Below are 57,671 nucleotides of genomic sequence, written 5' to 3'. Positions count from 1 at the left end.
CTCCCCAGGCACTAGATTGCTCGCTGACGGTGGACGGATCGGCTGGTCAGGGGGCAGGGCGGATGCACAACGACGAAACCCACAACACTCGCAGAACCCAACCCGGCCCACTACCCCATCCGACCCGCCCACCGGAGGGACCGGCCGTACCACCAAAACCGACGGTGCCTCCCGGCGTACCGGCGCCTGCCGACGGCTCGGCGTTCCTGCAGTGGTTGCGCACCCCTCGCCCGGAAGCCGCTCCCGGGCTCTGGCGCTTCGGATACCGCCCCCGTCCCCAGGAGGCCGACGGCAAGGTCTCCGACCGCGCGCTGCTGACGGGAGCCGTGGGCGCCCTGCTGGCGGCTCTCCTCGTGTGGTCGCTCTGGGTCAACAATCTGGTGCCGCACAAGAGAATCCTGCTGGAACTGGTCACGCCGTCCGACTGGTGGGGGATCGACCCGCCACGCGCGGCTTTCACCGCAAGCGCCATTTACGACAGCCTCTTCGCCACGCTCGTTCTGTATTACTTCGCGCGCGTGGGCAACTGGAAAGAGGTGGTCCGCCGGTATGTCACCGACCGTCCGCAGCCGTCGCGCGCCCTGCGAGCCGCCGTCCTCGGGGCACTCCTCGCCTGGCTGATCGCCTGGCACGGATTTCTGTCGTACTACAAACTCGCCGTGAGTGTGACACCGGGCAGCTGGCTCTTCGTACCGGGGGACCCCGTCGCCACGCTGAACCGGCTCAAGATGGTCAAGACCGTGCTCACGCTGCTGATCCTCTGGCCGTTCGCCGTGGCGGGCGACTGGAGAGGGCTGCTCCGCGGCAGGCAAGGCGCCCGGCAGGCAGCCGACGGCCCCGTGGAGGCACCGGGTGCCGGAGGCACGGACTGGCCCGACCTGCACGCCTATGGCCAGCATGCCGTGGCCGAGCGGCTGACCGAGGAAGCGCGTACGGGGCGGATGAACGACGTGGACTGCGCGAGGATCCGCCGCGCCTGGACCTCGGTCGTGGCCGACCCGGCCCGTCTGAACGCGTTCACATCCGCCGTGTTCAGCGAGGGGGCTCGGGCCTGCCTGCACCCCTCCGGACAGCGTGACCTCCCCAGCCGCACCAGCCTCCATGACCTGCTGACCTCCCAGGTACGCATCGGCCGGTACGCGGACACCGAGCGCACACCCGCTCCCCAGCGCGCTGCCGGCGCCGCCGTGGACCCCGCCACGCTGGGCACCTCGCTGCTCGTGGTCGGCCCTTCCGGCTCGGGCAAGACCGCCCGTCTGGTGCGCCCCATCGCGGAATCCCTCGCTCTCCAGGCCCTGTCGGGGCAGGCGGCCCTCGTCATGGTGGGCGCAGCCGGATCTGCCATGGGTGCGGATCACGGCTACGACGTCGTGATCAAGCCGGGGGACCGGACATCGGAACACGACCTCGATCTCTACGGAGGGACGGACGACCCCGACGAGGCGGCCACACTCCTCGCGGACGCCCTGGCCGGAGACTGGTCCGAGGTCGAGCTGCGGCGCGCGGTCACCGTGCTGACCCAGCTTCTGGGGCCGTTCCGCGCGGTTCACGGCCGGTTCCCATCCGTGTCCGAACTGCGCGAACTGCTGGATTCAGAGCCGTCGGCACTGAACCGACTGAAAACCGTGCTCGACCCGCACAAGCACTCCCTGCTGCACCGGGAGCTGGATGCGCGGGTGCGGCAGGCCGGCATTCCGGGAGACGTCGGAATAGCGCTTGCCGACCGGCTCGGCTGCCTGGACCGTCCCGTGTTCGCGGACTTCTTCGACACTTCGGGCCGTGCGCGTCCCTTCACCTTGCGGTCGCTCGACCACCCCCTGCGCGTGAGGATCGACCTGCCGGAACGGACCCACCCCGAAGCCGCCCAGTTGCTGGCCCGGCTGGTGATCGCCCAGTTCACGACGAGCATGGCCACACGGGCGGATCGTTCACTGTTCGCCTGCCTGGTCCTGGACGACGCGACGCATGCGATCACCTCCGGATCGGTCCGCGCCCTGCGCAGGCTTCGGGACAGCCGTGCGGGCGTGGTCCTGAGCCTGCGGTCCCTGGCCGATGTGCCGGAACACCTGAGGCAGCCGCTGATCGCGGCGGTCGGCTGTCACGCCGCCTTCTCGGGGATCACGACCTGGGAGGGCGCGCTGTTCGCGCAGGCGTGGGGCACGGAGTGGGTGGAGACGACGGAGGTCGCCAAGCACACGGTGTTCGCGGACCAGCCACTGACCCGGATGATCCACGCCGTCCGAAAACTGGGCACCGGCAAGCCGGTCACCACGGACGCCGTCACCGTCCGCCAAGTGGAGCGCGAACGCTGGTCCGCCTCCGAGTTGGCGCACGGGGTTCCGGCCGGGCACGCGGTGTTGTCGTTGACCAGTGTGCGGGGGGAGCACGCGCCGCCGTTGCTGGTGGATCTCAGGGCGTGAAGCGGCCAGCGGCGGATCGTACGGTGAGGCAGAATCGGGGAAGGCCGTTGGTAGGTGGCGGCCAACACCGCCCCCCGTCACCGTGAAGGCACCATGCCCCCGACGCTCGCCTCACTCGTCCACCACTCGGCGCTGAAACTGACCGTCCGGGCCGGCGCCGACCACCTCGACGTGCCCGTGCGCTGGGCGCACGTCAGCGAGCTCGCCGACCCCGTGCCCTACATGGAGGGCGGCGAACTGCTCCTGATCACCGCGCTCAAGCTGGACGCGGAGGACCCGGAGGCCATGCGCCGGTACGTACGGCGGCTGGCGGGCGCGGGTGTCGTCGGACTCGGGTTCGCCGTCGGGGTCAACTACGAGGAGATCCCGAAGGCCCTCGTCGACGCCTGCGCGGACGAGCCCCTGCCGCTGCTCGAAGTCCCCCGCCGCACCCCCTTCCTCGCCATCAGCAAGGCCGTCTCCGCCGCCATCGCCGCCGACCAGTACCGCGCCGTCACCGCCGGCTTCGCCGCCCAGCGCGAACTGACCAAGCAGGCCCTGATCTCCGGCCCCGAGGGCCTGCTCACCGCCCTCGCCGCCCAGGTCGACGGCTGGGCCGCGCTCTACGACGCCTCCGGCACCGTCGTCGCCGCCGCCCCCGACTGGGCCGGCCGCCGCGCCGGCCGCCTCACCGGCGAGGTGGAGCGGCTCAGGGAGCGCCCCGCCCCCGCCTCCTCCGTGGTCGGCGGACCCGAGCACGAGGACCGCGTCGAACTGCACTCCCTCGGCACCGGCCGCCGCCCCCGCGCCGCCCTCGCCGTCGGCACCGCCGCCGCCCCCGGTACCGCCGAGCGGTACGCCGTACATTCCGCCATCGCCCTGCTCACCCTCACCACCGAGCGCTCCCGCTCCCTGCACGCCGCCGAGCAGCGCATCGGCACCGCCGTCCTGCGCATGCTGCTCGCCGGGGAACCCGACCACGCCCGCGCCGTCGCCGGCGACCTGTACGGCGGGCTGCTGGACGCCCCGTTCCGGATGATCGTCGCCGAGTCGGTGCCCGGCGCGCGGGCCACCGCGACCGGCGGCGACCGGCTCGGCACCCTCGCGGAGACCCTGGAGGCCGCCGCCGCCCGCTCCGGCGAGGCGGTACTGGTCGTACCGGAGGGCGAGCGGCTCGTCGTACTGGCCGCGGACGGCGGCGCCGCGGTCGCCGCCTGCGTCGCCTGGGCCACCGAGCTGGAGGCCGCCCGCACCAGCCCCGAGCGCGCGGGCGCCGACGAGGACGAACTCGTGGTGGGACTGTCCGCCCCGACCGGTCCGATCGCCGCCGCAGCCGCCTACAAGCAGGCCGAACAGTCCCTGTCGGTCGCCCGGCGCCGGGGCCGGGTCCTGGTCGAGCACGAGCGGCTGGCCGCCGGATCCGTGCTGCCGCTGCTCGCCGACGACGCGGTGAAGGCGTTCGCCGACGGACTGCTGCGACCGCTGTACGAGCACGACGCCACCGGCCGCGGCGACCTGGTCGCCTCCCTGCGCGCCTGGCTCTCCCGGCACGGGCAGTGGGACGCGGCCGCCGCCGACCTGGGCGTGCACCGGCACACGCTGCGCTACCGGATGCGCCGGGTCGAGGAGATCCTCGGGCGTTCGCTGGACGACCCGGACGTGCGCATGGAGCTGTGGCTGGCGCTGAAGACCACCTCGACCGACCAATAGCCGCGGTAGTAGTCCGACAAGTGCCGCGGTAGTAGTCCAATAAGTAGTGCCCGCCGCCCCTACTGCTACGGCACGGACAAGCGACCCCCGGCCCCCGCCGCCCTACCGTGGAGCACGAAAGCCAAGGACGCCCCCCAACGCGGAAAGGCCGGGAATCGCACATGACTTCCACCCACGCCTTCTGGCTCGCCGGCCGCCAGGTCACCGGCGAGACCACCTTCGACGTCACCTCGTCGTGGGACGGCCGGCTCGTCGGCACCGTCAGCGTGCCGACCGACGCCCAGGTCGAGGAGGCCGTGGCCGCCGCGTACGCCGCCCGCGACGAGTTCGCCGCCACCCCCGCGCACGTACGGGCCGCCGCCCTCGACCACGTGGCCAAGCGCCTGACCGAGCGCACCGAGGAGATCGGTCAGCTGATCTCGGCGGAGAACGGCAAGCCCATCAAGTGGGCCCGCGGCGAGGTCGGCCGCGCCGCCTCGGTGTTCCGCTGGGCCGCGGAGGAGGCCCGCCGGTTCAACGGCGGCGAGGCCCAGCGTCTCGACACCGACGGCGGCGGCGAGGGCCGGCTCGCGCTGGTGAGGCGCTTCCCGAAGGGCGTCGTGCTCGGCATCGCGCCGTTCAACTTCCCGCTGAACCTCTGCGCCCACAAGATCGCCCCCGCGATCGCGGCCGGCGCCCCGATCATCCTCAAGCCGGCCCCGGCCACCCCGCTGTCCGGCCTGGTCATCGGCGAGCTGCTGGCCGAGACCGAGCTGCCGGCCGGCTCCTGGTCGATCCTGCCGGTCGCCAACGACAAGATGCCCGCCCTGGTCCAGGACGAGCGGCTGCCGGTCATCTCCTTCACGGGTTCCGAGAAGGTCGGCTACGCGATCATGGACTCGGTGCCGCGCAAGCACTGCACGCTGGAGCTGGGCGGCAACGGCGCGGCCGTCGTCCTCGGCGACTTCTCCTCGGACGCCGACCTGGACTGGGCCGCGAACCGCATCGCGACCTTCTCCAACTACCAGGGCGGCCAGTCCTGCATCTCCGTGCAGCGCGTGATCGTGGACGCCCCGGTGTACGACCGGCTGCTGCCGCGCATCGTCGCCGCCGTCGAGGCCCAGGTCACCGGCGACCCGAGCGACCCCAAGACGGATGTCGGCCCGCTGGTCAGCGAGGACGCCGCCAAGCGCGTGGAGTCCTGGGTCAAGGAGGCCGTCGAGGCCGGTGCCGCGCTGCTCACCGGCGGCGACCGCGACGGCGCCTCGTACGCGCCGACCGTCCTCACCGACCTGCCCGCGGACGTCACCCTCGCCCGCGAGGAGGTCTTCGGACCGGTCCTCAGCGTGCAGAAGGTGCACGGCGAGGCCGAGGCGTTCGCCGCGGTCAACGACTCCAAGTACGGCCTCCAGGCGGGCGTGTTCACCCACGACATCCAGGCCGCCTTCCGTGCCCACCGCGCCCTTGAGGTCGGCGGCGTGGTGATCGGCGACGTCCCGTCCTACCGCGCCGACCAGATGCCCTACGGCGGCGCCAAGCAGTCCGGCGTCGGCCGCGAGGGCGTCCGCTCCGCGATGGAGGACTACACCTACGAGCGCGTCCTCGTCCTGACCGGGCTCGCGCTCTGACCTGCCGCAGGTCGCCATGAGCTGACCTGCCACGGACAGGTCGGAAGCGGAACGGCCGGTGCCCACTGTGCGGGGGCACCGGCCGTTTCCGTGCCGTCTAGAACCGTCGGGTGGAGATGGCCTGTCCGTCGGAGGCGTACACGGTCGCCTCGGCGTGGCCCGTGCCGCTCTGCCAGGTCCGGTAGGCGGTGACGATCTGTCCGGCCCGCGCGGTGTAACTGCTCGCGAAGCGGCTGTCCCAGTCGGTGTATATCCCGACCCGCTGGTTGCCGGTGTGGGCGGTCAGCCGCGTGACGTGCCGGACGGCGGCCTTCTCCGGCGGGGTTCCTTCCTGGTCGACCCAGACCCTGAACATGCTCGCCTCCGATGTCGGTACGGGTTCCATCGTGGCTAAGACGGGACCGTGGCCGGGGACGACCTTCGTCGCGTGCGCGCTGTGTTCCACGCTCGCGACCACGCCGACGACGGTCATGGCGAGGATGGAGCCCGCGATCAGCTTTCCCTTGTGCATGGTGACAGACCTCTTTTTCTCGGCTTGGCATGCGTGGTCCCCGCCGCTTCGGACGAGAGCGGCGGGGACCACGCTGCATGTGCTGGATCTAGTGGAGTGCGCCGACCTCGGTCGCCGACAGCGTCCGCGGGTAGACGTGGACGTCGGCCACGGAGCCGGGGAACGCCAGGTACGGGGTCGTGGCGGAGGCGCTGTTGACGCAGCCACCGATGGTCAGGGGCATGGAGGAGTCGTACTGGGGGCTGAGGTTGGTGGCGGTCCCCACGAGGGTGCCGTTCTGGTAGAGGGCCATGTTGCCGGTGGTGGTGCTGCCGGCGACCGGTGCCCGGAAGGTGGCGACCAGATGGGTCCAGGTGCCGACCGGCGCGCTGTTGCTGTCGCCCTCGGCGGTGGGGAAGTCGGAGTTCTCGTCGTTGGTGGTCGTGGTCTGGAACATCCAGGCGGCACTGGGTTTGTCGTAGGAGAGATAGAAGGACTGGTGTTGTGTGGTGCCCTGGCAGACGGCGGTGGTGCCGAGGGCGGAATTGATCTTGACCCAGGCGGAGACGGTGTAGTCGCCGAGTGTGTCGACCGCGCTCTGCCTGCTCTTGAGGAAGCCGGTGCTGCCGTCGAAGGCGGTGCTGCCGGACAGCCCGCTCGGCGCGTCGGTGCCGAAGCCGACGCTGCCGGCCGGGGTGAGCGCGTTGAGGGACGCGGTGTCCGTGCCGTCCCGGGAGAGCTTCCACTCGTCCTCGGGCATGCCCTTGTCCCACCCGGAGGGCACCATCACGCTGCCCGCGCTCGCGTCGCTCGCCGTCATGGCGTACGGGTAGACCTGGACGTCGGAGACGGAGCCGGGGAAGGCGTTGTACGGGGAGGTCGCGTCAGGGGTGTTGACGCAGCCGCCGATGGTCAGGGGCATGGAGGAGTCGTACTGCGGCGTGGAGTTGACGGCGGTGCCCATCAGGGTGCCGTTCTGGTAGATCGACATCACGCCGGTGGTGTCGTCCCCGTCGACGGGGGCGGTGTAGGTGACCAGGAGATGTGTCCAGGTGCCCAGGGCCCCCGTGCCGGCGTCTCCCTCCGCGGTGGGGAAGTCGGAACTGTCGTCGTTCGTGGTCGTCGTCTGGAACATCCAGCCCTGGTTGCCCCTGTCGTAACCGAGGTAGAAGGCCTGGTGCTGGCTGGTTCCCTCACAGATGGCGGTGGCGGCCCCGGCGGCCGAGTCGAGCTTCACCCAGGCGGAGACGGTGTAGTCGGCGAGGGTGTCGACGGCGGTGTGGTCGCTCTCCAGGAACCCGGTGCTGCCGTCGAACGAGGTGGCGGCGGCGGGGGCGTTGACCGCGTCCGGCCCGGCCGCGTTGAAGGTCGCGCCGCCGACCGCGGTCAACGGGTTGTCCCCGCGTGCGTCGGTGCCGTCCGCGGACAGCTCCCACTCGTTGTCGGGGGTGTCGCTGCCGGTGGCGAGCGGGACGATCAGGTTCGGCGCGATGGCGACGACGTCGGTGTTCGTGTCGGCCAGGTAGAGGTTTGCGAGGTCGGTGTAGTACCCGTCGGAGGGGTTCCCACCGGAGAGGTCGGCCGCCTTCACGGTCGACGAGGTGGCGGTGCCGCCCGTGGAGACCGCCGCCGCGAAGTCGATGACCTGCGACGGGTAGTTGTCGAGCAGGAAGCCGTTGACCTGTTCGCGGGCGGCTTCCTGGGTGGCGGTGCCCGGGTGGGCGGCGGTGAACGGGGGGATGGTGGCGAGGTAGACGGTGATGTTGGCGTTCTGGGTCACCGGCTGGCCGTCCATGAAGGCCTGCCCGTCGTCGGTGCAGTAAGAACTCAGCTCACTGTTGAGCGCGGCGAGTCCGTGTTCGACGTTCGTGGCGCAGGTGTCGGCATCGCTCGTGCAGTTGAGCAGGTCGGTGGCGCCGGTGGACACGAGAACGGTGCGTATGTTGCCCTGGGCCAGCACGTTGCGGTCCAGTGGGTTGAGGGCGTTGACAGGGAAGTCGCTGTTCGTGCCCTGCGGCAACAGGTTATTGCTCAGACTGCCACTGTTCGTGCCGGCGTTGAGGATGCCGTAGTCCACGGAGTCGTCCCCGTTGGTGTCCTGCACGATGGCATCGGTGATGGCCTCGCCGAGGTGGTGCCGGCCGTCGTTCGTCCCGGTGTCGGCGTTGACGCTCTGGTCGCCGTAGAGGACCAGGGAGCCGGTGGGGGCGTCGACGGGTGTGGTGACGTCGATACCGGCCAGGTACGGCAGTCCGGTGTACGTCGTCTGGGTGAAGTTGCCGGCCGCGGTGTCACCCGTGCGGTTGGCCGTGTCGTTGCCGGTCCACACGGGGGTCTGGGCCGTGGCGTGGCCGGGCATGGCGGGCACCGAGCCGTGCACCTGCACGCTGACCAGCAGGGTCGCCTGCTGCGGGACGGTCAGCTTCACCGGGTCGCTGGTGACGTCGCCGCCCGCCGGGATGGTGACGGAGGCGCTGCCGCCGAAGGCCAGCGGGGTCGGTGCCGAGGCCGCCGCGGCGCCGCCCGCGGTGGTGTCCTGCGGGGCGACGGAGGCCGCGTCGAAAGTCACCGGGGTGGTTCCCATGGCGTTCGACAGATGAACGCGGACCCCCTGGTCGTCGTTGTTTCCGATGCTGACGTGTGCCGGGATGCGGAGCGTCTTCCCGTTGACGGTCGCGGTGCCGCCGCCGGACTGCTGCACCTTGGCGGTGTCCTGGACCGAGGAGAAGGTGCCGACCCAGTGCCGGGCGGTCGACCCGCTGCCGGTGACGCTCATCGGACGCAGGCCGAGGCCGAGGATGTGCAGGGCGGGCTGACCGGCCTGGACACCGTTGGTGAACAGGGGCAGGGAGATGCTGCTGACGACGGAGCCGGGGCAGGCCAGCGGGACGCTCACCGCGTAGATCTTCGGGCCGGCGCTCGGGCTGGTCTGGGTGTTGTCCTTGTGGTTCTCGTGGACCAGGTTCAGTGAGGCCGCGGCGGCGGGTCCGCTGAGCCAGTCGGGCACGGTGTCCAGCTGGTACGACTGGTCGGCGGTGTTGCCGTTCGCGTCCAGGCAGTTGTTCTTGGCGTAGGTGATGGTGCCGCCGGCCCCCTTGGCCGCACCGCCGGTGGCGAAGGCGAGGAAGACCACCGCGTCACCGGTGTTCACCACGCCGCTGCCCGGCAGGGTGACCGTCTGACCGGAGGCGAGCATGTTGTCGTAGGTGCCGGTGCCGAACTTCGGCAGCGTGACGGTGGCACCGTCCACGGTGACCGTCTTGCCACTCTGCCAGCCCGAAGTGCTCGTCAGGTCAGCGGAGTTGATGCTGTTGCCCGATCCGTCGGCGTCGGCCGTGCTGGTCGTGGTGGTGAAGGTGCTGGTGGCGGTGTTGTTCAGGCAGCTACTCGCGGTGTTGATCGCGCACGTCAGCGCCGGCCCGAGCCGCAGCACGTCGATACCCGCCTGGAACCCGGAGGAGCCGGGGTTCTTGCCGGTCACGGTGAGGGTCAGGGTGTGGACGCCCTGCTTGAGGGTGAGCAGCTGACCGCTGGAGTCCTTCGGTATGCCGAGGTCGAGGAACTGGGTGGTGACGTAGGAGTTGTAGGCGTCGTACCCGCTGATCAGCGTCGACTGCGTGGGCTTGCCCGCGTCCAGGACCAGACGGTAGATGCCGTAGTCCTTGGCCTTGGCCAGGTTGGCCCCGAAACTCCAGGGGCCGTCCTTCGGGACGTCGAAGCCGAGGGTGACGCTGTCGCCTGAGACGACCTTGGAGGTGGTGCTCTTGTTGCCGAGGAACGCCTGGTAGCCGTCGGCGAACTCGTAGCCGCTGCCGGCGGCCTGGCTGACCAGCTGACCACCCTTCGTCGTGGTCGTCGCCGCCGGCACGGCGGTCGTCGTGCCGTCCGCGTTGGTCGCCGTCCAGCCGCTGACCATCTTGTCGCCGTAGGCGTACGCCGGGGTGCTGGTACCGGCGTAGAAGGCGTAGGAGGTCTGGGTGAGAGACGTCGAGCCGGCCTGGTCCACTGCCTTGGCGTAGAGCGTGTGCGGGCCCGTCGTGCCCGGGGTGAAGGCGGGGGAGGCGCTGCCGTTGACGACCGCGGTGCCGGTGCCGGAGGCGTTGTCGGAGGTGACGTAGTACGGCTTGCCCGGCGTGATCTTCGTGCTCGTCGTCCAGTGGGTGACGCTGCTCCCGTACACCGTGTTGCCGAGCGTGCCGTCCAGTGAGAACAGGTACCCGGTGATGTTGTTGGTGTGGTTGTTGGTGAGGGTGAAGGTGCCCTTGTCGCCGTACGCGGCACCGATCTGCTTGGCAGGGAACTGACTTGACGTCACCGTCGGTGCCGGTGGCGCGGAGGTGTCGACGGTGAACGTCTGCGTCTTCGTCCAGACGCCGGAGCCGGTTCCGGCCCAGTAGCCGGCCGCGTTCTGTGCGGTGGCCTTCCAGGTGTACGTGCCGTCCGGCAGGCTCGGTGTGGTCCAGTCACTGCCGTTGGTGTTGTACCGGGCGCGTTTCTTCGAATCCGTGCTCGGACCGAAGCCCTGATGGACCAGCGTGCCGGAGGAGTTGTAGACGTTGTACTCCATGCGCACCAGTTCGCTGCCGCCGGCCAGGTCGGGGTCGACGGCGCGCGCGGACAGCGTCGGGGTGTGCGTGGTGGTCATCGTCTTGCCCATGCTCACCGTGGACGGCTTGATGGCGGGGGTGCCGGTGCCGCTCTTGAGCTTGGGCCGGTAGCTGTAGGTGACCGACATGGTGGCGCCGCCGCCGTAGGCGAGCTGCTTCCACTGGGTGGCGTCGTTCATGTCGGGGGACTGGACCATGAGCGTCATGCTCGCCCAGCCGCCGGCCGCCGCGCTCTGCGCCCGCGAGGTCACATCGAACGCCAGCGAGGGCGGACTGACCCAGGAGTTGGAGCCGTTGGTCACCGGGCAGGTACCGGCCATCTTGCTCACCGGGTTGGTGCCGAGCGCGCCGGTGCTCTTGTCGGGCTCGTGGCCCCAGTAGAGGGAGGACGAACTCCACCCGGCGGGACGGCCGGTGCCGTAGACGGCGGCCGGGGTGTCGGAGCAGGAGGCGGCGGAGAGCTGCTTCACGTACAGCGAGGCGTGGCTGACGACGGCGCCCTTGATGCCGCCGGTGTTGATCTGGTAGTACGTGCGCGCCCGTTCGCCGTTGCCGGGGGCGGAGTTGTCCCAGCCCTCACGGGCGTTGGTGGCACCCGAGGTGGACGTCGAGTTGTAGACGTTCCACCCGTTGTCGGAGATCCGCGCCCAGTCCAGCTGGGACGGGCGGCCGCTCCACTCGGGGTCGATGTAGACCGGGTAGGTGGTGCTCTTGGCGGAGAGCAGCTTTTCGTCCACTCCCAGCAGCTGCTTGCCGGACTTGAGGCTGACCCGCACCTGTGCGCGGTGCTTGCCCACCTCGGCCGCCGTGCGGTGCTCGGCACGGGCCGACGAAACGGTCCTGGTGCGTCCCGCGGGCGCGTCGCCGGCCTTCTGGCCGGCGCTGTCCCACATCAGCGCGGTGTCACTGTGGAAAATCGTTTTTCCGGTGTGCTTGTCCGTGGCCTGCGCCCCGCCGTCGCGCGTGGTGGCCAGCTTGACACCGGTCGACGCGGTACCGAGCGCCAGGTGCCGCAGGCGTGGATCGGCCGCCGCCTTGGCGGACTTGACCACGAGGACCGAGGAGTACCCGGAGGCGTCCGCGGTCAGCTGGAGGTCGACCTGGGGCAGTACCTCGGGATAGGTGGCGGTGTCGCCGGAGACCACCGGTGCGGGCAGGGTGCCCGGCCAGGAGAAGCCCAGCTTGTCCTGGCCGCTGCGCATCGTGACCAGTGCGCCGGAGCCGCCGTCGGAGAAGGCCACGTTCGTGACGGCGGCCTTGGGGGCCCAGGTCCCGTCGGACTGCCGTACCAGCGTGGTGTCGATCGGCACCCACTTCCCGTCCCGGCGGGTGCGCTGCGGCATCGAGGAGTCGGTACGGGTGAAGGTGCCGTCCGGATTGGCGACCACCACCGTTCCCGTGTCGGTGAGCTGATCGATGGTCACCGGCTTGCCCGTGGCCTTCGCACGGGCCGACGCCGACTCGGTGGCGTTGAGACCCCGGTGAGATCCCGGTGTGCCGGACTTCGTGTGCGGCGACCTGGTGGGGGCGGCCGGCGCCGCCTGGGCCACCACTGCCGAGGTCAGCGATCCGGCGGCGAGGGCCGCGGCGACGGCGACGGCGACGGGTCTGGACTTGAGGCGTCTGGACGCCCGTAGGGCCGGGCGAAAGGCTGGCATCGAGTTCGGGTCCTTCACGGGACTCAGGCGGCCCCCCCTTGGGTCCGCGCCGGTGTGCATTCTGAGCCTCGGATTAACCGTGGTCCATCAACCGCCAACTCTCGGTAGCCAAAGGTGGTCCGAATTGGCGGGATGCGGATGACTTTGAGTTCCTACGCGGATGATCTCTTGGAGGTTTCACAGGGAATCCTTTGCCTGTGAAGGAGATGTGTGGGCTTAGCGTGATCGGTTGCGGGGGGCAGGAGCATGACATGCCCCTCTCTGACGTGCCCTCACATCCAATCGGACAGATGCGGGCTCGGAGCTGGGAGGGGAACACACAGCATGGTGCGAAGAACGGGGTGGGGCACCGGCCGGCCGGTCAGAGGCGCTCGGGGGCTGCGGCGTACGGCGTTCGTCGCCGTCGGCGCGCTGATGGTGACCGGCCTGCTGCCGACGGGTACGGCCACGGCGTCGGGGCCGACGAAGGACCCCGCTTCGGTGTCCGCGACGTCCTCCGGCAAGCCCATTCCCTTCACGCACCGGGCCCCCAAGCACGTCAGCGCGCCCAAGGCGTTCAAGCACTTCGCTCCCGGCGCCCAGGTGAAGCTCCCCGTGGCGGGCAGCGCGGACGTCACCCTGCCCGTCGTGGCCGCCTCCACGCGGCTGTCAGCCAAGGCCACGCAGGTACGGGCCGGTAAGACACCCGTCCTGGTCGGCCCCGGCGTGGATGCGCATCCCCAGGCGACCTCCCTCACCGCTTCCCAGCGGGTTCGGGTCACCGTGCTGGACCAGAAGGTCACGCAGGCGGCCGGCGTCCATGGTGTGCTCTTCACTCTCCGGCGCACCGGCCCGGGCGGCGGAAAGGTCGCCCTGAGCGTCGACGATTCCACCTTCCGCTACGCCTTCGGCGGTGACTTCGCCTCGCGACTCCACCTCGTCCAGCTGCCTGTGTGCGCGCTGACCACGCCGAAGCTGCGCAAGTGCCAGGTTCAGACACCTGTGCGTACCGCCCCAGGGAGGCCGCTCTCCGGGCAGGTCACCGTGCCGGGCGCGGTGACCGGTGTCGCCACCCCTTCCCGGAAGGCGGCGGCGTCGTCCGGTGCGACGGTGGTCCTGGCGGCGACCTCGGGCACATCGGGTCCGTCGGGTGATTACTCGGCGACGAGCCTTTCCCCCGCAGGTACGTGGTCGATGTCGGGGAACACGGGTTCGTTCACCTACAGCTATCCGATCAATGTGCCCGCGGCCATCGGCGGAGACGCGCCGCAGGTGGCTCTGGCGTACGACTCCTCCAGCCAGGACGCGCGCACCGAGGCGACGAACAACCAGTCCTCGTGGCTGGGCGACGGCTGGACCTCGACCGACAACTACATCGAGCGCACCTACAAGTCGTGCAAGGACGACTCGTCCTCCGGCGCCCCCCGGAACGACGGGGACGAGTGCTGGGCCGGACAGATCCTCACTCTGTCGCTGAACGGCACTTCCACCGAGATCGTCTACGACGACGCCACCAAGACGTTCCATCCGGCTCAGGACGACGCCGACACCAAGGTGGAGGAGCTGACCGGTACCGCCAACGGCACCGACAACAAGGAGTACTTCAAGGTCACCGAGGGCGGTGTGCAGTACTTCTTCGGCCTGAACCGGCTGCCCGGGTGGAGCGACGGCAAGGACGAGACCAAGTCTGTGTGGACCGAGCCGGTCTACCGCGCCCACAGCGGCGTGCCCGCCTGCCCGGACGGCACGGACTTCGCCGCCACTTCGTGCACGCTGGGCTACCGGTTCAACCTCGACTACGCGGTGGACACCCACGGCAACGCCACGGCCTGGTATTACTCGCCGGAAACGGGCTACTACGGCGCGGACATGAAGGACACCGCGGTGTCCTACACCCGCGGAGGCACCCTTTCCCACATCGACTACGGCATGACCGCCTCGACGATCTACTCGGGCACCGCCCCGGAACAGATCCTGTTCGACACCGCCGAGCGCTGTATTCCGGGTACTCCGTCGGGCAACACCTGCGCGGACAGTCAGTTCACCGTGGCGAATGCCGCGTACTGGCCCGACGTGCCGGTCGACCTCAACTGCGCCTCGGGATCGACGAACTGTACCAACCACGGACCAAGTTTCTGGTCCCGGAAGCGTCTGACCTCCATCACCACCCAGATCCAGAGCGGCGGGGCCACGAAGCAGGTCGACAAGTACAGCTTCACCCAGTCCTTCCCCGACGGCGGCGACCACGCCCCTACCCTCTGGCTGGACTCCATCCAGCGCACCGGCCTGGACACCCTGGGCGGAGCCTCGGGCAGCGCCACCACGCCTGCGGTGAGCTTCGACCCGCCGCTCCAACTGCCCAACCGGGTCGGCACGATCCCGCAGATGCCGCTGATGTACCACGACCGCATCCAGTCGGTCAGCAGCGAGACCGGCGCCCAGACCACGGTCACCTACGACCGTCCCGACTGCTCGAAGGCACCGGCGAGCGACCCCGACGATCCGACGGACGCGGCCGCCCAGGCGTTCGCCTCCACCAACACGCTGTCCTGTTTCCCCGCGTACTGGACCCCTGATGGCCAGCCGGCGCCATGGATGGACTGGTTCTACAAGTACAAGGTCACCTCGGTCGTCACGATCGACCCGCACAACTCCTACCAGGACGGTACGCAACCGGAGCTGGAGACGGACTACGCGTACAAGGGCAACCCCGGCTGGCACTACGACGACAATGAAGTGGTCAAGGCCAAGGACCGTACCTGGGGGCAGTTCCGGGGGTATCCGGAGGTCGACGTCACCACCGGCGACCCGAATGTCTTCCACAAGACGAACAGCGCCGAGGTCCATGACCAGAAGACACTGACGAAGACGTACTACTTCCTGGGCATGAACGGCGACACCCTGCCGGGCGGCAAGGCCCGCTCGGTGCCCGACCTGACCAGCCAGGACGGCACGACCTCGGTCGCCGACGCCGACGAGCTGGCAGGGCAGTCCTTCGAGACCGACACCTATACCGCCTCCGGCGGAAGCCTGGCCAAGGCCGTCGTCGACGTGCCCACGATCATCGGCCCCACGGCCACCCGCAAGCGGAGCGGCCTGCCTGATCTGACGGCCAGTATGGTGCGCACCGCCAAGTCGCTGACCCGTGAAGCCGTGTCGTACGGCTGGCGCAAGACGGAGACCGACACCTTTTACAACACGACGCTGGGCAAGTCGACGACCGGCATGCAGGTGCAGGTCGACGACCGCGGCGAGACCGCTGACAGCGGCAACGTCGCCAAGTGCACCTACACCCGCTATCTGACGGGCAAGGCGGACACCTTGGTGCTGCCCGCGGAAGCCATCACCACCGCGCAGGACTGTTCCAGCGCCGGTGCGGCCCCGAGCGGCACCTTGCTCTCCGACACCCGCACCTCCTACGACGCCAACGGCTTCGCCTACGACGGTGACGGGCAGCAGAGTCCGGCGCTGCCCAGCATCGGCGACGCGACTGATGTACAGACGGCATCGGCCGCCGCTGGAGCCACCGCCACCGCGTTCATCGACACGGGCGTCACCACGTACGACTCCTACGGCCGCGTGACGAAGGCCACTCGTACCCCCAAGTCCAGTGCTCCTGACGGCAAGAGCCTCGCCCAGACCGTTTTCACCTCCTACACCCCTGCGACGGGCGAGCTGCCCACGGGCAGTAGGACCGTCACCCAGGTCACGCCCGGAGTGGACTGTTCGACGGTTACGACGTCGTCCAAGGACTGTCAGCTGGCCTCCGCCACCCTGGACCCGGCCCGAGCCCTCCCGACCGCGCAGACGGACGCGGCCGGCCTGCTGACCTCGCTCACGTACGACGCGCTGGGCCGCACGACCGGGGTGTGGCTGCCGAACGAGATCAAGGCCAACGGGGCGCCGGCGAATACGACCTACACCTATAGCCTGTCGAAGACGGCGCCCACTGTCGTCGCGTCGAACTCGCTTCTGGAAAATGGCAGTTACGCGACCAGCGAGACGTTGTACGACGCGATGCTTCGACCGCTCCAAGCGCAGACGACCGCGGAGAACTCCAGTACCACGGTCTCGGACACCCAGTACGACTCGCACGGCTGGACAGTCGCCACCGACAACGCCTACGCCGTGAGCGGCGGCCCGAGCAACAGCCTGGTCTCGGTCTCTCAGGTTTCCATCCCTGACACCACCGTCACGGACTACGACGGGGAGGGCCGGGCCGACCTGGTCACCGAGGAACACGACGGGAGCAAGGCCTGGACCACGACCACCGCCTACACCGGGGACAAGACCACCGTCCTGCCCCCCGGCGGCGGGGTGGCCACCACCACGGTCACCGATGCGCGCGGCCAGACCACCGAACTCGACCAGTACACGAGCCTGCCCACCCTCTCGGGCAGCGCGGCGACGGGTTTCACCGCGTCCGGTGGCAAGACGTCGCCCACGACGTACGAGTACACGCCGACGGGCCGGCAGCAGCGGATCACAGGTCCGGACGAGTCGGTGTGGACGTTCGACTACGACCTTCTGGGCCGTAAGAAGTCCCAGACCGACCCGGACGCGGGTCCGAGCACCTACAAGTACGACGACGCGGGCAACCAGGTCGCCACCACCGACGCGAGGAAGAAGGAACTCGACTACACCTACGACCTGCTGGGCCGCAAGCTCACAGGCACCGACAAGGCCGAGTCCGGTTTCGAGTTCGCGTCCTGGACCTACGACACCCTGCGCATCGGCCTGCCCACCTCCTCGACCCGGTACGTCCAGGGCACCACCGGCGGCTACACGGTCGCCACCACCGGCTACACCACCCTCGGCAACCCCACCGGCACGAAGATCACTCTGCCGGCGTCCGAGTCGCCTCTGCCCACGACGTACACGACGACCTACACCTACACGGTCAGGGATCAGCTGCTGGCCACGCAGAGCGATCCGCGCGCCCAAGGCCTCAACAACGAGACCGTCATCTACGACCGCGACACCCTGGGCAATCCGACCGCCACCAAGAGCAGCGCCAGCATTTATGTCGGCGGGACCGTCTACACGCCGGACGGCGAGCCGAAGATGGTCACCCTGGGTGCCTCCACCAACCCGGCCACCATCAACTACTCCTACGACGATCAGACGCTCAGGCTGAAAGAGCGCACGATCGACCGCACCCAGGCGCCCGGCCCCCTGGTCGACGACACCACCTATACCTACGACGCGGCCGGCAATCCCACCTCCACCACCGACCGGCAGTCGGAGACCGGCAACACCGTCACCGACCAGCAGTGCTATACCTACGACACCCTCGCGCGCCTCGCGGAGGCATGGACCGCCAACGACAGCTGCACCGCCCGCCCGCCCACCAGCAGTACGCTTGCGAAGGGCCCCGGCGCCTACTGGCAGTCCTACCGCTACGACGCGATCGGCAACCGCACGCAGACCGTCGACCACGCCATCGGCGGTTCCGGCACCGACGCCACCACCACCTACCACGACGGCTGCACCAGCCAGTGCAACACCACGGGCACCCAGCCCCACACGCTGACCGCGACCACCGGCGGCACGAACCCGACCGGCTTCAGCTACGACGAGGACGGCAACCTCCGAAGCAGGACCCCCACCACCGGTCCAGGTCAGACCCTGAGCTGGGGCGACGAGGGTGAGCTGGACGAGCTCGACACCACCGGCGCCAACCCCACGTCCACCAAGTACGTGTACGACGCCGACGGCAATCAGCTCATCCGCCGCGACCCGGGCCAGACCACGCTCTTCGCCGGCGACACGGAAATCGTCGTCAACACCAAGGTCACCCCCGCCACCCTGCTCGGCGCGGTCCGCTCCTACAGTCACGGTGGCAGCGGCTCGCCCGTGGCCATCCGCTCCAGTCTCTCCGGCGGCGGACTGAAGTACCTCTTCAGCGACCTCCACGGCACGGCGACCATGACCATGGACGCCACCACCCAGGAAGTGGCACGCCAGCAGTACACGCCCTACGGGCAGCCACGCGGCAGCGCCAACACCACGCCCTGGGCCGACCCGACCCACTCCTACCTCGGCAAACCCCAGGACACCAGCACCGGTTACACCGATGTCGGCGCCCGCAAGTACGACCCCGCCCTCGGCGCGTTCATCAGCGTCGACCCCGTCCTCGAAGCCACCGACCCGCAGGAGCTGGGCGGCTACACCTACGCCGCCGACAATCCCGTCTCCAACAGCGATCCCACAGGTCTTTGCCCTGCGGACGTCTGCGGTGTCGGTGTGCCGAAGGGCAACGTGGTGGGCGGCTCAAGCGGCACCATCACCGACGGGCCGATCGACCCCGGGAACCCGAGCGCCGGGTATTGCCATCACGGCGTTTGCGGAAAGACCCACTACAACACCAGCTGGGGTTCTTCTTCATCGGCATCGCCGGCACCGGGGGTCTCCTGTGGCGCGAACCGCGCGTGCGAGGAAAATCCTCAGCGGTGGAAGAGAGTCCGCGCGGCCGCCGCTCGGGAAACCGTGCAGCAGAAGGTCGACGATTTCATGGCGGTGGGCACGATCGCCATCATCGGTACGCCTGTGTTGTTCGGCTGCGCTGCCGGAGCTCCCATCATCGGGCCGGAATGCGTAGGTGGCGCGACCGCTTCCGCATCGGCTCTCAGCGGACTGTTCAGCGGGGCACCAGAAGGCGTGGACCCCGGTGAGGAACCGTCTTCGTCCTCGTGTCTCAGCTTCGACCCTCATACCCGCGTTCTCATGGACGGCGGACAGACGAAGGTCATCGGGAAGATCAAGACCGGCGACCGGGTCGAGGCCGCCGATCCCACGAACGGCAAACTCCAAGGCCCGCGCACTGTCCAGCATGTGTGGATCAATCACGATCACGACCTGCAGGACGTCACCATCCGCTCCAAGGACGGTCACACCGCCACTCTCCACACCACCGCCAACCACCCCTTCTGGGACGACACCACCCACAGCTGGGTGCCGGCAGGAAAACTGCACGCAGGCGACGCCCTCAACACGGCCACCGACGACCACGCCTACGTCGTCGCCACCCGGCCCACCCCGGGATCAGCGACCCGCTGGAATCTCACTGTCCAGCAACTCCACACGTACTACGTGTTCGCCGGTAGTACGCCGGTCCTGGTTCATAATGACGATGGTGGCAGCGGAACAGTCTTCAGGGACGGCGCATACCGTTTCCAGATATATTCGAATGATCACGGGCCGGCGCATGGTCATCTCATCGGCCCTGGAATCAAGGGCGATGGAATTCAGATTGGCCAGAACGGAAAGCCGCTGAACTCCAGGGTGCAGCTTTCGCGGGCTCAGCAGCAGGTGATCGACAATAACTTGGGAAGTATCCGTAAGGCTATCCGTAAGAGTATGGCTGCTTATCGGATGAATCAGGAGAGTGGGTGCAAGTGATGTCGTTGGCGTTCGATGAAAGGTTGAGATCTCTGGCGGTGAGAGTCGGCGGCGATCACAGTAGTCTGGAGAGTGGGCATGCTCGTTGGGCTATCTATTCTCGGGCGATGCAAGTCCCAGAGGAGTGGCCGGAACTGCTGGAGTTGGTCGAACAAGAGCCGGATGATGCCATCGCTTCATCCTTGGTTGTCAATATCATGGAGATCGTGCCGGATTCTCGGAGAATGCAATATGTCGCGGCGCTGCCACCGGGGAGGGATCGCGAATATGCGGCGACCCGAGCTCGTGAACTCTCGATACTTGACAAACTCTCCACGGAGAGCGGGGCGTCAAATGATGTGGAGTTCGATGCTCAGAGCTGGTCGACCTGGTTGCAGCTACGGGCGGCTGACTCTGCTCGAAATGAGACGCTCCTCGAAGCTCTGCGTGCGGCTGGGGCGACGAAGCGCATCAGGGCAGCGGCCGAACGGCGTCTGCGGTCTCTTCGCTGAGGAGGCGACGGTGTGACCGCAGCACACCAGAACCGACCCGAACAGCCCCGCCCACCCCCGCGACGGCTGGCGGGGCCGTCCCTTTTCGGGTACCAACGAGCCAGTAGCACCGGTCGGTAGCCCCCAGCCCCGGTCGTCCCCCTTCGCGGCGAGGTGATCCCATGTCCGCCCCCACCGGGAACCGCAGCACCGTCACCGAGCGTGAGGCCCGTGAGGTCGCGGAGGCCGCGCGGGAGCGGGTCTGGCACAGGCCCAGCTTCGCCAAGGAGCTGTTCCTGGGGCGGTTCCGGCTCGATCTGGTGCATCCGCATCCGATGCCCGGCGAAGAGTCCGTACGGCGTGGTGAGGAGTTCCTCGCCAAGCTGCGCGCCTTCTGCGAGGCGGAGATCGACTCCGCGCGGATCGAGCGTGAGGCGCGCATCCCCGACCAGGTCGTGGCGGGGCTGAAGGAACTCGGCGCCCTCGGGATGAAGATCGACCCGAGGTACGGCGGTCTCGGCCTCAGCCAGCTGTACTACAACAAGGCCCTCGCCCTGGTCGGCTCCGTGAGCCCCGCCGTCGGCGCCCTGCTCTCCGCGCACCAGTCGATCGGCGTGCCCCAGCCGCTGAAGATGTTCGGCACGCAGGAGCAGAAGGACGCCTTCCTGCCCCGGTGTGCGCGCACGGACATATCCGCCTTCCTGCTCACCGAGCCCGATGTCGGGTCCGACCCGGCGCGGCTCGCCACCACGGCCGTACCCGACGGCGACGAGTACGTCCTCGACGGGGTGAAGCTCTGGACCACCAACGGCGTCGTCGCCGATCTCCTCGTCGTCATGGCGCGGGTGCCGAAGTCCGAGGGGCACCAGGGCGGCATCACCGCGTTCGTCGTGGAGGCCGGCTCCGAGGGCATCACCGTCGAGCACCGCAACGCCTTCATGGGCCTGCGCGGCATCGAGAACGGCGTGACCCGCTTCCACCGGGTGCGGGTGCCGGCCGCGCACCGGATCGGGCCCGAGGGGGCGGGACTGAAGATCGCGCTCACCACCCTCAACACCGGCCGCCTCTCGTTGCCCGCGATGTGCGCCGGCGCCGGCAAATGGTGTCTGAAAATCGCCCGTGAATGGTCGGCGGAGCGTGAGCAGTGGGGCAAGCCCCTCGCCCTGCACGAGGCCGTCGGCGCCAAGATCAGCTTCATCGCGGCGACCACCTTCGCCCTGGAGGCGGTGCTCGACCTGTCGTCCCAGATGGCCGACGAGAACCGCAACGACATCCGCATCGAGGCCGCCCTCGCCAAGCTCTACGGCTCCGAGATGGCCTGGAAGATGGCTGATGAGCTGGTCCAGATCCGGGGCGGGCGCGGCTACGAGACGGCCGAGTCGCTCAAGGCGCGCGGCGAACGGGCCGTGCCCGCCGAGCAGATGCTGCGCGACCTTCGCATCAACCGTATCTTCGAGGGCTCCACGGAGATCATGCACCTGCTGATCGCCCGCGAGGCCGTCGACGCCCACCTCTCCGTCGCCGGTGACCTCATCGATCCGGCCAAGTCCCTCTCCGACAAGGCGAAAGCGGGCGCGCAGGCCGGGGTCTTCTACGCCAGGTGGCTGCCGAGGCTGGTCGCGGGGGCCGGTCAACTGCCGTCGTCGTACGGCGAGTTCCGGCACGGCGTCGACCTGTCCACCCATCTGCGGTACGTCGAGCGCACCGCCCGCAGGCTGGCCCGCGCCACCTTCTACGGCATGTCCCGCTGGCAGGGCCGGATGGAGACCAAGCAGGGCTTCCTCGGGCGGATCGTGGATATCGGCGCCGAGCTGTTCGCGATGAGCGCGGCCTGTGTACGGGCCGAGCGGCTGCGCACCCGGGACGAGCACGGCCGGGAGGCGTACCAGCTCGCCGACGCCTTCTGCCGCCAGGCCCGCGTGCGCGTGGAGGAGCTGTTCGGGCGGCTGTGGAGCAACACCGACGACCTCGACCGCAAGGTCGTCAAGGGTGTCCTCGGCGGCGCCTACACCTGGCTGGAGGAGGGGATCGTGGATCCGTCGGAGGAGGGGCCGTGGATCGCCGACGCGACCCCCGGACCCTCCGCACAGACCAGCGCCCGCCGCCCGTACGGCGGTTAGCGCGCCCCGGTCGGCGCCCGCTCAGCAGTACTTGTCGCTCGGGTCCCGCGTCGTCCAGGAGCAGGACCAGACCTTCGCGCCGCTCGCCCTCGTCAGCGTCGCCGTGTCCTTGTCGTTGTTCCAGACGTAGGCACGGCGGCCCTGGTACTTGTCCGACGCGGTGTCCCTGCCGGACCCGGTGTGGATCTTCATGTACTTCCCGGCGCCGATCGTGACGTTCGGGAAGACGTACCGGTGGTTCGAGACGTCCTTCAGCACCCACCCCTTGAGCGAGACCGCCGAGCCGCCGGTGTTCTTGATCTGCACCCACTCACCGTTCAGGCTCGTGTTCGAGCGGTTGTCCGAGCCCGGGCTGTCGAACCAGACGTGGTGGATCTTCACGCCCCCGGCGGCCTGGGCCGGGGTGTTCAGCAGGGTGCCGGCGAGCAGGGCGGCGCCGGCGAGGGCGGGCAGGGCGGCGCGCAGCCGTATGGTCCGCATGAAGAGATCCCCCCAAGGATGTCGTCCGCGAGAAAGAGTTCCGCGAGGAAAAGACGCGAAGACTGAAGTGCTATCACAGGATCTTCACTCTTACTTCGCCTTCGGACACACTCCCCGAGTGGACACACACTCCTTGAGGGGACACCCTGTCCGGGCCGTCACCGCTTGCGGCCACAATGGGGGGATGACCGACAGCCCTGCCCGTCCGGCACCCCTCGCCGACCCCCACCTCGTCTACGACCCCCTCGCGGGCGACGGCCCCAAGGACGTGGTGGTCCTCGGCTCCACGGGATCCATCGGCACCCAGGCCATCGACCTCGTGCTGCGCAACCCCGGCCGCTTCCGCGTCACCGCGCTGTCCGCCAACGGCGGCCGGGTCGCCCTCCTCGCCGAGCAGGCGCACCGGCTGCGGGTGCGCACCGTCGCGGTGGCCCGCGAGGACGTCGTACCGGCCCTGCGCGAGGCGCTCGCCGCCGCGTACGGCCCCGGTGAGCCGCTGCCCGAGATCCTCGCCGGACCGAAGGCGGCCACCGAGCTGGCCGCCTCCGACTGCCACACCGTGCTGAACGGCATCACCGGGTCCATCGGCCTCGCGCCGACCCTCGCCGCCCTGGAGGCGGGCCGCACCCTCGCGCTCGCCAACAAGGAGTCGCTGATCGTCGGCGGCCCGCTGGTCACCGCGCTGGCGAAGCCCGGCCAGATCATCCCGGTCGACTCCGAGCACGCGGCCCTCTTCCAGGCCCTCGCCGCCGGCACCCGCGCCGAGGTGCGCAAGCTGGTCGTCACCGCCTCCGGCGGCCCCTTCCGCGGCCGTACCAAGGCGGATTTCGCGGAGGTCACCGTCGAGGACGCCCTCGCCCACCCCACCTGGGCGATGGGCCCGGTGATCACGGTCAACTCGGCGACCCTGGTCAACAAGGGCCTGGAGGTCATCGAGGCACACCTGCTGTACGACATCCCGTTCGACCGCATCGAGGTGGTCGTGCACCCGCAGTCGTACGTCCACTCGATGGTCGAGTTCACCGACGGCTCGACGATCGCCCAGGCCACGCCGCCCGACATGCGGGGCCCGATCGCCATCGGTCTCGGCTGGCCCGAACGGGTTCCGGACGCCGCTCCCGCCTTCGACTGGAGCAAGGCGTCCACCTGGGAGTTCTTCCCCCTGGACGACGACGCCTTCCCCTCGGTGAATCTGGCCCGGCACGTCGGACAGCTCGCGGGGACGGCCCCGGCGGTGTTCAATGCCGCCAACGAGGAGTGCGTCGAGGCTTTCCTGAACGGCGCGCTGCCCTTCAACGGGATCATGGAGACCGTCACCCGGGTCGTCGAGGAACACGGCACACCCGGAACGGGAACTTCACTCACGGTGTCGGACGTCCTCGAAGCGGAGACCTGGGCGCGGACCCGGGCCCGTGAGATCACAGCCACGACGGCGACCGCGGAGGCGCGTGCATGACGACCTTGATGTTCATCCTCGGCATAGTGGTCTTCGCGTTCGGTCTGCTCGTCTCGATCGCGTGGCACGAGCTGGGGCACCTGTCGACCGCCAAACTCTTCGGCATCCGCGTCCCGCAGTACATGGTCGGCTTCGGCCCCACCGTGTGGTCGCGCAAGAAGGGCGACACCGAGTACGGCATCAAGGCGATCCCGCTCGGCGGCTACATCCGCATGATCGGCATGTTCCCGCCGGACAACGCGGGCCGGATCTCCGCCCGTTCCACCTCACCGTGGCGCGGAATGATCGAGGACGCCCGCTCGGCGGCCTACGAGGAGCTCCAGCCCGGCGACGAGACGCGCATGTTCTACACGCGCAAGCCCTGGAAGCGCGTCATCGTCATGTTCGCGGGCCCGTTCATGAACCTGGTGCTCGCCATCGCCCTGTTCTTCACCGTGCTCATGGGCTTCGGCATCCAGCAGCAGACCACCACCGTCGCCTCCGTCTCGCCCTGCGTCATCGCGCAGAGCGAGAACCGCGACACCTGCAAGAAGTCCGACCCGGCCTCCCCGGCCGCGGCCGCCGGCATCCAGAAGCGCGACAAGATCGTCTCCTTCGCCGGCAAGCCCACCAAGGACTGGAACACCCTTTCGGACCTGATCCGGGTCAGTGCGGGCAAGGACGTGCCGATCGTCGTCGAGCGCGACGGGAAGCAGCTCACCCTGCACGCGAAGATCGCCACCAACCAGGTCGCCCAGAAGGACTCCAGCGGCACCTACGTGCAGGGCAAGTACGTGAAGGCCGGCTTCCTCGGCTTCAGCTCCGCCACCGGCGTGCAGAAGCAGGGCTTCGGCGACTCGGTGACCTGGATGAGCGACCGGGTCGGCGACGCCGTCGACTCCCTCGCCGCCCTGCCCGGCAAGATCCCGGCCCTGTGGGACGCCGCGTTCGACAACGCCCCGCGCCAGCCGGACTCCCCGATGGGCATCGTCGGCGCGGCCCGCATCACCGGCGACATCGCCACCCTGGACATCCCCGCCTCCCAGCAGGTGGCCATGTTCGTGATGCTGCTCGCCGGGTTCAACCTCTCGCTGTTCCTGTTCAACATGCTCCCGCTGCTCCCGCTCGACGGCGGCCACATCGCCGGTGCCCTGTGGGAGGCGCTGCGGCGCAACCTGGCCCGGGTGCTGCGCCGTCCGGACCCGGGCCCGTTCGACGTGGCCAAGCTGATGCCGGTGGCCTACGTGGTGGCCGGGATCTTCGTCTGCTTCACCGTCCTGGTGCTCATCGCGGACGTGGTGAACCCGGTGAAAATCTCCTAGCCATCCGGCGTTCACGGCGGCCCGGGACCCTGGGGTTCCGGGCCGCTTCCCGTGCGGCGTCCGGCCGCCCCCCAATGAGGGGGTTTCCCGGGTGGGATGTGCCCGCGCACGCGCCGGTGCCGTAATCTCGGATGCCGGAGCCCGCCGTAGCACGGGGCCGGATCTTGATCCACGACTTGGGGTTGCACAGCAGATGACTGCGATTTCTCTCGGCATGCCGTCCGTTCCGACCAAGCTCGCCGAGCGCCGCAAGAGCCGGCAGATCCAGGTCGGAAGCGTGGCGGTCGGCGGAGACGCGCCCGTATCGGTCCAGTCGATGACCACGACCCGTACGTCCGACATCGGCGCCACCCTCCAGCAGATCGCCGAGCTGACCGCGTCCGGCTGCCAGATCGTCCGGGTGGCCTGCCCCACCCAGGACGACGCCGACGCGCTGCCCACCATCGCCCGCAAGTCGCAGCTCCCGGTGATCGCGGACATCCACTTCCAGCCCAAGTACGTCTTCGCCGCCATCGAGGCCGGCTGTGCCGCGGTCCGCGTGAACCCCGGCAACATCAAGAAGTTCGACGACCAGGTCAAGGAGATCGCCCAGGCCGCCAAGGACCACGGCACCCCGATCCGCATCGGTGTGAACGCGGGCTCGCTGGACCGCCGCCTGCTCCAGAAGTACGGCAAGGCCACCCCGGAGGCGCTGGTCGAGAGCGCCCTGTGGGAAGCCTCCCTCTTCGAGGAGCACGACTTCCGCGACATCAAGATCTCGGTCAAGCACAACGACCCGGTCGTCATGATCGAGGCCTACCGCCAGCTCGCCGCGCAGTGCGACTACCCCCTGCACCTCGGCGTCACCGAGGCGGGCCCCGCCTTCCAGGGCACCATCAAGTCGGCCGTCGCCTTCGGCGCGCTGCTCTCCGAGGGCATCGGCGACACGATCCGCGTCTCCCTCTCGGCCCCCCCGGTCGAGGAGATCAAGGTCGGCATCCAGATCCTGGAGTCCCTGAACCTGCGCCAGCGCGGCCTGGAGATCGTCTCCTGCCCGTCCTGCGGCCGAGCCCAGGTCGACGTCTACAAGCTCGCCGAAGAGGTCACCGCGGGCCTCACCGGCATGGACGTCCCGCTGCGCGTCGCCGTCATGGGCTGCGTCGTCAACGGCCCCGGCGAGGCCCGCGAGGCCGACCTCGGCGTCGCCTCCGGCAACGGCAAGGGCCAGATCTTCGTCAAGGGCGAGGTCATCAAGACCGTCCCCGAGTCCAAGATCGTGGAGACCCTCATCGAGGAGGCCATGAAGCTGGCCGAGAAGATGCAGGACGAGGGCGTCGAGTCCGGCGAGCCCTCGGTCTCCGTCGCGGGCTGACCGTACGACATCACGAGTCCCGTCACCGGTGGGTGGCGGGACTCAGCCGTACCTCCGCCCAGACGGTCTTGCCGGGCTGCCGGGGCGCCACCCCCCACTTGTCGGCGAGCGCCTCCACCAGGATCAGCCCCCGCCCGCCCTCACCGCACGGCACCCGGCGCTCGGGCAGCCGTTCGCCCCGGGTGTCGGAGACCTCCAGGCGTACGACACCGTCCTCCTCGGCGAGCCGCAGATGGAAGTCCCGCCCGGGCACGCGCCCGTGCCGTACGGCGTTGGCGACGAACTCGGCCGCGATCAGCGTGACGGCCTCGTTGACCCGGCCGTCGTACGGATGCCCCCACTCGTCCAGCCGCAGCGACACCAGCCGCCGGGCGAGCCGCGCGCCGCGCGGGGTCGAGGTGAAGCGCATGGCGAATTCCTGGGTGGAGATTTCTGATTTCACGCGGTTACGGTCCCGCACGCTCAGTAGCGTTGAACAGCGGCCGCACCAGGACCACCAGGCGTTGTACAAGGGCGAGGTGCCGCTGTACACGAGCGCGCCGTGACCGAGGGTGGCGCACAGGCATTGGGGGTGTACATGAGCGAGGAAGCACGGGAAGACCAGGATGGCCAGGAAGCGCCGGGCTCGGGCATTCCGCTCGTCTTCGGGCGGGTGCTGAAGCGGCTGCGCGTCCAAGCGCGCATGGACCGGGCCGAGTTGGGCCGCCGCACCGGTTACTCGGCCGCGACGATCACGTCGTACGAGGTGGGCCGGCGCATCCCGAACGCGAAGTTCATCCGGCAGGCGGACGAGGTGCTGGACGCGGGCGGGATGCTGATCGACTTCATCGAGGACATGGAGAGGGCGCAGTATCCGGCGTTCTTCCAGGACGCTGCGGCCTTGGAGAAGAAGGCGGTGGGATTGCACGTCTTCGCTACGAAGGCCGTCCCGGGGCTCCTTCAGACAGAGGACTATGCGCTCGCGGTCTTCAGGATGTGGCGGCCTCTGCTGGATGAGGAGACCGTCCAGAAGCGTGTCGCGGCCCGTCTGGCCCGACAGGATGTCTTCGCTCAAGCCCTCTACCCGACCATCAGCTTCGTGATCGAAGAGCACCTTCTTCGTCGGCCTCTGGGCGGACAGGCCGTGCTGCGTGGGCAGTTGGAGCAGATCCTGCTTCATGGGCATCGCCGGAATGTCGAAATCCAGGTGATGCCGACGGCTCGCGAGGTGCACGCTTGCCTTGACGGCCCGTTCACCTTGATCGAGACGAAGGAAGGGCGCAGGATCGCCTACGTGGAGGGGCACAAGCACAGTCGTCTCCACACCGACCGTGAGACGGTCAGGGAACTGGAAGAGCAGTACGGAATCCTGCGCGCTCAGGCCCTGACACCTCACAGTTCACTGGCCCTTGTAGAAAAGTTGCTGGGAGAGACATGAAGATCGACGAGCTGTCCGCGCTGACATGGTTCAAGAGCAGCTACAGCACTGGCAGTGGTGGCGAATGCCTCGAAGTCGCCCTCCCCTGGCACAAGTCGAGCTACAGCACTGGTGACGGCGGCGAGTGCGTCGAGATCGCCACCTGCCCCACCACCATCCACATCCGCGACTCCAAGCAGCACCCCACCACCGCCCCCACCCTCTCCGTCCCCACCACCGCGTGGCAGGCGTTCCTGGGGCTCGTCCAGGCGTGAGCGACAACACGGCGACGGGGCGCGACCAGTGCATGGCCGCGCCCCCGCTCGTCAGTGGGGGTCCAACTCGCGCAGGTCCTCTCCGCGCAGGGGCAGCGGTGCCTTGCGCGTGGTGAACCGGAGACCGTGGGGCAGCAGGACGGACAGCCCTGCTGTTGTCACGGCGAGGACGCTGAGGACGATGCTCAGCATCGCCCCTCCGCCCTGCATCGCGAACAGGGCGATCGTCGCCATGAGGCTCAAGGACGCCGTATTGGCGACGGCCCGGGTCCTGGTGAGCTGGACTTCAGGAATCGGGAAGCGCTTGCGCGTGCGCACCGGGGACACCGGCGCCGCCGGTGCCTGCTCGCGGGGGGGTTCGGAGCCGGCGTCGCTGTGGGAGCCGAAGATCTTGACGGTGTTCCTGTCACCACCGCTGACGTTCACGACTACGTGCGGGTGAGGATCGTGAAGCGCCGCTTGCGGGTCGGTGAGTTCCGCGTCCTCGATGATCGACTCGATGCGCGCGGCTTCGGCCGGATCTTCATGCATCCGCTGGAGCGCCAGCCTGAATGACGCGACGTGCTCCTCCTCCGAGCGGATGTCCTCCTGGTTCATGTTCACTGCTCCTCCTCCCCGAACTTGGTGTCCAACTCGTCGAGCTTGGCGCGCAATTTGGCCTTCGCCGCGTGCGTACAGCTCTTGACCGACCCGGTCGACAGTCCGAGAGCACCGGCTGTTTCCTCGACGCTCAGCTCTTTGTAGAACCGTAGGTGGATGACCTCCCGCTCTCTGGGCGTCAACTCCTTCATCGCCTGAGCGATCACGACCTGGTCGAGGATCCGGAGGTACTCGTCGCGGTCGTCGGCGGGCTCGGCCCCGTCCCGATCGCGGTGTTTCTCTTCCTCCGCGTGGCGGCCCCACCATTTCGCGGACTCGTTGGCCGCGATCCGGTAGGCGTAGCCGATCTTGAAGCCGTCCCGGATGGCAGGCCACCGCCGGCGAACCGCGGCGAAGACATCGTTGACGATCTCATCCGCGACCGGGTGCGGGATGCCCCTGCGCAGGAGCGACCCGCGCAGTGCGTTGTGATGCTGTTTGTAAAGGTCGAGGATCTCGTTGTCGAACCGCTGCCTGTCGTTCACCAGGAGTGTCCACCTGCCGGCAGGTCGTTCGGACCGGAACGTTCGAGCCGGGCCCCGGACGAGGGATCCGGCAACGCTCCCTCGCCGCCGGCGCCACCGCTGTCCCGGGTCTGGGGCGGCATCACGCGGATGACTCGCGTCCGCCCGCCCTCCTCGGTCTCCAGGAAGTCGGTGCCCGGCCGGAGCAGGGGAAGCACATTGATGGTGGCAGCGTTGCGCTCACGCTCAAGCTCGATCGTGGTACGGCTCCTGGTCCGTTCCGTCAGGTAGCTCCAGAACCCGCCTTCGCGGCGGAGGATGCTCGTCACCCATGTCAGCGGTCCCATCCTTGGTCCCCTCTGTCCTCAGCACTGCCGGCTTCTGAGAACAAGAAGGGGGCAGGAGAGGCAATCGGTTGGGGCCCGTGTCGCTTTTTCTCCGACGGATTCGAGAAGCACGCCGGACGACGCGCGGGCCGCCCGGTCCTCAGAGGATCCCGGACTGTTCGACGCGCCGCCGGGAACGCGCGGCTATAGTGCCAAGACCAGCGCAAACCCCAGGGTGAGGCCCCCGCACTTGTTGACCCAGACCACCTCACGGGTGCTCGATCCGAGCGACCTCGACGCCGCGCTCGCCGTCCTGGACCGCGAGCCGGTCGCGAACGCCTTCGTGACCGCGCGCGTCCAGATCGCCGGGCTCGACCCCTGGCGCCTCGGCGGCGAGATGTGGGGCTGGTACGAGGACGGCATGCTCACGTCCCTGTGCTACGCGGGCGCCAACCTGGTCCCGATCTGCGCCACCGAGCGCGCCGTACGCGGCTTCGCCGACCGGGCCCGGCGGGCCGGGCGGCGCTGCTCCTCCATCGTCGGGCCCGCCGACGCCACCTCCGCGCTGTGGCGGCTGCTGGAACCCCACTGGGGCCCCGCCCGGGAGGTCAGGTCCCAGCAGCCCCTGATGGTCACCGACCGCATGCCCGACGACATCGCCCCGGACCCCTACGTCCGCCGCGTCCGCAAGGACGAGATGGAGACGATCATGCCGGCGTGCGTGGCGATGTTCACCGAGGAGGTCGGGGTGTCGCCGCTGGCGGGCGACGGCGGTCTGCTCTACCAGGCCCGGGTCGCCGAACTCGTCGGCTCCGGCCGGTCCTTCGCCCGCCTGGACAAGGACGGCAAGGTCGTCTTCAAGGCGGAGATCGGCGCGGCGACCTCCCAGGCCTGCCAGATCCAGGGCGTGTGGGTGGCCCCCGAACACCGGGGCAAGGGCCTCGCCGCCCCGGCCATGGCGGCGGTCCTGCGCTACGCCCTGGCCGACGTCGCGCCCGTGGTCAGCCTGTACGTCAACGACTTCAACACCGCGGCCCGCCGCACGTACCGCAGGGTGGGCTTCCAGGAGATCGGCGCCTTCATGAGTGTGCTGTTCTGAACCCGGATACGCTCCCGGCATGGATCTAGCGATCGGCCCCCTGGACCTGTCGGCCCGCGTGGACGAGGCCCTGGCGGTCCAAGCGGTGGCGTTCGGCCTCGGCCCGGACGAAGTCGCCGTACGGCGCCAGATCGTCCAGCGCCATATGCAGTTCCCGGGCGCGCGGGCCCTCGGCGCGACCAGCGGGGGGCTCCTCGTCGGCTTCGTCTACGGCATGCCCAACTCCCGTACCCACTGGTGGTCGACCGTCGTCGAACCGTACCTGCGCGCGGCCGGCAACGACGCCTGGCTGGACGACTCCTTCGTGATCACCGAGCTGCACGTCCACCCCGACCACCAGAACCGGGGCATCGGCCGCCGTCTGATCACCCGGATCACCGACTCGGCCGCCGAACCCCGCTCGATCCTCTCCGCGATCGACATCGACAGCCCCGCCCGCGGCCTGTACCACTCCCTCGGCTACACCGACCTCGCCCGCCGCGTCCACTTCCCGAGCGCGCAGCGCCCGTACGCCGTCATGGGAGCCCCGCTGCCGCTGCGCGGGCGATAGGGCGTTAACCGATTTCCGCCCGCCCGGCAAGCCCGGCTAACCTCCTATGCCATCACCGGTTATCTGGCAGGAGTACGAGAACCATGGCCAACGCACAGGTCCAGCGCATGTCCCAGTTGATGGTGAAGACGCTGCGCGACGACCCGGCGGACGCCGAGGTCCTCAGCCACAAGCTCCTCGTCCGCGCCGGCTATGTCCGCCGTACCGCCGCCGGCATCTGGTCCTGGCTGCCCCTGGGCAAGAAGGTCCTCGCCAACGTGGAGCGCGTCGTACGCGAGGAGATGGACGCCATCGGCGCCCAGGAGGTGCTGCTCCCCGCGCTGCTGCCCCGCGAGCCCTACGACGCCACCGGCCGCTGGGACGAGTACGGCCAGGAGCTGTTCCGGCTCAAGGACCGCAAGGGCGGCGACTACCTCCTCGGCCCCACGCACGAGGAGATCTTCACCCTGCTGGTCAAGGACCAGTGCACGTCCTACAAGGACCTGCCGGTGATCCTCTACCAGATCCAGAGCAAGTTCCGCGACGAGGCCCGCCCCCGCGCCGGCATCCTGCGCGGCCGCGAGTTCCTGATGAAGGACTCGTACTCCTTCGACACCGCCGACGAGGGCCTCGCCGAGGCGTACGCCCGGCACCGCGAGGCCTATCAGCGGATCTTCACGCGCCTCGGCCTGGACTACCGCATCGTCGCGGCCACCGCCGGCGCCATGGGCGGCTCCAAGTCGGAGGAGTTCCTGGCCCCCGCCGAGGCCGGCGAGGACACCTTCGCGGACTGCCCGAACTGCGACTTCGCCGCGAACACCGAGGCGATCAGCTACGCGCTCCAGCCCGTCGACGGCTCCGCCGTGCCCGCGCTGGAGGAGATCCCCACCCCCGGCACCCCGACCATCGAGACGCTCGCCGCCTCGCTCGGCGTCCAGGCCTCCGACACGCTGAAGAACCTGCTGGTCAAGGTGGACGGCGAGATCGTCGCCGTGGGCGTGCCCGGTGACCGCGAGGTGGACCTCGGCAAGGTCGAGGAGCACTTCGCGCCCGCCACCGTCGAGATGGTCACCGAGGCGGACTTCGCCGGCCGCCCCGACCTGGTGCGCGGCTACGTCGGCCCCCAGGGCCTGGGCGAGAAGGTCACGTACATCGCCGACCCCCGCGTCGCCCCCGGCACCGCCTGGATCACGGGCGCCAACAAGGCGGACACCCACGCCAGGAACGTCGTCGCCGGGCGCGACTTCGAGGTCGACGAGTACGTGGACGTCGTCGTGGTCCAGGAGGGCGACCCCTGCCCCACGTGCGGCACCGGCCTGAAGCTGGACCGCGCCATCGAGATCGGCCACATCTTCCAGCTGGGCCGCAAGTACGCCGACGCCCTCAAGCTCGACGTCCTCGGCCAGAACGGCAAGCCCGTCCGCGTCACCATGGGCTCCTACGGCATCGGCGTCTCCCGCGCCGTCGCCGCGCTCGCCGAGCAGACCGCCGACGAGCAGGGCCTGTGCTGGCCCAAGGAGATCGCCCCAGCCGATGTGCACGTGGTCGCCGCCGGCAAGGCCCTCCAGACCGAGCTGGCCCTCGACGTCGCGGGCAAGCTGGCCGCCGCGGGCGTCCGCGTCCTCGTCGACGACCGCGCCGGTGTCTCCCCGGGCGTCAAGTTCACCGACGCCGAACTGATCGGCGTCCCCCAGATCCTCGTCGCCGGCCGCCGCTCGGCCGAGGGCGTCCTGGAACTGAAGGACCGCAGGACGGGCGAGCGCGAGGAGGTCTCGGTGGAGGACGCGATCGCGCGCCTGACCGCGTAAGCACCGGCCGACGTACGACCGACGCCCCCGGGTCCTCCCGGGGGCGTCGTCGCGTTCACCCGGTCCCGGGAAGGCCCGGGGGAGGGCGACGACGCGGCTCCGGGGCCCGGCCTAGAGCTGCGAGGCCCCGCCGTCGACAGGGAACTCCGCGCCCGTCGAGAAGGTCGCGCCGAACGCCAAGTACGCCACCGCCGCGGCCACTTCCTCGGGCGTCCCAAGACGCCGCATCGGGATGGTGCTCCGGTAGCCGTCCTTCACCGTCTCGGCGACATCGGCGGGGACGGAGCGGTCCAGGACGCCCGTGTCGGTCGGGCCGGGGCTCACGGCATTGACCCGCACCCCGCGCGGCAGCAGCTCGCGGGCCAGCGTGCGCGTCATCGACCGCAGTGCCGCCTTGCTCGCCGAGTAGGCGCTGAGCGCGTCGAGGCCCAGGACGTTCACCACCGACGTGGTGAGGACCACCCCGCTCCCCTCGCGCAGCAGCGGCGCCAGCGCCTGCACGGTGAAGTACGGGCCCTTGGCGTTGATGTCGAACAGCGCGTCAAACATGTCCTCCGTCGTCGAGCCGAACGGCGCGGACGCGGTGACACCGGCGTTCACGAACAGCGCGTCCACCGTGCCGAACCGCTCCCGGACCGTGGCGGCCAGCGCCTCGATCTCCGTCAGGGACGCGGCGTCGCTGCGGACGGCGATCGCCCCCTCGCCCAGCCGCTCCAGCGCGCTGTCCAGGGCGGACCGGGTGCGGCCGGTGATCAGCACGCGCGCCCCGCCGTCCGCGAACAACCGGGCGGCGGCCAGTCCGATACCGCTGCTTCCGCCCGTGATCACGATCTTCTTGCCGTCATAAGTGGTCATGCCCGCAAGCCAAATGGCGACCGGCACCCCGTGTCCAAGACCCGTTCTGTATGCCGCCATGCGCCAGGCGCATGACAGCGCGCGACGTACGCTGGCCGGATGGACCTCGATCTGCGGCTCGTGCGCTATTTCACGGTCGTGGCGGAGCACGGCAACTTCGGCCGGGCCGCCACCCGGCTGCACCTGGCGCAGCCGTCGCTGAGCCGCCAGATCCAGCGACTGGAAGCCCAGCTCGGGGTCCGGCTCCTCGACCGCTCGCCGCAGGGCAGCAGCCTCACCGACGCCGGTCGGGCCTTCCTGCCCCGGGCCCGGATCCTGCTCCAGGAGGCCGAGCGGGCCGCCCGCACGGCCAGGGCCGCCGCGCAGCCTCGTACCGTCACCGTCGGCCGCGCCGAGGGACTGGTCATCACCGCCTGCACGCAGGAACTGCGCCGCCGCCACCCTGAGGCCCAGGTCCGCACCCGCCACCTCGACTGGCGGGACACGCGCGCGCTCACCGAGGGGCGCGTCGACGCCCTCATCGCCTACGGACCCCTGCCCTTCCCCACGGACGGCTTCCGGGTGACCACCCTCCATCAGGAACCGCGGGTGCTCGTCACCTCGGCCAGTCACCCGCTGGCCGACGAAAAGGCGATCAGCCCCGGGGCCCTGGCGGACGAGGAACTGGTGGCCTGCGCCAGCACCCCGGTTCTCTGGAGCACTCCCAAGCCGGTCGGCGCCCACCCGGCGCCGCCTCGGCCCGCGGGCGACGACAGCTTCGAGGACAAGCTGGAACTCGTCGCCACCGGCCACTGCGTCGCGATCTTCCCCGCCGGTGATCGACGCGCCGCGGTACGCGAGGACCTCGCCCTGATACCCCTCGTCGACACCGACCCCTGCGAGGTCCTGCTCGTCACCCGCGCCGACGACCCGAACCCGCTGCTCGGATCACTGGAGGACATCGCCCGCACCGTGCTCGGCGACGCCTAGGGCCTCTCGTGTGGATCATGCCGGGCTCGCGGGCCCTGGCACCGCGCCTCGCGGCGTTGTCGTCGGTTGCCGTGGCTCCGCCATGTCGCCCTCCTCCGCCTTGCGACGCACGGCACCGGACCCCGCTCCCTGATCCGGCCTGATCCAAACGAAAGACCCTAGAGCCACCCGGCGAACTCCAGCAGCAGCTCCCCGTCCCGCGGCCGGCCCACCCGTACCGCGCGGACCCCCGACTCCACCGCCCGGAACAGCGTCCACCCCCGCAGCCGCTCCTGATCCACCTCCAGCGACTCCGCGAGCCGCTTGATCCGCCGCCGCGTGATGGAGGCGCCCGAGGGGGAGGCGATCAGATCCTCCACCCGGTCCCGCACCAGCCGCGCCAGATCGAACGCGTTCTCCCCGACCACCGGGTCCGGCCCCACCGCGAGCCACGGCAGCCGCGACCCGGACAGCACCTTGCTCTGCCGGAACGTGCCGTGCAGCAACCGCTCCTCCGGCGGCGCCACCAGCAGGCCCTCCCGCGCCGCCAGCGCCGCGTCCACCAGCGCCGCCACCTCGGGATCCCGCTCCGCGCCCGCCCGCATCGCCGCCGCCTGCCGCCCGGTGCGCTCGGCGACGGTCTCGAAGACATGGTCCGCGGGGGGCTCCACCCACAGCCGCCGCAGCGTGCCCGCCGCCTCCAGCAGCGCCTTCGCCTCGGGCAGCGAGCGCACCGAGACATCCGGGTGCAGCCGCTCCAGCAGCAGCGCACCCTCCGCGCCGTCGTCCGCGTCCGACGCCGGCAGCTGTACGGCACCCCGCCCGCCCCAGTGCGCCAGTGCCGCCCGCTCGCTCTCCGGGCGGGCCCTCGGCGGGGCCAGCTTCAGTACCGCCGGGGTGCCGTCCGCCTGCCGCACCAGCACCACCAGGCTGCTGCGGCCCCCGGGCACCTGCACCCGCTCGACGGTCAACTCCCGCCGCGCCACGGCCCGTTCGGCCAGCTCAGGCAGCCGGGCCAGCCAGTCGTCCCCGGCCGGTGCCGTCTCCCCGAGCGCCCGCACCAGGCGCCGCGGCGGTTCGAAAGCCATGCGCGAGCCGTTCCCTTCCTCGTGATTCCCGTCCGTCCGGTGGCCGTCGTCACCGGTCGTACCCGTCGTACCGGTCGTATCCGTCGTACCCGTCGTGCACAGGTCGTACGACGCTCAGCGGACCGCCGACGCGGACCCTGAAGGCGTCGCGCCCGCGGCCCCCGCCCCGGTCGCCGTGTCCGCCCCGGCCGCCGTCTCCGTCCCGGTCCCGGCGTCCGTGCCGGTCCCCGTCCCCTCGCCCGCCCGTTCGGCGAGCCCCGGGAAGGCTACGCTCCGTCCGCTCCAGCCCACCGCCCGCACCGCTGCCTCCCGCAGGGCTTCCGCCGCCGAGGTGCGCCGCGCGCCGGCCGTCGAGCGGACCAGGTCGGCGTAGACCCCGGCCACCCGCTGCTCCAGGCGCGCGGCGAGCCGTACCGCGTCCGCCGGGTCGCGCACCGCGAACGGCAGGGCGTAGGCCGCGCTCGCCGCCACCGGCCGGCCGCCCAGGTCCCGCACCTCGCGGGCCAGCGCGTCCCGCCGGGCCCGGTGGGCGTCGTACGCCGCCTTCGCCTCGCCGCGGCGCCGGTCGTCCACCCGGCCGCCGACCACGCCGTACCCGTACACCGCCGCGTGCTCCGCCGCCAACGCGGCCTGGAACGCGGTGAGTTCGGTCTTGTCGCCGTCGTCGCTCACTTCGCCGCCCCCGTCGTCAGCAGGTACGCGTGCGCGGCGCCGGCCGCCGCCGTGGAGGCCAGCAGCCGCGCCGGCTCGCCCGGCACGTCCAGCAGCGCCCTGGCCCGCCGGTCGGCGAGCGCCCGCTCGGCGGCGGCCAGCGAGGCGAGGGCGTCCTTGGCGGTCGCCGGCACCGGGTCCGGCGAGGCGGTGGGGGAGGGGGAGGCGGAGCCCGAGGGGGACGCGGTGGGGGTCGTACCCTCCCGGAACGCGGCGGCATGGGCCGCGACCTCCGTGCGCAGCGGGCGCAGCCGCTCCGCGAGGTCGGGGAACGCCCTGAGCACGGCGTCGTAACGTTCCAGCAGCGTCGCGCTGTCCGCGGCGGCCTGCGCGCGGACCACCGCGGTGGCCGAGGGGTCGTCGCCGGAGCCGGATCCGGACGTGCAGCCCGCCAGCAGGGCGGCACCGGCGGCCGAGGCGAGCAGGGTTCTTCTGCGCGGCCCCGAGGGGGTGCGCGGTGGCGAGGGGTACGGCACGGCAGACGTCCTCGGGGAACTCGTACGACAAGAACGACAAGAAGAAACGACAAGAAGAAGAGCGGCGCGACGAGTCGCTCGTGATCACCGTACCCGCGCACCTGTCCGATACCGGTCACCGGCACCGCCCCGCCTCACCCGTCCCGCGCCGGGTTGTCCACAGGTGGACGGCAACACTCCCCGCGACCGGATACCCTTTGACCTGACACGCGACCCATCCCACAACAGCACACGCGGCCGAGGAGTCACCCGGATGAGCACCACCCAGAGCGAGAGGCTGCGAGAGCTGCTGGAACCGCTCGTCACCTCTCAGGGGCTGGATCTCGAAGAGATCGCTCTCGACTCCGTCGGACGCAAGCGGGTGCTGCGCGTGGTCGTCGACTCCGACTCCGGGGCGGACCTGGACGCGATCGCCGATGTGAGCCGCGCGCTCTCGGCGAAGCTGGACGAGACCGACGCGATGGGCGACACCGCGTACGACCTGGAGGTCGGAACCCCCGGCGCCGAGCGCCCCCTCACCGAGCACCGGCACTTCGTGCGCGCCGTGGACCGGCTCGTGAAGTTCCAGCTGGCCGAGGACGGCGAGCTGGTCGCGCGGATCCTGGCCGTGGACGAGGAGGGCCTCGACGTCGAGGTGCCCGGCGTCAAGGGCCGCAAGGCCACCACCCGCCGGATCGCCTTCCCCGAGATCGCGAAGGCCCGCGTGCAGGTCGAGTTCAACCGCAAGGACACGAAGGACAAGAAGGAAGAGGAGGCGTAGCCGTGGATATCGACATGAGCGCCCTGCGGGGCTTGGTCAGGGAGAAGGAGATCTCCTTCGACCTGCTGGTCGAAGCGATCGAGTCGGCCCTCCTCATCGCCTACCACCGCACCGAGGGAAGCCGCCGCCACGCGCGCGTACGGCTCGACCGGCAGACCGGTCATGTGACCGTGTGGGCGAAGGAGGACCCCGAGGACCTGGAGGAGGGGCAGGAGCCGCGGGAGTTCGACGACACCCCCTCGGGCTTCGGGCGCATCGCCGCCACCACCGCCAAGCAGGTGATCCTCCAGCGGCTGCGCGACGCCGAGGACGACGCCACGCTCGGCGAGTACGCGGGCCGCGAGGGCGACATCGTCACCGGCGTGGTCCAGCAGGGCCGCGACCCGAAGAACGTGCTGGTCGACATCGGCAAGCTGGAGGCCATCCTGCCGGTGCAGGAGCAGGTCCCCGGCGAGACCTACCCGCACGGCCAGCGCCTGCGGTCGTACGTGGTCCGGGTCGCCAAGGGCGTGCGCGGACCCTCCGTGACGCTCTCGCGCACCCACCCGAACCTGGTGAAGAAGCTCTTCGCCCTGGAGGTGCCGGAGATCGCCGACGGTTCGGTGGAGATCGCCGCCATCGCCCGCGAGGCCGGCCACCGCACCAAGATCGCCGTCCGCTCCACCCGCTCGGGCCTGAACGCCAAGGGCGCCTGCATCGGCCCGATGGGCGGCCGGGTGCGCAATGTGATGGGCGAGCTGAACGGCGAGAAGATCGACATCGTCGACTGGTCGGACGACCCGGCGGAGATGGTGGCGAACGCCCTGTCACCCGCCCGGGTGAGCAAGGTGGAGGTCGTGGACCTCGCCTCCCGCTCCGCCCGGGTGACCGTGCCGGACTACCAGCTGTCGCTGGCGATCGGCAAGGAGGGGCAGAACGCCCGCCTCGCCGCCCGGCTCACCGGCTGGCGCATCGACATCCGGCCCGACACCGAGCAGCCGGCGGAGTAGAAGCCGCCGGACAGACGTCTCCGGGCAGGGAATGGATCCAGGCCGCGAGCGCTTGGATTACGACAACAGCCGTTCGATCTTTCCCCCAAAGGGGTGAGGGTGGTGCGGGGAGGTACACTAAGCCGTGTCTGGCCGGACGCATGCCGGAGCACGCCCTGAACGCACCTGTGTGGGGTGCCGGGAGCGGGCGGCCAAGAACGATCTCCTGCGGATCGTGCGGAGCGAGGACGAATGTGTCCCCGATCCGCGCGGTACGCTGCCCGGCCGGGGTGCGTATCTGCACCCCGCCCTGGTCTGTCTCGACCAGGCGGTACGCCGCCGGGTGTTGCCGCGGGCACTGCGCGCCCCGGGAGCGCTCGACACAAAGGCGTTGCGCCGATACGTCGAGCAGGCAACAGTTGCCGAGCAGGCAACGCCGTAAGACATGCCGTACGGAACCCCGTGCGGCTTGGTACCTCGCGAGTCGAAAGCAGGTCGAGATTGCGATGAGCACTCGATGAGTACGCGATGAGTACGCCCATGAACTAGCGACGGTCCGGCTTCACCCGGACCTCAAAGGAGCGAAGTGGCTAAGGTCCGGGTCTACGAACTCGCCAAGGAGTTCGGTGTCGAGAGCAAGGCCGTCATGGCCAAGCTCCAGGAACTCGGTGAATTCGTCCGTTCGGCGTCTTCGACCATCGAAGCGCCGGTTGTACGCAAGCTGACCGACGCCTTCCAGGGTGGTGGCAGCGGCAAGTCCGCCAAGCCCGCCCCGCGCAAGGCCTCCCCCAAGCCCGCCGCGCCCTCCCCGGTGCAGGCGGCACGTCCGGCTGCCCCGCGGCCGGCGGCTCCCAAGCCCGCGACGCCCGCCCCGGAGCAGCCGGCGGCGCCGGCCGCTCCGTCGGCTCCCGCGGCGTCCGCACCGGCCTCGGGTCCGCGTCCGGGCCCCCGGCCCGCGCCGCGTCCGGCCCCGGCCGCCCCGGAGTTCACCGCTCCGCCGGCCGCTCCGGCCGCCCAGACCCCGCAGGCCCCGGCCGCACAGGGTCAGGGTCAGGGCCAGGGTCCGCGTCCCGGTGGCGCCCGTCCCGGTGCCCCCAAGCCCGGTGGCCGTCCGGCCCAGGGTCAGGGTCAGGCCCGTCCGGGCCAGGGCGCGCCGCGTCCCGGTGGCCAGGCCCCGCGTCCGGGTGCCCGTCCCTCCGGCCCGCGTCCGGGTAACAACCCCTTCACGTCCGGCGGCTCCACCGGCATGGCGCGCCCGCAGGCGCCCCGTCCGCAGGGTGGCCCGCGTCCCGGCGGTGCCCCCGGCGCCGGTCCCCGTCCGCAGGCGCCCGGCGCCCAGGGCGGCGGTCCGCGTCCGCAGGCTCCCGGCGGTCCGCGTCCGACTCCGGGCGCGATGCCCCGTCCGCAGGGCGGCGCCCCGCGTCCCGGCGGCCCGCGTCCGAACCCCGGCATGATGCCGCAGCGTCCCGCTGCCGGCCCGCGTCCCGGCCCCGGCGGCCGTGGTCCGGCCGGTGCCGGTCGTCCCGGCGGTGGCGGCGGTCGTCCCGGTGGCGGCGGCTTCGCCGGTCGTCCCGGCGGCGGTGGCGGCGGTGCCCGTCCGGGCGGCGGCGGCGGTTTCGCCGGTCGTCCCGGTGGCGGTGGCGGCGGCTTCGGCGGCGGCCCCGGTGGCGGCGGTCGTCCCGGCTTCGGCGGTCGTCCCGGCGGTCCCGGTGGCCGTGGTGGCACGCAGGGCGCCTTCGGCCGTCCCGGTGGTCCCGCGCGTCGCGGCCGCAAGTCGAAGCGGCAGCGTCGCCAGGAGTACGAGGCCATGCAGGCCCCGAGCGTCGGCGGCGTGATGCTGCCGCGCGGCGGCGGCGAGACCATCCGTCTCTCCCGTGGCGCGTCGCTCACCGACTTCGCGGAGAAGATCAACGCCAACCCGGCGTCCCTCGTCGCGGTCATGATGAACCTCGGCGAGATGGTCACCGCGACGCAGTCCGTCTCCGACGAGACGCTGCACCTGCTCGCCGGCGAGATGAACTACACGGTTCAGATCGTCAGCCCCGAGGAGGAGGACCGCGAGCTGCTCGAGTCCTTCGACCTGGAGTTCGGCGAGAACGAGGGCACCGAGGAGGACCTGGTCGTCCGTCCGCCGGTCGTGACCGTCATGGGTCACGTCGACCACGGTAAGACCCGGCTCCTCGACGCCATCCGCAAGACGAACGTCATCGCGGGCGAGGCCGGCGGCATCACCCAGCACATCGGTGCCTACCAGGTCGCGACCCAGGTCAACGGCGAGGACCGCGCGATCACCTTCATCGACACCCCGGGTCACGAGGCGTTCACCGCCATGCGTGCCCGTGGTGCCCGGTCGACGGACATCGCGATCCTGGTCGTCGCGGCCAACGACGGCGTCATGCCGCAGACGGTCGAGGCGCTGAACCACGCCAAGGCGGCCGAGGTGCCGATCGTGGTCGCGGTCAACAAGATCGACGTCGAGGGTGCCGACCCGACCAAGGTGCGCGGTCAGCTGACCGAGTACGGCCTGGTGGCCGAGGAGTACGGCGGCGACACCATGTTCGTCGACATCTCCGCCAAGCAGGGTCTGCACATCGACAGCCTCCTGGAGGCCGTCGTCCTCACCGCCGACGCCGCCCTGGACCTGCGTGCCAACCCGCACCAGGACGCGCAGGGTATTGCGATCGAGTCCCGCCTGGACCGCGGTCGCGGTGCGGTCGCGACGGTCCTGGTGCAGCGAGGCACGCTGCGGGTCGGCGACACCATGGTGGTCGGCGACGCGTACGGCCGAGTCCGCGCGATGCTGGACGACAGCGGCAACACCGTCGCCGAGGCCGGTCCGTCGACGCCGGTCCAGGTCCTGGGCCTGACCAACGTCCCGGGTGCCGGTGACAACTTCATCGTGGTCGAGGAGGACCGTACGGCCCGCCAGATCGCGGAGAAGCGTGCGGCCCGTGAGCGCAACGCGGCCTTCGCGAAGCGCACGCGCCGTGTCTCCCTGGAGGACCTGGACAAGGTGCTCAAGGCCGGCGAGGTCCAGCAGCTGAACCTGATCATCAAGGGTGACGCTTCCGGTTCGGTCGAGGCCCTCGAGTCCTCGCTGCTCCAGCTGGACGTCGGCGAAGAGGTCGACATCCGCGTCCTGCACCGCGGTGTCGGTGCGGTCACGGAGTCCGACATCGACCTGGCCATGGGCTCGGACGCCATCGTCATCGGCTTCAACGTCCGTGCGGCCGGCCGTGCCGCGCAGATGGCGGAGCGCGAGGGCGTCGACGTCCGGTACTACTCGGTCATCTACCAGGCGATCGAGGAGATCGAGGCGGCCCTCAAGGGCATGCTCAAGCCGGAGTACGAAGAGGTCGAGCTCGGTACGGCGGAGATCCGCGAGGTCTTCCGCTCGTCCAAGCTGGGCAACCTCGCCGGTGTGCTCATCCGGTCCGGCGAGGTCCGCCGCAACACGAAGGCCCGCCTCCTGCGCGACGGCAAGGTCATCGCGGAGAACCTCACCATCGAGGGCCTGCGTCGCTTCAAGGACGACGTCACCGAGATCCGCGAAGGCTTCGAGGGTGGTATCAACCTCGGAAACTTCAACGACATCAAGGTCGACGACGTCATCGCGACGTACGAGATGCGCGAGAAGCCGCGGGCGTAACCGGCCGACGGTTCACGCCGGCCGACGGGATGCGTCCTGTCGGCCGGCGTGCCGTTCCGGACGTCGACGGGCATTCGGGGACCTGTGGCAGCTGCCGCGGGTCCCCGCACCGCGTGGAAACCCTGTCGAGCCTCCGCCAGGTACGCGGTACCGTTTCTTGATGTCCCCGGCCGTCCGGCGCAGGGGCCATCGATCCCGGACCGGCGGGTGAACCGGCAACACACATGTACGTGGGGACTCTGTCCTTCGACCTCCTCCTCGGCGACGTCCACTCGCTGAAGGAGAAGCGCTCCGTCGTCCGCCCGATCGTCGCCGAACTCCAGCGGAAGTACGCGGTGAGCGCGGCCGAGGTGGACCACATGGACCTCCACCGGCGGACGATCATCGGCCTGGCTGCGGTCTCCGGCGACGCGGCGCACCTCACGGACGTACTGGACCGGTGCGAACGGCTGGTCGCCGCCCGCCCCGAGGTGGAGCTGCTGTCCGTACGCCGCCGCTTCCACGGCGACGACGACTGACACGGCGACGACGACTGACACGGACCGCGGAACAAAGACCACGGATCGAAGACCAAGGAATCAGGAAAGAACGGGAGCTGGACCAGTGGCCGACAACGCGCGGGCGAAAAGGCTGGCGGACCTCATCCGAGAGGTGGTTGCCCAGAAGCTGCAGCGCGGGATCAAGGACCCGCGGCTCGGCTCGCACGTCACCATCACGGACACCCGCGTGACGGGTGACCTGCGGGAGGCGACCGTCTTCTACACGGTGTACGGGGACGACGAGGAGCGGAAGGCCGCGGCGGCGGGCCTGGAGAGCGCCAAGGGCATCCTGCGCTCCGAGGTCGGCCGCGCGGCCGGGGTGAAGTTCACCCCGACCCTCACCTTCGTCGCGGACGCCCTCCCGGACACCGCCAAGACCATCGAGGACCTCCTCGACAAGGCCCGGCAGTCCGACGCCAAGGTGCGGGAGACCTCCGCGGGCGCCGACTACGCCGGCGGCGCGGACCCGTACCGCAAGCCGGCGGACGACGAGACGGACGGCGACGCCGCGGAATGACGCAGAAGCACACCACGCCCGACGGCCTTGTCATCGTCGACAAGCCGTCGGGCTTCACTTCGCACGACGTGGTCGCCAAGATGCGCGGGATCGCCAGGACCCGCCGCGTCGGTCACGCCGGCACCCTCGACCCGATGGCCACCGGCGTGCTGGTCCTCGGCGTCGAGCGCGCCACCAAGCTCCTCGGTCACCTCGCGCTGACCGAGAAGGAGTACCTGGGCACCGTACGGCTCGGCCAGAACACCCTCACCGACGACGCCGAGGGCGAGATCATCGCGTCCACCGACGCCTCCAAGGTGACCCGGGAGGCCATCGACGCCGGTATCGCCAAGCTGTCCGGCGACATCATGCAGGTCCCGTCCAAGGTCAGCGCCATCAAGATCGACGGCGTACGGTCGTACAAGCGGGCCCGTGAGGGCGAGGACTTCGAGATCCCGGCCCGCCCGGTGACCGTCTCCTCCTTCACGGTGTACGACGTCCGCGACGCCGTCGCCGAGGACGGCACCCCCGTCCTCGACCTGGTCGTCTCCGTCGTCTGCTCCTCCGGCACCTACATCCGCGCGCTCGCCCGCGACCTGGGCGCCGACCTGGGCGTCGGCGGACACCTCACCGCGCTGCGCCGCACCCGCGTCGGGCCGTACAAGCTCGACTCGGCGCGGACGCTGGACCAGCTCCAGCAGGAGCTGACCGTGATGCCGATCGCCGAGGCCGCCTCGGCCGCCTTCCCGCGCTGGGAGGTGGACGCCAAGCGCGCCAGGCTGCTGCTGAACGGGGTGCGCCTGGAGATGCCCGAGGAGTACGCGGACGCCGGTCCCGTCGCCGTGTTCGACCCCGAGGGCCGCTTCCTCGCCCTCGTCGAGCTGCACAAGGGCAAGGCCAAGAGCCTGGCCGTCTTCGCCTGAGCGAGGGCTCTCGCCGTGGAGCGGCGGCCGGCACGGGGTGTGCTCCCGCCGCCGCTCCACGGCCCCCCACTTCCCCCACCCCAGGGCTGTCCAGTAGCCCCCGTCGATTCACCCGTCCGGGCAGGCGCTCGGAGTGAACCGGGGGAGCGGAAGGGGGCGCGTTCCACGAGCGCGCCGCCCCGCCGATCATCACCCGCCTACCGTCGCCACAGGCAAGGGCCCACAGGCACGGGCAAGGGCGGGAAGGCAGGACGATGACGGCAGGAGACCCGCGAACCGGCGGCGCCCGCGGGGTGACGGCGCACGGCACGGGTGACATGGCGGACGCGGCGGGATCGGCACCCGCCCGCGCGGACGGGGCGCGCGGCGCACGGGTGCTCACGACCCCCCGCCCCCACCCGCAAGGCGCCCTCGGTACCCGCCGTACGGACCCCGCCCCCCTCGCCGATCCCCGCACCACCGACCCCCTGGTGCACATCGAGGACCCCGCCGGCCGCCCGCGCGGCACCGGATTCCTCGCCGACCACCAGGGCACCCTCCTCACCAGCCACGAAGCCGTCGACGGCCTCGACCGGCTGGTGCTGCGCGCCGGGGACCGCACCCGCGTGGTCGGCGCCGAGGACGTGACCGGGCTGCCCGACCGGAACCTCGCCCTGGTGCGCGCCGAGGGCCTGGACGTGCCGCCGCTGCCGCTGAGCGCCCGCGAGGACGTCGCGGCCGGCACCTACGTCCGGATCGCGGCCGGCTGCTGGCGCGAGGCGCGGGTGCTCGCCGCCGCCGAGGTGTCGTACGGCCGCCATCTGATCGGCGACGCGCTGGAGCTGGCCATCGGGACGGCGGGCCGGGACGCGCTGCGGCCCGGCGGCGGGGCGGCCGGGGGACCGGTGGTGGACGCGGGTACGGGCGCTGTCCTCGGCGTCCTCGGCACCGTGCTGCACGCCCCCCACCGGGACGCCGGCTTCGCGGTGCCGCCCCGCGCCGCCACCGGCCCCCTCGCCGAGCTGCTGGCCCGCAACGCGGCCACCGTGCCCGCCTACGGCGCCGACCTCAATCTCGCGGGCGTCCTGGAGCTGACCGCCACCTCGGTGGGCCAGGACGGACCGCCGAGGGCTCTGGTGCAGCCGGTCGAACGGGCCGCGGTGGCAGCGGAGTCGGCCGGCTTCATGGACGGCGAGCGGTGCGTGCTCGGTCTGGTCGGCGCCCCGGGCAGCGGTCGTACGACGGAACTCGCGGCCCTCGCCGCCCGCCGCGCCCGCACGGCGCAGCCCACGCTGTGGCTGCGCGGCGCCGATCTGGAGGAGGGCGACGACTCGGTCGCCGACGCGGCGCGCCGCGCCCTGGCACGGGCCGCCCGTATCGTCGCCGCCGCCCGCCGGCTCGACCTCCCCGACCTCGGCGACCTCACCCCCGAGCACCTCACCGCCCGCACGGGCCGCCCCCTCCTGCTGCTCCTCGACGGCCCCGAGGAGATGCCCCCGGCCCTGGCCCGGCGGCTCCCCGAGTGGACCGAGGGGACCGTCGGCTGGCTCCGGGAGACCGGCGCCCGCCTGGTGGTGGCCTGCCGGGAGGAGTACTGGGAGCAGGCCGGGTTTCCCGCAACGGACGTACAGGCGGTGGCACTTGGCGGCCTGGACGCCGGGGAGGCCGAGACGGCGCGGGCGCGGTACGGGATCCCCGAGGGCCTGCTCACCGCGCGGGACGCCCGGCATCCGCTCACCCTGCGGCTGCTGTCCGAGGTGTGGGCCGTCCTGCGGTCGACGCGGTTCGCCGCCCCCGTCGACCGGCACGAGGTGTTCGCGGCCCACCTCGATCTGATGTGCCTGCGCGTCGCGGTGCGGCTCGCCGCCGAGCGGGGGCTGCGCGGCACGGCCGTACGACGGCTCGCCGCCCGGGTCGCCGGGCAGGTGCACGAGGCCGCCCGGCTCAGCCTCGGACCGGGGCAGGGCGAGCTGGACCGGGCGTCCTTCGAGGCGGTGTTCCCCTGGGGACCGGCCCCCGAGCGGCTCGGCGGCGGCACCGGCTGGGCCTCCGCCGTGCTCGCCGAGGGCCTGCTCGTGCCCGCCGGGCGCGGCTACCGCTTCGCCCACGAGGAACTGGCCGACTGGCTCCAGGGCCTGCACCTCGACCTGGACGAGGCCGTGCACACCCTGGTGCACCGCGCCCGGGAGGCCGGGACGGAAAAGGACGCGCCGCCGGTGCCGCGCCATCGCGTCGGCCCCGTCGTGCAGGCCCTGCTGCACCTCGGCCGCCGCCAGGGCTCTCGACAACTCGCCTTTCAGCTCCGCGAGTTGGTGGACGCGCTGGACCTGGACACCGGCTCCTGGTGGGCCGCCCGGCTGCTCGCCGGAACCCTGGAGAGGGTGCCGGACGCGACGCCGTACACCGAGGTGCTGCGGCTGCTCGCCGAGCGCGTCGTCGCCTGGCGGCGCGAACTGCGGCCGGTGCCCGAGGAGTTCGGGCCCGCCTTCTGGACCGGCCTGCCCGTACCCGCCGCCGAGCGCCTGGACCTGCTGCGCCGCCTCGTCCTCGCCGATCCGGGCGCGGGCGCGCCGGGCGAGCGGTACCTCGACGCCGTGGCCCGGCTGCTGGCCGCCGCCCCCGATGCCGTACAGCCCTGTCTGACACGGTGGTTCGAGGACGAGCGGCCGTTGCCCGCGGCCCCGCACGCCACCGTGGCGACCGCCGCGCAGGCCCTGCTGCACACCCATCGGCACGGCGCGCTGGACGCGCTCACGGAGGCGCTGGCCGCGAGCGGTCACCGGCACGCGCAGGAGCTGCTCACCGTGCTCGCCGAGGAGGAGCCGGCGGCGCTGTGCCGGGCCGTGCACCGCTGGGCGCACGACGAGCGGCGCACGGCCCGGTACCCGGCCGCCATGACGCTCGCGCTGCGCGCCGCCCCGCATCTGCGGGCGCCCGCCGACCGCGAGCTGCTGTGCCGCGCCGCGCGGGCCGTGCTCGCCCGCCCCGCCGACCACGCCCTGCACGGCGGCGCCCACGCCCTCCTGGCCGGCTCCCCGGGCACCCGCGAACGGCACCTGGCCGAGGCGCTGCGCCACTTCGCCGACGGCGACCCGCTCGTCCCCGCCACCGCCCTGCTGCCCGCCCTGACCAGCCACCCGGACCCGGTCCTCGACGCCTTCCGGACCCGGCTGCGCGGCCCGCACCGGGAGGCGGCGGACTGCCTGCGCCGCCTCCTCGACGACGTCACCACCCCGGCCCTCGCCCGCGCCGCCGCGACCCTGCTGCGGGAGGCGGCGCGCCCGCACCCGGAGACCGCCGGCCGCATCGCCACCGCCGTCGACCACCGCCTGGCCCATGGCCCCGTCGCCCGCCCGGTCCTGTTCCCCCTGGTCACCGGGCTGCTCCGGGACGGCCCCGAACCACTGCGGGCCGCCCTGGCCACCGTCCTCGCCGCCGCCGACACCCGCGCCTGCGGCGTGCCGCGGACCGGCCCCGGCACGCGCGCCCCCGGCTCGCCGCGCGCCGGACTCCTGGACTTCCTGCTCGCCCGTGAACAGGAGCCGTCCGTGCTGGTCGCCGTCCTGCACGCGGCGGCCTCGGACACCGGTCCGGCGGACGACGTCCGCGCCCTCGTGCACCGCACCGGACTGCTCCTGGGCCGCACCCCCGAGGGTGCCACCCGCTTCGACCGCGCCCTGGTCGACCTCGGCCGGCACGTCCCCGGCTTCGCCACCCGGATGAACCGCTGGTTCGCCGACACCCCGGACGACTGGGCCGCCGTGGTGGGCCCGAGCACCCGCCGCACCCTGGAGAACCTCGGGGGCGCGCGGGTACCGGCCTGACACCGCCCCTGAGCTGCCGGGGCGACGTGCGCCCGGTCACAGCGCCCCGGCCGATGCGGGCCCCGGGCACCCGGCATGGCACCCTTAGACCTGCACAATCGTCAAGGTAGACACGGACACGGGTTCGAGGAGCGGTCACAGTGCAGCGCTGGCGTGGCTTGGAGGACATCCCCGAGGACTGGGGGCGCAGCGTCGTCACCATCGGTTCCTACGACGGTGTCCACCGAGGTCACCAGCTGATCGTCAAGCACGCCGTCGACCGCGCCCGCGAACTGGGCGTCCCGGCCGTCGTCGTCACCTTCGACCCGCACCCCAGCGAGGTCGTGCGCCCCGGCAGCCACCCGCCGCTGCTCGCCCCGCACCACCGCCGCTGCGAGCTGATGGCCGAACTGGGCGTCGACGCGGTGCTGATCCTCCCCTTCACCAGCGAGTTCTCCAAGCTGTCGGCCGCCGACTTCGTGGTGAAAGTCCTGGTGGACAAGCTGCACGCCAAGGCGGTCGTGGAGGGCCCGAACTTCCGCTTCGGCCACAAGGCGGCCGGAAACGTCGAGTTCCTCGCCGAGCAGGGCAAGGTCTACGACTTCGAGGTCGAGGTCGTCGACCTGTACGTGTCCGGCGCGGCGGGCGGCGGCCAGCCGTTCTCCTCGACCCTGACCCGGCGTCTGGTCGCCGAGGGCGATGTCGAGGGCGCCCGCGAGATCCTGGGCCGCCCGCACCGGGTGGAGGGCGTCGTGGTGCGCGGCGCGCAGCGCGGCCGGGAGCTGGGCTTCCCCACGGCGAACGTCGAGACGCTGCCGCACACCGCCATCCCCGCCGACGGTGTGTACGCCGGTTATCTGCACGCGCAGGGCGAGATCATGCCGGCCGCGATCTCGGTGGGCACGAACCCGCAGTTCGACGGCACCGAGCGCACGGTGGAGGCGTACGCCATCGACCGCGTCGGCCTCGACCTGTACGGCCTGCACGTCGCCGTCGACTTCCTCGCCTACGTCCGCGGCCAGGCGAAGTTCGACTCGCTGGAGGCTCTGCTGGAGCAGATGGCGGCGGATGTGAAGCGGTGCAAGGAGATCGTGGCGGCGGAGGGTTAGCCGCCGAGGGTTCGGGAGGGTCAGCCGCCGAGGGTTTCGAGCCGTAGGGCTTCGATACGACAGCGAAGGGCGGCCGGTGCGTGGAGCACCGGCCGCCCTTTCGTCATGCCGCTACGGCTGCTGCGGGGGCTGGCCCTGGGGATAGGGCTGGCCGGGGTACGGCTGTCCCGGCTGCGGGGGGTAGGGCTGCTGTCCCGGCTGCGGTTGCCGCTGGGGCGGGTAGGGCTGGGGCTGCGGGGCCTGGGGCGGGTAGGGCTGGCCGGGTGCGGGCTGCCCGGGGTACGGCTGGCCCGGACCCTGCGGGTACTGCTGGCCCGGGGCCTGCGGATAGGGCTGGCCCGGGGTCTGGGGATAGGGCTGGCCCTGGCCCGGCATCTGCTGCTGGCCCGGCATCGGCGGGGCGGCCACCGGCGGCGGGTTGCCGTCGCTGGTCCACAGCCCGTGCGCCTGCTGGTGGCGCACGAAGTCCTCGGCGATCATCGCGGCCAGGTTGAAGTACGCCTCCCGGGTCCGCGGCCGCATCATGTCGAGGTCCACCTCGGCACCGGCGGCCAGATGCTCGTCGAAGGGCACCACCACGACCCCGCGGGTACGGGTCTCGAAGTGCGACACGATGTCCTCGACCTTGATCATCTTGCCGGTCTCGCGGACCCCGGAGATCACGGTCAGCGAGCGGGACACCAGGTCGGAGTACCCGTGCGCGGCCAGCCAGTCCAGCGTCGTACTGGCGCTGGAGGCACCGTCCACCGACGGCGTGGAGATGATGATCAGCTGGTCGGCGAGGTCGAGCACCCCGCGCATGGCGCTGTACAGCAGACCGGTGCCGGAGTCGGTGAGGATGATCGGGTACTGGCGGCCGAGCACATCGATCGCGCGCCGGTAGTCCTCGTCGTTGAACGTGGTCGAGACGGCCGGGTCCACGTCGTTGGCGATGATCTCCAGACCGGAGGGCGCCTGCGAGGTGAACCGGCGGATGTCCATGTACGAGTTCAGGTACGGGATCGCCTGGACCAGGTCGCGGATGGTGGCCCCGGTCTCCCGGCGCACCCGTCGGCCGAGGGTGCCGGCGTCCGGATTGGCGTCGATGGCGAGGATCTTGTCCTGCCGCTCGGTGGCGAGGGTGGAGCCCAGCGCGGTGGTCGTGGTGGTCTTGCCCACGCCGCCCTTGAGGCTGATGACCGCGATCCGGTAGCAGGACAGCACCGGCGTACGGATCAGCTCCAACTTCCGCTGCCGCTCGGCCTCTTCCCTCTTGCCGCCCAGCTTGAACCGGGACCCGGCCGCGGTGGGCCGCCCGCTCTTCGCCTTCTGCCGGCGGTTGTTCAGCAGCCGGTCCGAGGACAGCTCCACGGCCGCGGTGTAACCCAGCGGCGCGGCACCGGGGTTGGTGGGCTGCCGCTGATCGTGCTGGATCGCCTGCGGCCAGGCGGCCCCGGCGCGGGGGTCGACGGGGGGCTGGGGGGCGTCGGGCTGTGCCTGCGGCTGCGGCTGCGGTTGCCGGCCTTGCTGCGGGAAGCCGTAACCGCCCTGCTGCGGGGGGTTGTCGGGCTGGGGGTGGGGGAAGCCGTAACCGCTGTCGGGGGAGGGAGCGGGGGCGTTCGGCGCCGCGACCGGGGGCTGGGGCTGGTGGGGTGCCGGGGGCGGCGGGAAGCCGTAACCACCGGCTTGGTTCGGCTGGGGCACGCCCCGGGGGCCCGGCTGGGCGGGCGGGACGGGCATGCCGGGGTGGTGCGGCTGCGATTGCGGCTGCGGCTGCGGGGGCTGGCCGGGCTGGTTCGGCTGGTTCCAGACCGCGGGCGCGGGCTGCGGTGCCTGCGGCTGGAACGGCGGCTGCTGCCCCTGCATGGGACCGGGCTGCTGCGGCGCGGGCTGCTGAGGCCCGGCCTGCTGGGGCATGGGCTGCTGCGGGACTGCCTGCGGTGGCAGGGGCTGCTGCGGCGCGGGCCACTGGGCCGCCGGTGCCGGGGCGGCGGGCTGGTACGACGGCGGCAGCGGGGGCAGACCGCTCTGCGGCGCGGGCGGCGGCGGCCAGGCGGCCGGGAAGTCCTGCGGCGCCGGGGGAGCGGGCTGAGCGACGGGGTCCTGCGGGGCCGCGTTCTGAGGAACTGTGCCCTGCGGGGCCGCGCTTTGCGGAACGGCGTTCTGCGGGGCGGCTTCCTGGGAGCCCTCGGGGGCGGCCGCAGGCGCGGGCTCTTCCCGAGCGGAGCCCTCAGGGGAGGGGTCGGCGTCCGCGGCGTCCGCGGTGTCCACGGAGTCTGAGGCGCCGTCGTCGGTCAGCGAGCTGTCGGCGTCCGTATCCGCGTTCCCGTCTCCGTCCGTGCCCGAGTTCTCAGGCGAGGCGCTGCTCTCAGCTTCACCCTCACGCTCACCCTGCTCCGCACCCGCACCCGCACCCGCACCGGACTCGGCGGAGGCACTCCCCTCCGAACCCTCGGCCCCGGCCCCGGACTCCGCCCCGGCCCCGGCCTCGACGTCCTTGCCCTGTCCCTCCGCCTCGGACTCGGCCGCCGCCTTCTGCATGGCGGCGGCCTGCTCGGCGATCTCGGCCATCTCGCGCTTCAGGGCGACGGCGGAGAACCGCATGGTCGCCCCGCTCTCCAGATCCCCGTTGCCGCTCTCGGGCTCGACGGCCGGCGGCGCGACGGACGCGACCTCCGGTTGGGCGGGCTGGGCGGCCTGGACCTGCGGCTGCGGCGGCTGCTGGAGTTCGAACCCGTCGGGCAGCCTGGGCATCGGAACGGAATCACCGAACGACTGCGGGGGCTGCGCCGGAGCCTGAGGCGGCACGGGCGGCGGCATCGGCGGAGCGAACGGCGTCCCCTGCGGCGGTGTGCCGACCGGCTGGCCCCCGACAGGCGGCGCCCCGACCGGCTGGGCCCCGACCGGCGGCGGCATCATTCCGGCATCCGGCCCCGGCGCCCCCGTACCCCCCGGTGACGCGAACGGCGGAAGCCCGGACGCACCCGAGGTCCCGGCGCCCCCCGGGGCCCCTGCCCCGTCGGTGCCGCCCTGCGCGCCGTGCACGCCCCCCGCGCCCCCGACCGAACCGCCGGAGCCGCCCGGGCCGGACGCGTTCTGCGTGTACCAGGCCGGGGGAGCGTAGTCGATGGTGAACTCACCGGTGGTCTCGACGGCCTCCGCGTCGGGCTGGTCATCGCCGGGTGTGGCCCAGCCCCCGCGCATCCCGTCCCGATCGCTGCTCACAGTTCCTCCTGGTGTGGTCGAGCACCCTCATGCCGTGGCGGGGCGACCAAGTCGTGTCGTTCGAGTCGTCCGTAGTGGTCAGGAGCAGTCCGGTCCACGGGTCCTGCCATCACGCCCGCTCCCAGCCTAATCACCACGAGCCGCCCCCCGGCAGGCCCGCCCGCCTGTCGGCTCGCGCACAACGGCCCGGGAAGGGGAGGGAAAGCGAACAAACCCAACAGGCGAGGGCAATTCAGTCCATGCGGCGCGGGGTGCCCAGCAACCCGGTCTCGGCGTCGGTCGGTTGGGTCAGCACATACTGCCGGTCCCGGTCGGTACACCACAGGGTGACACCGTCCGGCAGCGCCGGCAGCGACTCCACCTCGGTGCGTGTGAGCCCCATGGTGCGGCCGAGTTCGGCGGCCTCGTCCGGCGAGACCCGCTGGATACCGGCGAGCCGGGCCTGGCGCAGCAGCCGGGGCGCGACCGGGCTGAGATACGGCAGCAGGGTCAGCACCGACTGCCAGGGCCCGGACACCACCCGGCCGCGCGGGGGCCGCATACCGCAGTCCCGCACCACCACGACCGGCGTACCGGCCGAGGCACCCTGCGGGGGCACGCGCCCGACGTCGTACACCGACAGCCCGTTCTGCCCGCCGCCCATCGCGTGCACCATCTGCATCCATGCCTGCGGCCGGCCGGTCTCCACGGCCACGCGCGCGCCGGTGGCGGCCGAGCGCAGCGCCAGCACCTGCGCGGTCCACAGACCGCCGATCAGGACGACGTCGTAGGGCGTCGGCCGGTTGATGCCCAGGACGGCGGGCTGGCCCTCGGCGTCCACACCGGCCACCACGCCGTCGTCGCCGATGGGCAGCGCGAGCGCGTCCAGCAGCTGGGCGGGGAGCGTGTGCCGGCCGTGCCGGGGGCCGAGCAGCCCGAGGCCGTGCCGCAGCCGCTCGCCGAGGCCGCGCGGCCCGGAGCCGTCCGCCGCCTGCCGGTCCTGATCGGGGGGCGTCGTGGGAATCGTCGTCACCGCGCACCTCCGAGGGGCAGTGTGGCCAGCATGCCGGGCAGTTGCTCACGGTCGAGGCGGGCCAGACCGGCACCGGCCGTGCGGGCCGCCGCCTCCAACGCCCGCCGTGCCGCCACGAGTTCGTCGTCGCCGCGCCCGGTCACCCGCAGGTGCCCGCACAGCGAGACCTCCTGCCGGTCGCCGCGCGCGAGGGTGAGGCTGAAAGTGGTGGCGAGCGCCGGTACCGCCGTGACCCGCGCGACCAGCTGCGGCAGCGACTCGCCGCGCCCGCCGCCCAGTTGGGGCCAGCGCCGCACCCAGTAGGTGGTGTGCCGCCGGTTGTCGCAACGCCAGCTGCGCCCGGACTCCTCCGTACGCCGCTCCCGTATCTCGCTGCGCCCCGCCTCCGCGGTGACCAGCGGATTGGCGCAGGCCGAGGTGGCGAGCGCGGCGATCAGCTCCTCCTCGTCGAGCACCCGTGCCCGGAAGCCCGCGCCGGTCAGCCGGCTCGCCAGATGGTCCGCGCTCCGCACGACGCACTTCTGTGCCCCGAGCAGCCCGCCCCCACGCGCCGCCACCGCCTCCGCGCACGCCTCCGGGTCCAGCTTCAGCGCGATCCAGGTGATCCGCACGGCCGGGGCGCCGGTCTGCTCCTGCAACGGCAGGTAGTTGGCGACGGCCACCGACTGCTGCGGCAGGTGCAGCGCGGGCGCGGGCTGGGTGTGCAGCACCACCTGTGCCGACTCCAGCCGTATCCCGTCCACCTCCAGCGCGTCCCGCACCAGCCCCAACGGCAACGGCTGCCGGCTCCGCTCCGCCCGCAGCGCGGTCGCGTCGGCCTCCACCTGGAGGACGGCGGTGACGAAGGTGCCGTCGCCGACGATGCCGACGGGGCGGCGGTCGCGCCCGCCGTACGCGTATGTGCGCAGGCTCGGCTCGCATTCGAGCGCGGGCACCAGCGAGGGTTCGGTGCCCGGCGGTATCGGGGTGTTCGCGGCGCGGCGCTGCCGGGCCTTCAACTCGCGGGCCGTGGTCAGCCATTCGGGCAGCGAGCGTCCGCGGCGCCGGACGAACGCGAGGGCGACCAGCAGGACGGCGACGACCGCGGCGGGCACCAGGGCCATCGGGCCGATGACCCAGCCGACGACGAGCACGGCCAGCGCGAGTTCCGGAAGTACGAGCCGTTGCATGCGGAACGAGCCGGACAGCGTCGGACGGGCACCCGGACCCGACGGATCCGAGGGCCGCTGCTCCCGGGGCGGCGCCGAACGCGTCCCCGCCGGTCGCGGACCGGGCGTCGAGGGGTCGGTTCCCCGTCCGTGCCGGCGCGTACGAGACCGCGTCCCGGAAGCCCTCAACTCATCCCCCCGTTTTCCTCACAACTCCCTGCCTCGCAGCCCCTGAGCGGAGCCCACGAGGGCCCCGGTACCCTACCCGCTCCATGGAACCGGCCAGACACCAGGCATAGTAGGGGCTCGGTCCGACAACGGCGTGCCGGAGACGGTGGTCTTCGACCGGTATCCGGACGGCCACACGGGGAGAATCAGGGGCAGATGGCATCTCGGCGGGATCAACTCAACGCCTACACCTTTGCGAAGCAGCGCATGCTCGCGGCGTTCGTCCAGCCCTCCTCCGACGGCTCGGAGGAAGCAGCCCCCAAGCCGTTGCGGGCGGTCCTGCCCGGCACCATCGTCGGCGTGGTCGTCATGGCCGTGTTCGGCGCCTGGGGGATGTTCCGCCCGACCGCTCCGCAGGGCTGGGACACCCCGGGCGAAAAGGTGATCATCGCCAGCAAGTCGACCACCCGGTACGTCGTCCTGAAGACCGACGGCAAGACCCAGCTGCACCCGGTGCTCAACATGGCGTCCGCGAAGCTCCTCCTCGCCGACGGCAAGGGCGACGTGGTCACCGTCGACGAGTCGATCCTCGACAACGGCAAGATCCCGCACGGCGTCACCATCGGCATCCCGTACGCCCCCGACCGCCTGCCCTCCGGCCAGGAGGCCGGCGCCGGCAAGCGCTGGGCCGTCTGCGAGCGCCCCGGCGCGGGCGGCAGGGCCATCCAGAAGGCGGCGTTCGTGCTCGCCGCCCGCGACAAGAAGAGGACCGAGGGCGCCCGCCAGAAGCTCGGTGACGGGGACATCATGTACGTCGCCGCCCCGGACGGGCAGCAGTACATCGTGGACGCCCACGGCACCGCCTACGAGGTCGACAAGAACGACGAGCTGCTGCTGCGCACCCTCGTCGGCACCGGCCGGCAGCCCGAACGCGTCTCCCGGGACTGGCTGGACACCCTGCACACCGGCGACCCGATCGAGTTCCCCCGGATCGAGGGGACCGCGGGCGCGCCCGCCGGTGTCCAGGGCAGCCTGCCGGCCGCCGCGAACAGGGTCGGCATGGTCCTGCGCGCCCCCAACGGCGACCGCCAGCAGTTCTACGTCGTCGAACGGGGCAAGGTCCTGCCCGTCTCCGACTTCACCGCCAAGCTGCTCCTCAACAGCAAGGACCTCGTCGGTCTCGGCCAGGCGAGCAAGGCCCTCGACGTCAGCGCGGGCGCCTTCGTGCCGGGCTCGACCGCGTTCGCGGCCGACCGCAAGTGGCCGGACCTCACCCCGAAGGTCGTCAACGAGGCGGGGACCACGAGCGGCAGCCGCGACACCGTCTGCAACGTCCTGGACCACGTCGACTCCGGCAACGGCACCACGACCCTCAACACCTGGGCGGGCACGGACTTCCCGGCCGAACTGCCCACCGGATCGTCGAGCGCGTACGTGACCCCCGGCTCGGGCCAGCTCTACCGCCAGTTCCAGGGCACGGACACCAAGGCCGGCGGCGTCTTCCTCGTCACCGACACGGGCCTGCGCTACGCCATGCAGTCCAACGCGGACAGCGGCTCCCAGGGCACCGAGTACGGCATGACGGACAAGCAGCGCAAGGAGCTGCGGCAGGAGGCCCAACTCGCCCAGACCCGGCTCGGATACGCCGGACTGGATCCCGCCCCGATCCCGGTCGCCTGGTCCGTGTTCCTGCCGACCGGCCCCCGCCTGTCGACCACCGCGGCGAGCCAGCCGCAGGGCTCGTAGGAGAAGCCACGTGCCGTCCCCGCGTCTGCTCCGTCCCGCTCTGCTCCGTCCCGCTCTGCCGCGTACTGCGGTGATCGCGGCCGCCACGCTGTGCACCGCCACCGCCACCGCCACCGCCACCGCCACCGTCGCCCTGGCCCCGCCCGCCGCCGCCGACTCCTTCGCCGACCAGTGCAACTTCCCGAACAAGGTGTATCCCGGGCGTCCCTGGGCCCTGCAGCGCGTGCTGCTGGACGAGCTGTGGAGCCAGTCCAAGGGCAAGGGCGTGCGGGTCGCGGTCATCGACACCGGCGTGGACACCCGGAACCCCCAGCTCGCCCACGCGGTGGACGCCTCCGGCGGGGCCAACTTCCTGCCGACGAAGAACCGCAAGGGCCAGAAGATCGACCGCGGCAAGGCGAACGGCACGACGGACACCGTCGGCCACGGCACCCGCGTGGCCGGCATCATCGCCGCCCGGCCCATGGCGGGAACGGGATTCGTGGGCCTCGCACCCGAGGCGACCATCATCCCCATCAAACAGA

The 57,671-nt window shown here is 71.3% G+C and carries 40 protein-coding genes (1 of these 40 running past the window's edge); 26 read left to right on the top strand and 14 right to left on the bottom strand.

From position 1 onward, the window contains the following. Positions 1–215 precede the first annotated feature (215 nt). The 3 genes from QHG49_RS10295 (at position 216) to QHG49_RS10285 (ending at position 5,716) form a co-directional block, all read left to right on the top strand. Positions 216–2,420: an ATP/GTP-binding protein gene (locus tag QHG49_RS10295; protein ID WP_370530448.1), complete on the top strand. Its 2,205-nt coding sequence runs from the start codon at positions 216–218 to the stop codon at positions 2,418–2,420. A 93-nt stretch (positions 2,421–2,513) separates the two neighbouring features. Next, complete coding sequence (locus QHG49_RS10290; protein ID WP_301488797.1) at positions 2,514–4,109, top strand: PucR family transcriptional regulator; 1,596 nt, start codon at positions 2,514–2,516, stop codon at positions 4,107–4,109. 161 nt (positions 4,110–4,270) lie between these two features. After that, positions 4,271–5,716 (top strand): aldehyde dehydrogenase family protein, encoded by a 1,446-nt coding sequence (locus QHG49_RS10285; protein ID WP_301488795.1) that lies wholly within the window; start codon positions 4,271–4,273, stop codon positions 5,714–5,716. A 97-nt stretch (positions 5,717–5,813) separates the two neighbouring features. Here QHG49_RS10285 and QHG49_RS10280 read toward each other — a convergent pair whose 3' ends face one another. Continuing rightward, positions 5,814–6,227: a hypothetical protein gene (locus QHG49_RS10280; RefSeq protein WP_301488793.1), complete on the bottom strand. Its 414-nt coding sequence runs from the start codon at positions 6,225–6,227 to the stop codon at positions 5,814–5,816. 88 nt (positions 6,228–6,315) lie between these two features. After that, positions 6,316–12,471 (bottom strand): LamG-like jellyroll fold domain-containing protein, encoded by a 6,156-nt coding sequence (locus QHG49_RS10275; RefSeq protein WP_301488791.1) that lies wholly within the window; start codon positions 12,469–12,471, stop codon positions 6,316–6,318. Between the two features lie 324 nt (positions 12,472–12,795). On the opposite strand from QHG49_RS10275, the gene QHG49_RS10270 reads away from it, so the two are divergent. The 3 genes from QHG49_RS10270 to QHG49_RS10260 all read left to right on the top strand — a co-directional run bounded on the left by QHG49_RS10270 (position 12,796) and on the right by QHG49_RS10260 (position 22,441). Further along, the gene (locus QHG49_RS10270) at positions 12,796–19,851 is read left to right on the top strand and encodes an RHS repeat-associated core domain-containing protein (protein WP_301488789.1); all 7,056 of its coding nucleotides are present in this window, start codon (positions 12,796–12,798) and stop codon (positions 19,849–19,851) included. Between the two features lie 107 nt (positions 19,852–19,958). Beyond that, positions 19,959–20,342 (top strand): hypothetical protein, encoded by a 384-nt coding sequence (locus QHG49_RS10265; protein ID WP_301488787.1) that lies wholly within the window; start codon positions 19,959–19,961, stop codon positions 20,340–20,342. A gap of 161 nt (positions 20,343–20,503) precedes the next feature. Continuing rightward, positions 20,504–22,441 (top strand): acyl-CoA dehydrogenase family protein, encoded by a 1,938-nt coding sequence (locus QHG49_RS10260; protein WP_301488784.1) that lies wholly within the window; start codon positions 20,504–20,506, stop codon positions 22,439–22,441. Between the two features lie 21 nt (positions 22,442–22,462). Here the strand turns inward: QHG49_RS10260 and QHG49_RS10255 are convergent, their stop codons facing one another. Next, the gene (locus QHG49_RS10255; protein WP_301488782.1) at positions 22,463–22,921 is read right to left on the bottom strand and encodes a lamin tail domain-containing protein; all 459 of its coding nucleotides are present in this window, start codon (positions 22,919–22,921) and stop codon (positions 22,463–22,465) included. Between the two features lie 184 nt (positions 22,922–23,105). Here QHG49_RS10255 and dxr point away from each other — a divergent pair, with 184 nt between their 5' ends. The 3 genes from dxr to ispG all read left to right on the top strand — a co-directional run bounded on the left by dxr (position 23,106) and on the right by ispG (position 27,029). Beyond that, a complete protein-coding gene (dxr, locus tag QHG49_RS10250; protein WP_301488780.1) occupies positions 23,106–24,377 on the top strand; it encodes a 1-deoxy-D-xylulose-5-phosphate reductoisomerase in 1,272 nt (423 codons plus the stop codon). Next, the gene (locus tag QHG49_RS10245; RefSeq protein ID WP_159705536.1) at positions 24,374–25,678 is read left to right on the top strand and encodes an RIP metalloprotease; all 1,305 of its coding nucleotides are present in this window, start codon (positions 24,374–24,376) and stop codon (positions 25,676–25,678) included. Before dxr ends, QHG49_RS10245 begins: the two co-directional genes overlap by 4 nt. A 193-nt stretch (positions 25,679–25,871) precedes the next feature. Then, positions 25,872–27,029, top strand: a complete 1,158-nt coding sequence (gene ispG / locus QHG49_RS10240) for a flavodoxin-dependent (E)-4-hydroxy-3-methylbut-2-enyl-diphosphate synthase (protein ID WP_145485522.1) — start codon at positions 25,872–25,874, stop codon at positions 27,027–27,029. A gap of 22 nt (positions 27,030–27,051) precedes the next feature. On the opposite strand, the gene QHG49_RS10235 is transcribed toward ispG, so the two are convergent. Next, positions 27,052–27,471 (bottom strand): ATP-binding protein, encoded by a 420-nt coding sequence (locus QHG49_RS10235; protein WP_301488775.1) that lies wholly within the window; start codon positions 27,469–27,471, stop codon positions 27,052–27,054. Positions 27,472–27,606: 135 nt separating this feature from the next. On the opposite strand from QHG49_RS10235, the gene QHG49_RS10230 reads away from it, so the two are divergent. Continuing rightward, positions 27,607–28,446 (top strand): helix-turn-helix transcriptional regulator, encoded by an 840-nt coding sequence (locus tag QHG49_RS10230; RefSeq protein WP_301488773.1) that lies wholly within the window; start codon positions 27,607–27,609, stop codon positions 28,444–28,446. Next, positions 28,443–28,700: a DUF397 domain-containing protein gene (locus tag QHG49_RS10225; RefSeq protein WP_301488771.1), complete on the top strand. Its 258-nt coding sequence runs from the start codon at positions 28,443–28,445 to the stop codon at positions 28,698–28,700. The genes QHG49_RS10230 and QHG49_RS10225 overlap by 4 nt, the downstream gene beginning before the upstream one ends. A gap of 51 nt (positions 28,701–28,751) precedes the next feature. On the opposite strand, the gene QHG49_RS10220 is transcribed toward QHG49_RS10225, so the two are convergent. The 3 genes from QHG49_RS10220 to QHG49_RS10210 are packed head-to-tail and all read right to left on the bottom strand — an operon-like array spanning position 28,752 to position 30,132. Further along, positions 28,752–29,297 carry a hypothetical protein gene (locus tag QHG49_RS10220; RefSeq protein ID WP_301488769.1) on the bottom strand — a complete coding sequence of 182 codons (546 nt, stop codon included), beginning with the start codon at positions 29,295–29,297 and terminating at the stop codon, positions 28,752–28,754. Positions 29,298–29,299: 2 nt separating this feature from the next. Then, complete coding sequence (locus QHG49_RS10215) at positions 29,300–29,824, bottom strand: RNA polymerase sigma factor (RefSeq protein ID WP_301488767.1); 525 nt, start codon at positions 29,822–29,824, stop codon at positions 29,300–29,302. Continuing rightward, entirely contained in the window at positions 29,821–30,132 is a 312-nt protein-coding gene (locus QHG49_RS10210) for a hypothetical protein (RefSeq protein ID WP_301488765.1), read from the bottom strand. The genes QHG49_RS10215 and QHG49_RS10210 overlap by 4 nt, the downstream gene beginning before the upstream one ends. 247 nt (positions 30,133–30,379) lie before the next feature. Here QHG49_RS10210 and QHG49_RS10205 point away from each other — a divergent pair, with 247 nt between their 5' ends. The 3 genes from QHG49_RS10205 to QHG49_RS10195 all read left to right on the top strand — a co-directional run bounded on the left by QHG49_RS10205 (position 30,380) and on the right by QHG49_RS10195 (position 33,565). After that, positions 30,380–31,228, top strand: a complete 849-nt coding sequence (locus QHG49_RS10205) for a GNAT family N-acetyltransferase (protein ID WP_167532239.1) — start codon at positions 30,380–30,382, stop codon at positions 31,226–31,228. Between the two features lie 19 nt (positions 31,229–31,247). Continuing rightward, a complete protein-coding gene (locus QHG49_RS10200) occupies positions 31,248–31,778 on the top strand; it encodes a GNAT family N-acetyltransferase (protein WP_159705548.1) in 531 nt (176 codons plus the stop codon). Between the two features lie 83 nt (positions 31,779–31,861). Next, positions 31,862–33,565 (top strand): proline--tRNA ligase, encoded by a 1,704-nt coding sequence (locus QHG49_RS10195; protein WP_301488760.1) that lies wholly within the window; start codon positions 31,862–31,864, stop codon positions 33,563–33,565. 111 nt (positions 33,566–33,676) lie between these two features. Here QHG49_RS10195 and QHG49_RS10190 read toward each other — a convergent pair whose 3' ends face one another. Beyond that, entirely contained in the window at positions 33,677–34,420 is a 744-nt protein-coding gene (locus QHG49_RS10190; RefSeq protein WP_111585647.1) for an SDR family oxidoreductase, read from the bottom strand. A gap of 99 nt (positions 34,421–34,519) precedes the next feature. Between QHG49_RS10190 and QHG49_RS10185 the strand changes: the two genes are divergently transcribed. Further along, a complete protein-coding gene (locus tag QHG49_RS10185) occupies positions 34,520–35,389 on the top strand; it encodes a LysR family transcriptional regulator (RefSeq protein WP_145485512.1) in 870 nt (289 codons plus the stop codon). A gap of 158 nt (positions 35,390–35,547) precedes the next feature. On the opposite strand, the gene QHG49_RS10180 is transcribed toward QHG49_RS10185, so the two are convergent. From QHG49_RS10180 to QHG49_RS10170, 3 genes are all read right to left on the bottom strand, one after another. After that, complete coding sequence (locus QHG49_RS10180; RefSeq protein ID WP_301488758.1) at positions 35,548–36,456, bottom strand: aminoglycoside phosphotransferase family protein; 909 nt, start codon at positions 36,454–36,456, stop codon at positions 35,548–35,550. 114 nt (positions 36,457–36,570) lie between these two features. Further along, on the bottom strand, positions 36,571–37,128 hold the full coding sequence (locus QHG49_RS10175; RefSeq protein WP_301488756.1) for a ferritin-like domain-containing protein: 558 nt from the start codon (positions 37,126–37,128) through the stop codon (positions 36,571–36,573). Further along, the gene (locus QHG49_RS10170; protein WP_301488754.1) at positions 37,125–37,643 is read right to left on the bottom strand and encodes a hypothetical protein; all 519 of its coding nucleotides are present in this window, start codon (positions 37,641–37,643) and stop codon (positions 37,125–37,127) included. Before QHG49_RS10170 ends, QHG49_RS10175 begins: the two co-directional genes overlap by 4 nt. A 253-nt stretch (positions 37,644–37,896) precedes the next feature. On the opposite strand from QHG49_RS10170, the gene rimP reads away from it, so the two are divergent. The 9 genes from rimP to QHG49_RS10125 all read left to right on the top strand — a co-directional run bounded on the left by rimP (position 37,897) and on the right by QHG49_RS10125 (position 49,869). Beyond that, positions 37,897–38,403, top strand: coding sequence for a ribosome maturation factor RimP (gene rimP, locus QHG49_RS10165; protein ID WP_145485508.1), 507 nt, complete (start codon positions 37,897–37,899; stop codon positions 38,401–38,403). A gap of 2 nt (positions 38,404–38,405) precedes the next feature. Further along, a complete protein-coding gene (gene nusA / locus QHG49_RS10160; RefSeq protein ID WP_145485507.1) occupies positions 38,406–39,392 on the top strand; it encodes a transcription termination factor NusA in 987 nt (328 codons plus the stop codon). A gap of 124 nt (positions 39,393–39,516) precedes the next feature. Beyond that, positions 39,517–39,813, top strand: coding sequence for a YlxR family protein (locus tag QHG49_RS10155; RefSeq protein ID WP_145485506.1), 297 nt, complete (start codon positions 39,517–39,519; stop codon positions 39,811–39,813). 144 nt (positions 39,814–39,957) lie between these two features. After that, positions 39,958–43,020 carry a translation initiation factor IF-2 gene (infB, locus tag QHG49_RS10150; protein ID WP_159705558.1) on the top strand — a complete coding sequence of 1,021 codons (3,063 nt, stop codon included), beginning with the start codon at positions 39,958–39,960 and terminating at the stop codon, positions 43,018–43,020. Positions 43,021–43,244: 224 nt separating this feature from the next. Further along, positions 43,245–43,538, top strand: coding sequence for a DUF503 domain-containing protein (locus tag QHG49_RS10145; RefSeq protein ID WP_145485504.1), 294 nt, complete (start codon positions 43,245–43,247; stop codon positions 43,536–43,538). Between the two features lie 85 nt (positions 43,539–43,623). After that, positions 43,624–44,076 carry a 30S ribosome-binding factor RbfA gene (rbfA, locus tag QHG49_RS10140; RefSeq protein WP_111585657.1) on the top strand — a complete coding sequence of 151 codons (453 nt, stop codon included), beginning with the start codon at positions 43,624–43,626 and terminating at the stop codon, positions 44,074–44,076. Continuing rightward, on the top strand, positions 44,073–44,978 hold the full coding sequence (truB, locus tag QHG49_RS10135) for a tRNA pseudouridine(55) synthase TruB (protein WP_145485503.1): 906 nt from the start codon (positions 44,073–44,075) through the stop codon (positions 44,976–44,978). Before rbfA ends, truB begins: the two co-directional genes overlap by 4 nt. A gap of 254 nt (positions 44,979–45,232) precedes the next feature. After that, a complete protein-coding gene (locus QHG49_RS10130) occupies positions 45,233–48,781 on the top strand; it encodes a trypsin-like peptidase domain-containing protein (RefSeq protein WP_301488747.1) in 3,549 nt (1,182 codons plus the stop codon). Between the two features lie 140 nt (positions 48,782–48,921). Then, on the top strand, positions 48,922–49,869 hold the full coding sequence (locus tag QHG49_RS10125) for a bifunctional riboflavin kinase/FAD synthetase (protein WP_145485502.1): 948 nt from the start codon (positions 48,922–48,924) through the stop codon (positions 49,867–49,869). A 111-nt stretch (positions 49,870–49,980) separates the two neighbouring features. On the opposite strand, the gene QHG49_RS10120 is transcribed toward QHG49_RS10125, so the two are convergent. The 3 genes from QHG49_RS10120 to eccE form a co-directional block, all read right to left on the bottom strand. Continuing rightward, entirely contained in the window at positions 49,981–53,073 is a 3,093-nt protein-coding gene (locus QHG49_RS10120; RefSeq protein ID WP_301488745.1) for an SCO5717 family growth-regulating ATPase, read from the bottom strand. A gap of 232 nt (positions 53,074–53,305) precedes the next feature. Further along, positions 53,306–54,004, bottom strand: a complete 699-nt coding sequence (locus tag QHG49_RS10115; protein ID WP_236576714.1) for a hypothetical protein — start codon at positions 54,002–54,004, stop codon at positions 53,306–53,308. A gap of 77 nt (positions 54,005–54,081) precedes the next feature. After that, a complete protein-coding gene (gene eccE, locus QHG49_RS10110) occupies positions 54,082–55,254 on the bottom strand; it encodes a type VII secretion protein EccE (protein WP_145485500.1) in 1,173 nt (390 codons plus the stop codon). A 363-nt stretch (positions 55,255–55,617) separates the two neighbouring features. Here eccE and eccB point away from each other — a divergent pair, with 363 nt between their 5' ends. Together eccB and mycP are read left to right on the top strand one after the other, a co-directional pair. Then, on the top strand, positions 55,618–57,147 hold the full coding sequence (eccB, locus tag QHG49_RS10105; RefSeq protein ID WP_301488743.1) for a type VII secretion protein EccB: 1,530 nt from the start codon (positions 55,618–55,620) through the stop codon (positions 57,145–57,147). Between the two features lie 70 nt (positions 57,148–57,217). Then, positions 57,218–57,671, top strand: the beginning of a protein-coding gene (gene mycP, locus QHG49_RS10100; RefSeq protein WP_370530566.1) for a type VII secretion-associated serine protease mycosin. 782 nt of this gene lie beyond the right edge of the window; only the first 454 of its 1,236 coding nucleotides appear in the window; the start codon lies at positions 57,218–57,220; its stop codon lies off the right edge, out of view.

Source organism: Streptomyces sp. WP-1, assembly GCF_030450125.1.
Classification (GTDB): Bacteria; Actinomycetota; Actinomycetes; order Streptomycetales; family Streptomycetaceae; genus Streptomyces; species Streptomyces incarnatus.
The sequence above is the reverse complement of the archived record's forward strand: the minus strand, read 5'-3'. Positions and strand labels throughout refer to the sequence as shown.

Coding starts and splice junctions, on each gene's coding strand:
- QHG49_RS10290 (WP_301488797.1), top strand. CDS start 2,514: ATGCCCCCGACGCTCGCCTCACTCGTCCACCACTCGGCGCTGAAACTG.
- QHG49_RS10285 (WP_301488795.1), top strand. CDS start 4,271: ATGACTTCCACCCACGCCTTCTGGCTCGCCGGCCGCCAGGTCACCGGC.
- QHG49_RS10280 (WP_301488793.1), bottom strand. CDS start 6,227: ATGCACAAGGGAAAGCTGATCGCGGGCTCCATCCTCGCCATGACCGTC.
- QHG49_RS10275 (WP_301488791.1), bottom strand. CDS start 12,471: ATGCCAGCCTTTCGCCCGGCCCTACGGGCGTCCAGACGCCTCAAGTCC.
- QHG49_RS10270 (WP_301488789.1), top strand. CDS start 12,796: ATGGTGCGAAGAACGGGGTGGGGCACCGGCCGGCCGGTCAGAGGCGCT.
- QHG49_RS10265 (WP_301488787.1), top strand. CDS start 19,959: ATGCAAGTCCCAGAGGAGTGGCCGGAACTGCTGGAGTTGGTCGAACAA.
- QHG49_RS10260 (WP_301488784.1), top strand. CDS start 20,504: ATGTCCGCCCCCACCGGGAACCGCAGCACCGTCACCGAGCGTGAGGCC.
- QHG49_RS10255 (WP_301488782.1), bottom strand. CDS start 22,921: ATGCGGACCATACGGCTGCGCGCCGCCCTGCCCGCCCTCGCCGGCGCC.
- dxr (WP_301488780.1), top strand. CDS start 23,106: ATGACCGACAGCCCTGCCCGTCCGGCACCCCTCGCCGACCCCCACCTC.
- QHG49_RS10245 (WP_159705536.1), top strand. CDS start 24,374: ATGACGACCTTGATGTTCATCCTCGGCATAGTGGTCTTCGCGTTCGGT.
- ispG (WP_145485522.1), top strand. CDS start 25,872: ATGACTGCGATTTCTCTCGGCATGCCGTCCGTTCCGACCAAGCTCGCC.
- QHG49_RS10230 (WP_301488773.1), top strand. CDS start 27,607: ATGAGCGAGGAAGCACGGGAAGACCAGGATGGCCAGGAAGCGCCGGGC.
- QHG49_RS10225 (WP_301488771.1), top strand. CDS start 28,443: ATGAAGATCGACGAGCTGTCCGCGCTGACATGGTTCAAGAGCAGCTAC.
- QHG49_RS10220 (WP_301488769.1), bottom strand. CDS start 29,297: ATGAACCAGGAGGACATCCGCTCGGAGGAGGAGCACGTCGCGTCATTC.
- QHG49_RS10200 (WP_159705548.1), top strand. CDS start 31,248: ATGGATCTAGCGATCGGCCCCCTGGACCTGTCGGCCCGCGTGGACGAG.
- QHG49_RS10195 (WP_301488760.1), top strand. CDS start 31,862: ATGGCCAACGCACAGGTCCAGCGCATGTCCCAGTTGATGGTGAAGACG.
- QHG49_RS10190 (WP_111585647.1), bottom strand. CDS start 34,420: ATGACCACTTATGACGGCAAGAAGATCGTGATCACGGGCGGAAGCAGC.
- QHG49_RS10185 (WP_145485512.1), top strand. CDS start 34,520: ATGGACCTCGATCTGCGGCTCGTGCGCTATTTCACGGTCGTGGCGGAG.
- QHG49_RS10180 (WP_301488758.1), bottom strand. CDS start 36,456: ATGGCTTTCGAACCGCCGCGGCGCCTGGTGCGGGCGCTCGGGGAGACG.
- rimP (WP_145485508.1), top strand. CDS start 37,897: ATGAGCACCACCCAGAGCGAGAGGCTGCGAGAGCTGCTGGAACCGCTC.
- QHG49_RS10145 (WP_145485504.1), top strand. CDS start 43,245: ATGTACGTGGGGACTCTGTCCTTCGACCTCCTCCTCGGCGACGTCCAC.
- truB (WP_145485503.1), top strand. CDS start 44,073: ATGACGCAGAAGCACACCACGCCCGACGGCCTTGTCATCGTCGACAAG.
- QHG49_RS10130 (WP_301488747.1), top strand. CDS start 45,233: ATGACGGCAGGAGACCCGCGAACCGGCGGCGCCCGCGGGGTGACGGCG.
- eccE (WP_145485500.1), bottom strand. CDS start 55,254: ATGCAACGGCTCGTACTTCCGGAACTCGCGCTGGCCGTGCTCGTCGTC.
- eccB (WP_301488743.1), top strand. CDS start 55,618: ATGGCATCTCGGCGGGATCAACTCAACGCCTACACCTTTGCGAAGCAG.